This window comes from Propioniciclava sinopodophylli (assembly GCF_004324755.1).
GTDB lineage: Bacteria > Actinomycetota > Actinomycetes > Propionibacteriales > Propionibacteriaceae > Propioniciclava > Propioniciclava sinopodophylli.
The window spans coordinates 1-57,671 of the sequence record NZ_SDMQ01000013.1 but is presented as its reverse complement, the minus strand read 5'-3'; the positions used below and the strand labels follow the sequence as shown (position 1 = coordinate 57,671).

The 57,671-nt window shown below is 72.4% G+C and carries 50 protein-coding genes (1 of these 50 running past the window's edge); 27 read left to right on the top strand and 23 right to left on the bottom strand.

Features of this window, described 5'->3' with window-relative positions; all coding sequences use genetic code 11:
• From ET989_RS12125 to ET989_RS12105, 5 genes are all read left to right on the top strand, one after another.
• A protein-coding gene (locus tag ET989_RS12125) for an ROK family protein (RefSeq protein ID WP_131169344.1) crosses the window boundary here: on the top strand, positions 1-530 show its 3' portion. 427 nt of this gene lie to the left of the window's left edge; only the last 530 of its 957 coding nucleotides appear in the window; its start codon lies off the left edge, out of view; it ends in the stop codon at positions 528-530.
• Between the two features lies 1 nt (position 531).
• On the top strand, positions 532-1,251 hold the full coding sequence (locus ET989_RS12120) for an N-acetylmannosamine-6-phosphate 2-epimerase (protein ID WP_180320784.1): 720 nt from the start codon (positions 532-534) through the stop codon (positions 1,249-1,251).
• Position 1,252: 1 nt separating this feature from the next.
• On the top strand, positions 1,253-2,434 hold the full coding sequence (locus ET989_RS12115; protein WP_131169342.1) for a sialidase family protein: 1,182 nt from the start codon (positions 1,253-1,255) through the stop codon (positions 2,432-2,434).
• A gap of 143 nt (positions 2,435-2,577) precedes the next feature.
• Complete coding sequence (locus ET989_RS12110; RefSeq protein WP_131169340.1) at positions 2,578-2,859, top strand: pyrophosphorylase; 282 nt, start codon at positions 2,578-2,580, stop codon at positions 2,857-2,859.
• A 103-nt stretch (positions 2,860-2,962) separates the two neighbouring features.
• On the top strand, positions 2,963-3,844 hold the full coding sequence (locus ET989_RS12105) for a mechanosensitive ion channel family protein (RefSeq protein WP_131169338.1): 882 nt from the start codon (positions 2,963-2,965) through the stop codon (positions 3,842-3,844).
• A 17-nt stretch (positions 3,845-3,861) separates the two neighbouring features.
• On the opposite strand, the gene ET989_RS12100 is transcribed toward ET989_RS12105, so the two are convergent.
• On the bottom strand, positions 3,862-4,413 hold the full coding sequence (locus tag ET989_RS12100) for an NYN domain-containing protein (protein ID WP_131169336.1): 552 nt from the start codon (positions 4,411-4,413) through the stop codon (positions 3,862-3,864).
• 430 nt (positions 4,414-4,843) lie between these two features.
• On the opposite strand from ET989_RS12100, the gene ET989_RS12095 reads away from it, so the two are divergent.
• From ET989_RS12095 to ET989_RS12080, 4 genes are read left to right on the top strand one after another with little or no spacing between them, the layout of a single operon-like run.
• Positions 4,844-9,922: a DUF6531 domain-containing protein gene (locus tag ET989_RS12095; RefSeq protein WP_131169334.1), complete on the top strand. Its 5,079-nt coding sequence runs from the start codon at positions 4,844-4,846 to the stop codon at positions 9,920-9,922.
• Between the two features lie 26 nt (positions 9,923-9,948).
• Complete coding sequence (locus ET989_RS12090) at positions 9,949-10,233, top strand: hypothetical protein (RefSeq protein WP_131169332.1); 285 nt, start codon at positions 9,949-9,951, stop codon at positions 10,231-10,233.
• A 2-nt stretch (positions 10,234-10,235) separates the two neighbouring features.
• Complete coding sequence (locus ET989_RS12085; protein ID WP_131169330.1) at positions 10,236-10,646, top strand: DUF7919 family protein; 411 nt, start codon at positions 10,236-10,238, stop codon at positions 10,644-10,646.
• A gap of 22 nt (positions 10,647-10,668) precedes the next feature.
• Positions 10,669-12,825, top strand: coding sequence for a S9 family peptidase (locus ET989_RS12080; RefSeq protein ID WP_206662338.1), 2,157 nt, complete (start codon positions 10,669-10,671; stop codon positions 12,823-12,825).
• Here ET989_RS12080 and ET989_RS12075 read toward each other — a convergent pair.
• On the bottom strand, positions 12,803-13,819 hold the full coding sequence (locus ET989_RS12075) for a zinc-dependent alcohol dehydrogenase family protein (RefSeq protein ID WP_131169326.1): 1,017 nt from the start codon (positions 13,817-13,819) through the stop codon (positions 12,803-12,805). The genes ET989_RS12080 and ET989_RS12075 overlap by 23 nt on opposite strands.
• A 22-nt stretch (positions 13,820-13,841) precedes the next feature.
• Between ET989_RS12075 and ET989_RS12070 the strand changes: the two genes are divergently transcribed.
• The 3 genes from ET989_RS12070 to ET989_RS12060 all read left to right on the top strand — a co-directional run bounded on the left by ET989_RS12070 (position 13,842) and on the right by ET989_RS12060 (position 17,842).
• On the top strand, positions 13,842-14,672 hold the full coding sequence (locus ET989_RS12070; protein ID WP_131169324.1) for a uracil-DNA glycosylase: 831 nt from the start codon (positions 13,842-13,844) through the stop codon (positions 14,670-14,672).
• A 104-nt stretch (positions 14,673-14,776) separates the two neighbouring features.
• The gene (locus tag ET989_RS12065) at positions 14,777-17,338 is read left to right on the top strand and encodes a glycogen/starch/alpha-glucan phosphorylase (protein WP_131169321.1); all 2,562 of its coding nucleotides are present in this window, start codon (positions 14,777-14,779) and stop codon (positions 17,336-17,338) included.
• 243 nt (positions 17,339-17,581) lie between these two features.
• Entirely contained in the window at positions 17,582-17,842 is a 261-nt protein-coding gene (locus ET989_RS12060) for an ATP-binding protein (protein WP_131169319.1), read from the top strand.
• Positions 17,843-17,901: 59 nt separating this feature from the next.
• Here the strand turns inward: ET989_RS12060 and ET989_RS12055 are convergent, their stop codons facing one another.
• The 4 genes from ET989_RS12055 to ET989_RS12040 all read right to left on the bottom strand — a co-directional run bounded on the left by ET989_RS12055 (position 17,902) and on the right by ET989_RS12040 (position 21,439).
• Complete coding sequence (locus ET989_RS12055) at positions 17,902-18,306, bottom strand: FtsX-like permease family protein (RefSeq protein WP_165490162.1); 405 nt, start codon at positions 18,304-18,306, stop codon at positions 17,902-17,904.
• 454 nt (positions 18,307-18,760) lie between these two features.
• The gene (locus ET989_RS15010) at positions 18,761-18,907 is read right to left on the bottom strand and encodes a response regulator transcription factor (protein ID WP_165490161.1); all 147 of its coding nucleotides are present in this window, start codon (positions 18,905-18,907) and stop codon (positions 18,761-18,763) included.
• Between the two features lie 10 nt (positions 18,908-18,917).
• On the bottom strand, positions 18,918-19,763 hold the full coding sequence (locus ET989_RS12045; protein ID WP_131169313.1) for an EamA family transporter: 846 nt from the start codon (positions 19,761-19,763) through the stop codon (positions 18,918-18,920).
• Between the two features lie 236 nt (positions 19,764-19,999).
• Positions 20,000-21,439, bottom strand: a complete 1,440-nt coding sequence (locus tag ET989_RS12040; RefSeq protein WP_131169311.1) for a CCA tRNA nucleotidyltransferase — start codon at positions 21,437-21,439, stop codon at positions 20,000-20,002.
• 32 nt (positions 21,440-21,471) lie between these two features.
• Here ET989_RS12040 and ET989_RS12035 point away from each other — a divergent pair, with 32 nt between their 5' ends.
• From ET989_RS12035 to ET989_RS12020, 4 genes are all read left to right on the top strand, one after another.
• Positions 21,472-23,430 (top strand): DUF6049 family protein, encoded by a 1,959-nt coding sequence (locus tag ET989_RS12035; RefSeq protein WP_131169309.1) that lies wholly within the window; start codon positions 21,472-21,474, stop codon positions 23,428-23,430.
• Positions 23,423-27,073: a murein biosynthesis integral membrane protein MurJ gene (gene murJ, locus ET989_RS12030; protein WP_131169307.1), complete on the top strand. Its 3,651-nt coding sequence runs from the start codon at positions 23,423-23,425 to the stop codon at positions 27,071-27,073. The genes ET989_RS12035 and murJ overlap by 8 nt, the downstream gene beginning before the upstream one ends.
• A 140-nt stretch (positions 27,074-27,213) precedes the next feature.
• Positions 27,214-28,185 carry a thioredoxin-disulfide reductase gene (trxB, locus tag ET989_RS12025; RefSeq protein ID WP_131169305.1) on the top strand — a complete coding sequence of 324 codons (972 nt, stop codon included), beginning with the start codon at positions 27,214-27,216 and terminating at the stop codon, positions 28,183-28,185.
• A 102-nt stretch (positions 28,186-28,287) separates the two neighbouring features.
• A complete protein-coding gene (locus ET989_RS12020) occupies positions 28,288-29,067 on the top strand; it encodes a HEAT repeat domain-containing protein (protein ID WP_131169303.1) in 780 nt (259 codons plus the stop codon).
• Positions 29,068-29,189: 122 nt separating this feature from the next.
• Here ET989_RS12020 and ET989_RS12015 read toward each other — a convergent pair whose 3' ends face one another.
• Both ET989_RS12015 and ET989_RS12010 read right to left on the bottom strand, forming a co-directional pair.
• Entirely contained in the window at positions 29,190-30,164 is a 975-nt protein-coding gene (locus ET989_RS12015) for an endonuclease domain-containing protein (protein ID WP_131169301.1), read from the bottom strand.
• Positions 30,165-30,360: 196 nt separating this feature from the next.
• Positions 30,361-31,422, bottom strand: a complete 1,062-nt coding sequence (locus ET989_RS12010; RefSeq protein ID WP_131169299.1) for a HEAT repeat domain-containing protein — start codon at positions 31,420-31,422, stop codon at positions 30,361-30,363.
• Between the two features lie 90 nt (positions 31,423-31,512).
• On the opposite strand from ET989_RS12010, the gene trxA reads away from it, so the two are divergent.
• The gene (trxA, locus tag ET989_RS12005) at positions 31,513-31,830 is read left to right on the top strand and encodes a thioredoxin (protein ID WP_131169297.1); all 318 of its coding nucleotides are present in this window, start codon (positions 31,513-31,515) and stop codon (positions 31,828-31,830) included.
• Between the two features lie 22 nt (positions 31,831-31,852).
• Here trxA and ET989_RS12000 read toward each other — a convergent pair whose 3' ends face one another.
• A complete protein-coding gene (locus tag ET989_RS12000; protein ID WP_131169295.1) occupies positions 31,853-32,296 on the bottom strand; it encodes a hypothetical protein in 444 nt (147 codons plus the stop codon).
• A gap of 194 nt (positions 32,297-32,490) precedes the next feature.
• Between ET989_RS12000 and ET989_RS11995 the strand changes: the two genes are divergently transcribed.
• From ET989_RS11995 to ET989_RS11975, 5 genes are all read left to right on the top strand, one after another.
• Positions 32,491-33,156, top strand: coding sequence for a hypothetical protein (locus ET989_RS11995; protein ID WP_131169293.1), 666 nt, complete (start codon positions 32,491-32,493; stop codon positions 33,154-33,156).
• Positions 33,153-34,115, top strand: coding sequence for a hypothetical protein (locus ET989_RS11990; protein ID WP_131169291.1), 963 nt, complete (start codon positions 33,153-33,155; stop codon positions 34,113-34,115). The genes ET989_RS11995 and ET989_RS11990 overlap by 4 nt, the downstream gene beginning before the upstream one ends.
• A gap of 37 nt (positions 34,116-34,152) precedes the next feature.
• A complete protein-coding gene (locus tag ET989_RS11985) occupies positions 34,153-34,362 on the top strand; it encodes a hypothetical protein (RefSeq protein WP_131169289.1) in 210 nt (69 codons plus the stop codon).
• A 96-nt stretch (positions 34,363-34,458) separates the two neighbouring features.
• Positions 34,459-39,768, top strand: a complete 5,310-nt coding sequence (locus ET989_RS11980; RefSeq protein WP_131169287.1) for a DUF6531 domain-containing protein — start codon at positions 34,459-34,461, stop codon at positions 39,766-39,768.
• 197 nt (positions 39,769-39,965) lie between these two features.
• Complete coding sequence (locus ET989_RS11975; protein WP_131169285.1) at positions 39,966-40,295, top strand: hypothetical protein; 330 nt, start codon at positions 39,966-39,968, stop codon at positions 40,293-40,295.
• Positions 40,296-40,412: 117 nt separating this feature from the next.
• On the opposite strand, the gene ET989_RS11970 is transcribed toward ET989_RS11975, so the two are convergent.
• On the bottom strand, positions 40,413-41,006 hold the full coding sequence (locus ET989_RS11970) for a DUF4291 domain-containing protein (protein ID WP_131169283.1): 594 nt from the start codon (positions 41,004-41,006) through the stop codon (positions 40,413-40,415).
• Positions 41,007-41,016: 10 nt separating this feature from the next.
• Positions 41,017-42,711, bottom strand: a complete 1,695-nt coding sequence (locus tag ET989_RS11965; RefSeq protein ID WP_131169281.1) for a fumarate hydratase — start codon at positions 42,709-42,711, stop codon at positions 41,017-41,019.
• 146 nt (positions 42,712-42,857) lie between these two features.
• Here ET989_RS11965 and ET989_RS11960 point away from each other — a divergent pair, with 146 nt between their 5' ends.
• From ET989_RS11960 to ET989_RS15005, 3 genes are read left to right on the top strand one after another with little or no spacing between them, the layout of a single operon-like run.
• Positions 42,858-43,748 carry a glycerophosphodiester phosphodiesterase family protein gene (locus ET989_RS11960; protein WP_131169279.1) on the top strand — a complete coding sequence of 297 codons (891 nt, stop codon included), beginning with the start codon at positions 42,858-42,860 and terminating at the stop codon, positions 43,746-43,748.
• A gap of 47 nt (positions 43,749-43,795) precedes the next feature.
• On the top strand, positions 43,796-43,930 hold the full coding sequence (locus tag ET989_RS15840; RefSeq protein WP_277751371.1) for a hypothetical protein: 135 nt from the start codon (positions 43,796-43,798) through the stop codon (positions 43,928-43,930).
• A 1-nt stretch (position 43,931) separates the two neighbouring features.
• Positions 43,932-44,099: a hypothetical protein gene (locus ET989_RS15005; RefSeq protein WP_165490160.1), complete on the top strand. Its 168-nt coding sequence runs from the start codon at positions 43,932-43,934 to the stop codon at positions 44,097-44,099.
• Between the two features lie 3 nt (positions 44,100-44,102).
• Here the strand turns inward: ET989_RS15005 and ET989_RS11955 are convergent, their stop codons facing one another.
• The 9 genes from ET989_RS11955 to ET989_RS11915 are packed head-to-tail and all read right to left on the bottom strand — an operon-like array spanning position 44,103 to position 52,595.
• On the bottom strand, positions 44,103-46,946 hold the full coding sequence (locus ET989_RS11955; protein ID WP_131169277.1) for an AfsR/SARP family transcriptional regulator: 2,844 nt from the start codon (positions 46,944-46,946) through the stop codon (positions 44,103-44,105).
• Positions 46,946-47,377, bottom strand: coding sequence for a TadE family protein (locus ET989_RS11950; protein WP_131169275.1), 432 nt, complete (start codon positions 47,375-47,377; stop codon positions 46,946-46,948). The genes ET989_RS11955 and ET989_RS11950 overlap by 1 nt, the downstream gene beginning before the upstream one ends.
• Positions 47,374-47,721, bottom strand: a complete 348-nt coding sequence (locus tag ET989_RS11945) for a TadE/TadG family type IV pilus assembly protein (protein ID WP_131169273.1) — start codon at positions 47,719-47,721, stop codon at positions 47,374-47,376. Before ET989_RS11945 ends, ET989_RS11950 begins: the two co-directional genes overlap by 4 nt.
• A 38-nt stretch (positions 47,722-47,759) precedes the next feature.
• Positions 47,760-47,987 (bottom strand): hypothetical protein, encoded by a 228-nt coding sequence (locus ET989_RS11940; RefSeq protein WP_131169271.1) that lies wholly within the window; start codon positions 47,985-47,987, stop codon positions 47,760-47,762.
• Between the two features lie 31 nt (positions 47,988-48,018).
• Positions 48,019-48,906 carry a hypothetical protein gene (locus tag ET989_RS11935; RefSeq protein WP_131169269.1) on the bottom strand — a complete coding sequence of 296 codons (888 nt, stop codon included), beginning with the start codon at positions 48,904-48,906 and terminating at the stop codon, positions 48,019-48,021.
• Positions 48,903-49,766, bottom strand: coding sequence for a type II secretion system F family protein (locus tag ET989_RS11930; protein ID WP_131169266.1), 864 nt, complete (start codon positions 49,764-49,766; stop codon positions 48,903-48,905). Before ET989_RS11930 ends, ET989_RS11935 begins: the two co-directional genes overlap by 4 nt.
• Positions 49,763-51,193 (bottom strand): TadA family conjugal transfer-associated ATPase, encoded by a 1,431-nt coding sequence (locus tag ET989_RS11925; RefSeq protein ID WP_206662337.1) that lies wholly within the window; start codon positions 51,191-51,193, stop codon positions 49,763-49,765. The genes ET989_RS11930 and ET989_RS11925 overlap by 4 nt, the downstream gene beginning before the upstream one ends.
• Positions 51,190-51,972 carry a CpaE/TadZ family protein gene (locus ET989_RS11920; RefSeq protein WP_131169264.1) on the bottom strand — a complete coding sequence of 261 codons (783 nt, stop codon included), beginning with the start codon at positions 51,970-51,972 and terminating at the stop codon, positions 51,190-51,192. The genes ET989_RS11925 and ET989_RS11920 overlap by 4 nt, the downstream gene beginning before the upstream one ends.
• Positions 51,969-52,595, bottom strand: coding sequence for an SAF domain-containing protein (locus tag ET989_RS11915; protein WP_131169261.1), 627 nt, complete (start codon positions 52,593-52,595; stop codon positions 51,969-51,971). Before ET989_RS11915 ends, ET989_RS11920 begins: the two co-directional genes overlap by 4 nt.
• A gap of 193 nt (positions 52,596-52,788) precedes the next feature.
• Here ET989_RS11915 and ET989_RS15000 point away from each other — a divergent pair, with 193 nt between their 5' ends.
• Complete coding sequence (locus tag ET989_RS15000) at positions 52,789-52,938, top strand: hypothetical protein (RefSeq protein ID WP_165490158.1); 150 nt, start codon at positions 52,789-52,791, stop codon at positions 52,936-52,938.
• Between the two features lie 150 nt (positions 52,939-53,088).
• Positions 53,089-53,742: an NUDIX hydrolase gene (locus ET989_RS11910; protein WP_131169259.1), complete on the top strand. Its 654-nt coding sequence runs from the start codon at positions 53,089-53,091 to the stop codon at positions 53,740-53,742.
• A 106-nt stretch (positions 53,743-53,848) separates the two neighbouring features.
• Here the strand turns inward: ET989_RS11910 and ET989_RS11905 are convergent, their stop codons facing one another.
• Genes ET989_RS11905 through ET989_RS11895 form a run of 3 tightly spaced genes read right to left on the bottom strand, consistent with a single transcriptional unit; the run spans position 53,849 to position 57,618 of the window.
• The gene (locus tag ET989_RS11905; protein WP_241656334.1) at positions 53,849-55,717 is read right to left on the bottom strand and encodes a DEAD/DEAH box helicase; all 1,869 of its coding nucleotides are present in this window, start codon (positions 55,715-55,717) and stop codon (positions 53,849-53,851) included.
• Positions 55,718-55,738: 21 nt separating this feature from the next.
• Positions 55,739-56,770 (bottom strand): lactonase family protein, encoded by a 1,032-nt coding sequence (locus ET989_RS11900; protein WP_131169257.1) that lies wholly within the window; start codon positions 56,768-56,770, stop codon positions 55,739-55,741.
• Positions 56,771-56,805: 35 nt separating this feature from the next.
• The gene (locus tag ET989_RS11895; protein WP_338324539.1) at positions 56,806-57,618 is read right to left on the bottom strand and encodes an HNH endonuclease signature motif containing protein; all 813 of its coding nucleotides are present in this window, start codon (positions 57,616-57,618) and stop codon (positions 56,806-56,808) included.
• Positions 57,619-57,671: the final 53 nt, after the last annotated feature.

Below are 57,671 nucleotides of genomic sequence, written 5' to 3'. Positions count from 1 at the left end.
TCGGCACCGGGATCGGTGCGGCCTTCTGCCGCGATGGGCAGGTGATGCGTGGGACGCATCACATGGCCGGCGAGGTGGGCAGCCTGCGTCTCGACCTGGCGGACGGTCTCGTCGAGGGACCGGGGCCGCACCTGTTCGAGCACGTGGCCGCCGGGCCTGCGATCCTGCGCACCTACCGTGCGCTGGGTGGTGGTGCCCCCGCCGCGCGCGGCCAGGATGTGATGGCGCTGGCCCGCGAGGGCGACGAGCTCGCCGACCGGGTCGTCCGGACGCTCGGACGCCGGGTGGGGCGCGTGCTGTCGTGGCTGGTGCTCGCGCTCGACCCCGAGGTGATCGTGCTGGGCGGCGGCGTGCCGGCGCCGAAGTCCGCGTGGTGGACGGCCATGACCGACGAACTGCGTGACGGCGTCCCGGAGGCCCTGCGCGGCGTGCAGGTCAAGCGGGCCACCCAACGCAACAACGCCGCGCTGCTCGGCGCGGCCAGGGACGCCTTCCGGCTGGCGGGCGTCCACACCGACGACGAGGAGTGACGTGAACGCGCTGCTGGATTCGATGAGGGGCGGCCTGGTCGTCTCCTGCCAGGCCTACCCCGGCGAGCCGATGCTCGACCCGCGCACGATGGCGCAGGTCGCGCAGGCGGCGGTGGCGGGCGGGGCCGTCGGCATCCGTGGCAAGGGGCTGGACGACCTGCGCGCCATGCGTGAGGTCGTGTCGGTGCCGATCATCGGCCTGGTCAAGGTCGGCGACACCGGCGTCTACATCACGCCCACGCTGGCCGACTGCATCGCCGTGGCCGAGACCGGCTGCGAGATCGTGGCGCTCGACGGCACCCGCCGCCCGCGCCCGGACGGCCTCAGCCTGGCCGAGACGGTCGCCGGGCTGCGCGAGCGGTTCCCCGACGTGCTCGTGATGGCCGACTGTGGTTCCGTCGGGGACGCCGAGGCCGCGCTGGCCGCGGGCGTCGACATCCTGGGTACCACGCTGGCGGGGTACACGGGCGAGCGTGAGAAGACCGACGGGCCCGACTGGGAGGTCGTGGACGGCATGGTGGCGCTCGCGGGTTCGGCGGGCGCCCGTGGCCCTGCCGGCTCGGACTGCCCCGTGCCGGTGTTCGTCGAGGGCCGCGTGCACACCACCGCTCAGGCCGCCGAGGCCGTCCGGCGCGGGGCCTGGTCCGTCGTGGTCGGCACCGCCATCACCCACCCGACCTCGATCACGCGCTGGTTCGCCGAGGCCGTCGCGGCGGCCTGACGTGGACGCTGTGGTGCTGGCCCGCTCGGGCGACCCGTTCCCGGGCTCGGCGTTCGCCGCGCCGGTCTACCGGATCCCGGCCCTGGCGGTCACCGGGTCGGGCCGCGTGCTGGCGGCCTACGACGTCCGCCTCGACTGGCGCGACCTGCCCGGCGACTTCGACATCGCGCTGCGGCACTCCGACGACCACGGCCTGACCTGGTCGGACGCCCGCGTGCTGCGCCGCCACGAGCCCGGGCGCGGCTTCGGCGACGCGTCGTTCGTGGTCGACCCCGACTCGGGCCGCGTGTTCTGCTGGTACGTCGGCTCCACCGGACGCTCGTTCTTCTCCGCGGACGCCGGTCCCGACGCCGCCGGACTCGAGCTGTGGCTGTCGGTCTCCGACGACGACGGACTCACCTGGCGACACCGCGACCTCACCGCCCTCAAGCCCGCCGACGTGACCGGCATGTTCGCCTCGTCCGGCAACGGCTCCGTGACCCGGACCCGCCTGCTGCAGCCGTTCGTCCTGCGCACCACCGACGGCCAGCACTACGCGGCGACCGCGTACTCCGATGACGGTGGCGACACCTGGACGCTCGGCGAGCGGGTGGGCCCCGACTGTGACGAAAACAAGGTGCTCGGCCTGCCCGACGGCTCCGTGCTGCTGCATGCCCGCGCGACGCCGCGGCGGCGTGCGGCACGCTCGGTCGATGGGGGCCGGACGTTCTCCGCCCCCGTGTCCGACCCCGCGCTGGTCGATCCCGCGTGCAACGGCGGGCTGGCGCTGCTCGATACTGATCGTGGCCCCGTGGTGGTGGCGTCCACGTGCGACGACCCGGACGTCCGCACCCGGCTGTCCGTGCGCACCTCGGCCGACCTCGGGTACACCTGGTCACCGCCCGTCCTCGTGGACGCGGGAGCCTCCGCCTACTCGGTGGCGGCGCAGCTGGCGGACGGGTCCCTCGGCCTGGCCTGGGAGGCCGGAGACTACGACGAGATCGTCTTCGCCCGCATCGAAGCCGCGGAACTGGGCCTGAACGGCGAGCCCGCCTCACTCGTCGCCCGTGCCGGACGCCCCGGCGCAGCCAAGCCTCCCGAGGTGGCCGACCCCGGCGCGGGCTCATCATTCCCCCACCGCGGGTCTGAAGGGCCCCAATACCCTTGCCACGAGGCTCGTCGGCACGCTCAGGGAACCGGGTAGACGGGTGGGGAGCACTCCCCAAACAGCGTTCTCGGGTGTCGTTTCGTCCTTGGCGCCTGTTAGCGTGGACGGCGTCGACCCACCCCCGACAGCTTCATGGACGTGGGTATCCCGACCGAGGACGAGTCAACGAAGGAGACACCATGAGCGGCACCGTCAAGTCAACCGAGGCAGCCGAGAACGCCATCCGCGCGATCCAGAACATCATCAACGGCGGCCTCACCGAGCAGATCAACCAGCTCGACAACAACGGGCGCATCCTCTCCGACCCGAACAACTGGGACGGCCCCCTGGCCATCACATTCCGCAGCACCACTTGGCCCGAGACCAAGTCGGCCCTCGACAAGGCCAGCCAGGAGCTCACCGAGCTGAGCCAGCAGCTCGAGCAGATCGCCCGCAACATCTTCTCCGCCGGCGGCCGTTGATCGACCCCCTCCACCCCGCGACGGGCGGGCACCCCCACCGGGTGCCCGCCCGTCGGGGTTTCACGGGCGTGGCGCACCCGCGGCGTCCTGCCAGAATGGGCGCATGACCCCGCTCGTCACGTTCACCTGGCCCGAGTCGGCGATCTCGATCGGGGTCGTGCTGCTCGTCGCGATCGTGCTGCGGTTCGTCCTGCGCCGGGCGATCCGGACGGGGGTCGACGCCTCCATCGCCGTGGCGGACCGGCACCGCGCCTCCGAGTCCCGCGCCGACCGGCTGCTGGGCCGCATCACCGGCACCACCGACGAGCGCCACCTCGCCCGCGTGAAGACGATGGGGTCGGTGCTCACCAACGCGGTCGACATCATCGTCGTCCTGCTGGTGCTGCTCACGGTGATGCGCGTCCTCGCGATCCCGCTCGAGCCGGTGCTGGCGGCGTCCGGCATCGGTGGCATCGCGCTCGCCTTCGGCGCGCAGTCCCTCATCAAGGACTACATCTCCGGCATGTTGATGATCTTCGAGGACCAGTTCGGCGTCGGAGACCTCATCGACACCGGCGAGGTCAAGGGCACGGTCGAGGAGGTCGGCCTGCGCGTCACCCGCCTCCGGGACGCCGGGGGCCAGATCTGGTACGTCCGCAACGGCGAGATCCTGCGCATCGGCAACCAGTCGCAGGGCTGGTCGACCGGGACGGTGGACGTGCCGATCGCCTCCACCGAGGACCCGGCGCGCGCAATCCAGGTGCTGCGCTCGATGGTGAAGGACATGTACGCCGACGAGAGGTTCGCCGGCGTCCTGCTCGAGGAGCCCGACGTGGCCGGCGTCAACGAGGTGCGCGCGGGGGCGACCACCATCCGCATCTTCGCCAAGACGGCACCGAACCAGCACTGGGGCGTGCAGCGCGAGCTGCTCGAGCGGGGCGTCCAGGCGCTGCACGCGGCCGGCATCCGCGGCCCCGTGGTCTTCCCGCCGGACGCCGCGCGCTGAGGCCGGCCGCCCCCGGCCTACAGGAACTCGTTCGGGTCGAACTGGTCGATGGGGATGATCCGCAGGCGGGGCAGCCGCTCGTTGAACGCCTCGACGTGGTACTCGAGGTCGAAGAACTCCACGCCGCGCTCGAACAGCTCGCGCAGGCTGCCCGACAGGAACTCCTCGAAGCCGACGATGCCGACCCGGCGCCCGTCCACGAGCGGGGTGAGGGTCTCGACGAAGTCGCGGTCGTGGCTGGCGAGCACGACGTCGGCGTCCCGGTCCTTGAGGGCCTCGAGCGTGCGCGAGATGGCGATGTCGACGACCTTCTCGTCGGGGCCACCCGAGAGCGGGATCGGCCGGTAGCCGATCGCGAGCAGGGCCTGAACGAACCCCATGGGCAGCTCGCCGTGGGCGGCGAGGAAGAACAGGCCCTTGACCGGCTGCTCCCAGGCGCGCTCGAGGTGCTTGAGCAGCCGCTCCCAGCGGGGGCGCTCGGTCGGGTGCGGCCGCCGGCTGAGGATCGACGTCCCGAGGGTGGCGTCGATGTTCTCGCCATCGACCAGGACGTACGTGCTGCGCTCCATGGTGCTCCTCTCACGCGGTGGGCCCAGCCTACGCACGGGGAGTGCTCCCCTGTGGATGGGGGCCGCCATGTCGGCCTCGCCTGTTACGTTGGACGAGCTTCGTCCACCCCCTGGAGGTCCCACCTGTGAGCATCATGCAGGGCATCGAGTCCGACGTCCGGTTCAACCACGTCGCCGCCTCGACGCTGGCCCGCCGCTGCCGCAACGCGGCCAACGCGATCGAGGGCCAGGCCACCTCGCGGTCCGGCTGGGTCGCCCACGCGCTGGCCGACTTCCTGGGCTACTACTCCGAGCTGTTCCGGGGCAACGGCCGGGTGCAGGCCTCAGACGCCCGCCTGCTGGTGGCCCGCCTGCGCGAGGTCGCCGAGGGGGCCGACCAGCTCGCCCGCGAGGCGCGCAGTGAGCAGGACCGGCGGGAGACCGCCCGCGCGTGGAAGCAGCGGCAGGACGAGCGGGGCTTCTGGGATCACGTGTCGGACTGGTTCACCGGCGGGGAGGATCCGCCGGTCGGCCGGCCGCCCAGCCGGTCTCGCTGTCGTTCGCGCAGCCCGAGCAGGGCGTCCGCGATCCCCTGCAGGGCTCGGGCAGCACCGGCACCTCGTCGGCCCGGCCCGACCACCTGCGCACCTTCGCGTCCAACTCCCGGGGCGCCAACGACGACCTCGCCTCCTGGCCGGGCAACCTCCGCAGCGCCTACGACGACTTCACGGCCGGGTGCGGGTTCGGCAGCCTCGAGGCGTCCACGGTCTGGACCGGTTTCGACCGCTACCTGAGCGCCAACAAAGAGGACGTGCGCTGGGCCGACACCGTGGCCGCGGCCTTCGAGGCCGCGGGCAGCGACGGCCTCGTGACGACCTCCAACGCGGCGATCACGGCGTCGCTGGCGGCGGCCGGCGTGAACGCCGAGCGCACGCAGCTCACGATCGACCCGCCCCAGGCCTACGGCGCCCCGCCCACCACGGGGTACGCCAACGACCCGGTGAACACCGCGACGGGCAACTTCCTCGAGCCCGAGTGCGACCTGGGCTTCGCCGGCGGCAACGCCACCCTTCGGTTCGACCGCATGTACAACTCGCTGCACCCCGGCGTGGGCGCGTTCGGCCCGGGCTGGTCCTCGCTCGCCGAGGCGTCCCTGGTGACCGACGCCGAGGGGGCCCGGTGGCGGCACGCCGACGGCCGGGTCGTGCTGTTCCCGCGGGAGGGCGACGGGTGGGCGCGCGCGACGTCCGAGGCGTTCTGGCTGGCGGCGGCCGGGGACGGCCTCGTCGTCACCGACAACGCCGGTGGCCGGTGGGAGTTCGGCGCGACCGGCACCCTGATCGCCGTCGACCGAGGCCCCGGCACGCGCGTCACGCTCACCTGGGACGGCCTGCGCCTGGCCGGGCTGGCCCACGAGCGTGGCCGCTCGATCACCGTCGAGTGGGGCGGCGATCGCATCGTCGCCCTCGTGGCCAGCGACGGGCGCCGGGTCGACTACGGCTACGACGACGCCGGGCGCCTGGTCGCGGTCTCCTCGGGTGGCGCGACCCGCACCTACGACTGGAACGCCGCCGGCCTCATCGAGCGGGTCACCGACGCCGACGGCGTCGCCGAGGCCGTCAACACCTACGACGAGCAGGGTCGCGTGGTCACCCAGGTGTCGCCCCACGGGCGCACCACCCGGTTCTCCTACCTGCCCGGGCGGGTCACGGTGGTGGCCGACCCCGACGGGTCGCGGTCGAACACGTGGCTGCACGACGACAAGGGCCGCCTGGTGGGGGTCATCGACGCCCACGACCAGCGCCAGTCGATGGCCTACGACGGCCACGGCCAGCTCGTCATGGCGACCGGGCGCGACGGCACCGTCACCCTGGCCGAGTTCGACGACCGCGGACGCCGCACCACCCAGGTGCTGCCCTCCGGCGCCCGCGTCGACACCGTCCATGACGAGGCGGACCGCCCGGTGGAGGTGGTCGTCGACAACGACGGCGTCACCGCGACCACCCGCTACGCCTACACCGGGGCGCAGCGCAACCCCGACGTGATGACCGACGCCGAGGGCGGCGTGACGCGATTCACCTGGGACGGGAACCTCCTCACCGGCATCACCGACCCGACCGGCGTGACGGTCACCCACACCTACGACGCGCACGGCGACCTGGTCGCCACCACCGACGCCGACGGCAACACCGCGCGCCTGGAGCGCGACGACGCCGGCCGCGTTACCGCCGCCATCACGCCGGCGGGCCACCGGACCACGTTCGCCTACGACGGTCGCGGGGCGCTGGTGTCGAAGACCACCCCCGACGGGGCGGTCTGGGCCTACGAGCACACGCCGGCCGGCCGGCTGGCCGCCGTCGTCGACCCCTACGGTGCGCGCACCACCATCGAGCGCGACGCGGCTGGCGAGGCGTCCGTCACCACCGACCCGCTGGGCCGCACCGTCACGCGGGCCTTCGACGACCTGGGCAACCTCGCCCGCGTCGAACTCCCCGACGGCACCACGTGGCAGTACGCGCACGACGAGCTGACCCGCCTCACGTCGGTCACCGACCCCGACGGCGGGCAGTGGCGGCAGGAGTACGACGTCAACGGTGCGCCCACGCAGGCCACCGACCCCACGGGCGTCACGGTGCGGGCCACCCCCCTGCCCGAGGGTGGCGTCCGCACCGCCGTCGGTGACGCCACCTCGGTCGTGCGCACCGACACCCTGGGCCGCATCGTGTCGGTGCAGGCCCCCGACGGCAGCAGCACCCTCACCCGCTACGACCGCTGCGGGCGTCCCGTCGAGTACGTGGACGCGCTGGGCCAGGTCACCTCGCTGGAGCGGGACGCCGCGGGTCGCGTCGTCGTCCTGCGGCGCCCCGGGGGTGTCGAGACCAGGTACACCCACGACCGGTGCGGGCGCCTGGCGGCCGTCACGGACGCCACGGGCGCGACCATCACGTTCAGCTACTCCCCCGACGGCCACCTGAGCCGCCAGGTCGACCCCACGGGGGAGGCGACCACGTTCGAGCGGGACGCCCTGGGCCGCGTCGTCCGCCACCGGGTTCCCGGCCTCGGAACCAGCACGTGGGCCTACGACCTGCCCGGTCGGGTCGTCCGTGCCCGCGACTACCTGTGGGGGACGCGGCGCTTCCGCTACGACGCCGCAGGCCAACTCGTGGAAGCGATCAACGCGCTCGGTGGGTCGACGCACTACACCTACGACGCGCTCGGGCGGATGGTCGCGATCACCGACCCGCTCGGGAACACCACCCGGCGGGCCTACAACGCGTTCAACCTGGTGGTCGACGACACCGACCCGCTGGGCCGCAGCACGCGGGCCGGCTACGACGCGGCCGGGCGGCAGGTGTGGCAGGAGCAGCCCACCGGCGAGCGCCTGGAGTGGACCCACGATGCGCGCGGCGAGATCGCCACCGTGGGGGTCGACGGCGTCGTGAAGGCGACCTTCGTCCGGGACGCGGCGCAGCGCAGCGTGCTGGTGACCGACCACACCGCCGACACCCCGGTCGAGCACCGCCTGCGGTGGGACCACCGGGGCCGGCTGATCTTCCGCTCCCGCGGCGCCGCCACCACCGTGTGGTCCTACGACGAGCTGGGGCGGTGCACCACGCTCACCACCCCGAACGGGGCCACCACCCACTACGGCTGGGACGATGCCGGCGCACTGGTCAGCGTCGCCACCGAAGGCCGGGGCGACGTCCGCGTCGAGCGCGACGCGGCGGGCCGGGTCGTCGCCGCGCACGCGGGCGGCACCACCCAGACCTGGACGCACCGGGACGGCTTCGTCGTCGAACACACGACCACCGGTCCCGACGGGACGTCCACCACCCTCATCGAGCGCGACGACGAGGGCCGGGTGACCGCGGTCGTGCGTGACGGCGTCCGGACCACCTACGAGCACGACGACGCCCACCAGTTGGTCGGCATGGCCGACGGCGACCACCGGGCGAGCTGGACCTATGACCTGGCCGGGCGTCTCGTGGCCGAGGAGTTCGACGGGGCCACCACGACGTGGGAGCACGACGCCGCGGGAGAACTGCTCGTCGAGCACGCTCCCCGCGGCACCACGCGGTTCAGCCATGACGCGCAGGGCCGCCGCACGAGCCAGGACGGTCCCGACGGGCGGATCGAGTTCTCCTGGGGAGAACTCGGCTGGCTGACCGCCGTCACCGGGCGCGCCGGCACCACCTCGGTCCACGTGGACGCCCTGGGCGAGCTCGCCCGCGTCAACGATGCCGACGTCTTCTGGAACGCGGCGCTCGGCGCGGGCGTCCCGGCCCAGGTCGATGGCAACCACGTCAGCCGGGCGCCCGGCTTCACCGGCACCGGCGAGGGCTGGCAGCCGACGGGCTGGCGCACCCAGCGCACGGCCACCCCCGACCCGTGGGGCACCGACGCCGCGGGCTCGACCCTCACCGTGGGGGCGTTCGGCGAACTGCACGTCGCGGGGCTGGAGTGGTTGGGCGCGCGGGCCTACGACCCCGCCACGCGCGGCTTCCTGTCGGTCGACCCGCTCGAACCGATCGCGGGGGCGGGCTGGGCCCACAACCCGTACAGCTTTGCGGGCAACGACCCCCTCCACGCGCTCGACCCGACCGGGCTGCGTCCGGTCACCGACGCCGAGCTGCAGGCCTACCGGGACGCCAACCAGGGCGCGCTCGCGGTGGCGGGAGACTGGCTCTCCAACAACTGGGAGTACCTCGCGGGCGGCGCGATGGTCATCGCCGGCGGCGTCCTGATCGCCACCGGCGTGGGCGGCCCGGCGGGCATGGTGCTGGTCGGTGCCGGCGCCGACACGATCATCCAGAAGGCGACGACCGGGTCCGTCAACTGGGGTCAGGTGGCGCTGTCGGGTGCGCTGGGTGGCTTCAGCGGGGCCGGGCTGGCCGCTCGGGCCGGCCTGACGGGCTTCAAGGCGACCGTGTTCGCCGGGGCCGCCTCCGGCGGCATCTCGGGCGGCATCCAAGGTGGCTACAGCTACCTGACGGGGCCGGGTCCCCACAGCGTGACCGGCTTCCTCAGCGCCACCGGCAGCACTGCCCTGGCGGGCACGCTCCTGGGCGGCGGGGGTGCTGCGGTCGGCCACGGGCTGACCGTGGTCGGTGGCAAGGTGGTCGAGAAGCTGCGTCCCACACCCTTGGTGACCAACCCGGGTTCCCTCTCCGACGACATGGCCCAAACCTTCTCGGGGGCACGCTATGAAACGACCGTCCTGACCAACGACACGGTGCTCTATCGCGCCGGCACCGAGCAACGCCCGCTTGGCCAGTTCTTCTCACACGAGCCTCCCGGCGGCGTCCTGCAGACCCAGATCGACAAGGCGATCCCGCCGGTCTGGCCGGACGGAACGCCGGCGCCGATCGACACCGCCTTCGCGATCAAGGAGCCTGCCGGCACCGAGATCCACACCGGTACGGTCGCGAACCAGGGTGGCCTGTGGATGGGCGGCACGGAGCAGGTGGTCGTCGTCAAACCCTGGGAGATCGGCGGGGTCGAGGTGGTCGACAGTTGGCCGCTGAAGTGATGATGGGGTGCGAAGGAGGAGAGGACATGGTCGAGGAACCCCAGGCGATGGCGTCCGTGTTGGCCGAGCTGGAGGCGCTGCTGCGGCCAACGGAACCCCGGTGGGCCCATGCCATGGCTCGCTACCGTGCCCGGCTGGAGGGAGGGGAGCCGGTGTCCGATGTGGCGCGCGATGTGGTGACGCTCTACTCCGCGGGCATGGGTGGTTGGAACGATGTCGTCCTGCAGGACGCGCGAGGAGTCCTCACCGAGCAGCGGGAGTTCCACCGGCTCCGCACGGAGCTCTTCCACATGGCCAGGAACGCGACCTGACGGTGGTGCACCACGAGGACGGTTCGGTCCTGACGCCGGGCCGCTGGCCCTGGCAGCACGACACGCTGGCGTTCGGCTGGCTCGATGCCGGGCACGCCTTCCGTCAGGGAGCGTGCCCGCCCGCGTTGCTGGGCCACCTCGAGGCGGCCGCGCGCCATCCCGTCGACCGGACGCGCGGCTTCCACGTCTGCACCCTGTGCCCGCCGCCCGCCACCCCTGATGAGCGGTGGGGCGTGTTCGGCCCGACCCACCACCAGACCACGGAGGGGGACACGCTCGCGTTGGGGTCGGCGAGCCTCGAGGTGCACGCCGGGCGCCGGCGCTGGGTCGCGCCCAACCTGGTGCTGCACTACATCGCGGCGCACGGGTACCTGCCCCCCGACGAGGTCGTCGGCGCCGTCGCCTCCTCGTGACCGGCGCGGCAGGATGGGGCGCATGAGCCGACGACGCCCCGAGACCCCGTTCCACGACCTGCAGCACTTCATCGCGTACCCGCGCGTGAACGGCTTGGCGCTGAGTCCCGACGGGCGGCGGCTGGCCACGATCGTGGCGACCCTGGACGCGAAGAAGACCCGCTATGCGAACGCCGTCTGGGAGCTCGACCCGGCCGGCGAGGCGCCCGCGCGCCGGATCACCCGCTCGGCGAAGGGCGAGTCGGGTGCGGCCTACGACGCCGCGGGCAACCTGTACTTCATCTCGGCCCGGCCCGACCCGGACGCCGACGGCGACGACCCGGTCGCCGCCCTGTGGATGGTCCCGGCGGCGGGCGGCGAGGCCCGGCTGGTGGTCTCACGCCCGGGCGGCATCTCCTCGGTGCACACCGGCCGCGACGGCGGCGTGTTCGTGGTGGCCCCGTTGATGCCGGCGGCCGAGGCGTCCGACGACCCCGAGAAGGTCGACTCTGACCTGCGCAAGCAACGCAAGGACGCCAAGGTCGCCGCGATCCTGCACACCGACGCCGCCGTGCGCTACTGGGACGCCGACCTGGGCCCCGACGCCCCCCACCTGTTCGCGGTCGAGGACGCCCCCGCCACCGAACCCGAGCCCACGGACGCCGAGAAGGCGGAGAAGGCCGACGCGTCCGACGCCGCGGCCGCACCCGACCCGGACCTGCCGGGCACCGTCGACGCGGCGCCGCGCCAGCGGCTGCGCCTGCTCACCCGGGGGCTGGGCGCCCACCTGAGCACCCACGGCCTGCACGTGGCCCCCGACGGGTCGTTCGTGCTGGCGGGCCGCACGATCCCCGTGGCCCTGGGGGATCGGCTGACGGCGATCGTCAAGGTCGACGTGGCGTCCGGCACGACGACGGACCTGGTCGAGGGCGTCACCGGCACCGACTACGGCCCCGGCCCGGTCAGCCCGGACGGGCGCCGCGCGCTGGTCGTGTTCGGCCGCACCGGCACCGCATCCGTGGCCCCCACCCACGAGTTGGGGGTGCTCGACATCGCCTCAGGCATCGTGACCCCGATCGGCGACGACCTCGACCAGTGGGCCACGCCGTTGACCTGGTTCCCCGACGGGGACGGGGTGTTGCTGCAGGCCGACTCCGACGGCCGCGGGCCGTTGTTCCGGCTGAACGTGGCCGACGACGTGGTCACCCAACTCACCCACGACGACGCCACCTACGCCGCCGCCGCGGTCGCCCCCGACGGCACGGTGTACGGCGTCCGGTCGACGTATGAGTACCCCGGGGAGGTGGTGCGCGTCGACGGCGACACCGTGACCCGGCTGCCGAACCCCGTCGAGCGCCCCGAGCTGCCCGGAACGCTGGTGGAGGTGGAGACCACGGCCGGCGACGGAGTCCGGATCCGGGGCTGGTTGGCGCTGCCCGCGGGGGCCTCGCCCGAGCAGCCCGCGCCGCTGCTGTTGTGGATCCACGGCGGGCCCGTCTCGTCCTGGAACGCCTGGTCCTGGCGCTGGACGCCGTGGGCCATGGTCGCCCAGGGCTACGCCGTCCTGCTGCCCGACCCGGCGCTGAGCACGGGGTACGGACAGGACTTCATCCAGCGCGGCTGGGGCTCCTGGGGCGACGCGCCCTACACCGACCTCATGGCGATCACGGACGCGGTCGAGGCCCGCGACGACATCGACGGCGACAGGACCATCGCGATGGGCGGCAGCTTCGGCGGCTACATGGCCAACTGGATCGCCGGCCACACCGACCGGTTCGCCGCCATCGTCACCCACGCCAGTCTGTGGGCGCTCGACCAGTTCGGCCCCACCACCGACGCCCCCTACTACTGGGCGCGCGAGATGGGCGGGCTGATGGAGGGCCACTCACCGCACGAGAGCGTCGGCGAGATCCGCACCCCGATGCTCGTCATCCACGGCGACAAGGACTATCGCGTCCCGATCGGCGAGGGCCTGCGCCTGTGGTGGGAGCTGCTCAGCAAGTCGGGGCTCCCGGCCGACGAGAAGGGCCAGAGCCCGCACCGGTTCCTGTACTTCCCCGACGAGAACCACTGGATCCTCCAGCCCCAGCACGCGCGGGTCTGGTACGAGGTCGTGCTCGGGTTCATCGGCGAGCACGTCCACGGCCGGACGCCCACGCTGCCGGCCACGCTGGGGCTCAGGGACGCAGCAACGCCTTGATGGCCCGGCGCTCGTCCATGGCACGGTAGCCCTCGGCGGCGTCCTCGAGCCCCAGGGTGAGGTCGAAGACCAGACCGGGGTTGATCCGCCCCGACCACACCCGCTCCATCAGGTCGGGCAGGTAGCTGCGGACGGTCGCCATGCCGCCGTGGACGCCCACGTTGCGGGAGAACATCCGCCCGATCGGCAGCTCGACCCCGTGCGGGACGCCGACGAAGCCGACCATCGCGCCGGGCCGGGCACAGGCGATCGCCTGGTTCATGGCGTCGCCCGTGCCGACGCACTCCAGCACGGCGTCCGCGCCGACGCCGGCGGTGAGCTCCCTGATGCGGGCCACGCCCTCATCCCCTCGCTCCTCGACGATGTCGGTGGCGCCGAATCGGCGGGCCACCTCCTGGCGTGACGCGTGCCGGCTCATCGCGATCACGCGCTCGGCGCCGAGCTGGGAGGCCGCGAGCACGCCGCACAGCCCGACGGCCCCGTCGCCGACGACGACAGCGGTGCCGCCGGGGCGGACGCCCGCCATCACGGCCGCGTGCCAGCCGGTCGCCATGACGTCGCTGAGCGTCAGCAGCGAGGGCACCAAGGCCTCGTCCGGCTGCCCCGGGGTGGCGACCAACGTGCCGTCCGCGAGCGGGACGCGGAGCAGCTCGGCCTGGCAACCGTCGTACCACTGGTGCTGCACGCAGCCGTTGGGGAACCCGGCCCGGCAGTGGGCGCACGCGTTGCACGACGCGTAGAAGCCGCCCACGACGAAGTCGCCGACGCTGATGTCGCGCACGTCCTCCCCGACGGCCTCGACGACTCCGCAGTACTCGTGCCCCATCGGCTGGGGGTCGGTCGGGTCGTTGATGCCGCGGTAGCCCCACAGGTCCGAGCCGCACACGCAAGTGGCGGTCAGCCGGACAATTGCGTCCGTCGGCTTCTGGATGGTCGGGTCCGGACGGTCTTCTACCCGGACGTCGCCGGGCCCGTACATGATCACTCCGCGCATGCACCGAGCCTAAGGTGTCGCCATGGCGTCCGACCCCCTGCCGCACCCGATCACCGGGCAGCCGTTCGCGTCCCCCGTGCCCCCGGGCACGGGCTGGCCCGGCGACCCCGCCACGGCGTCCACCCCGGTCGCCACCACGCCGGACGCCGTCGCCCGGCTCGCCGCCACCGCGTCCCGCGCCGAACTGGACGCCGCCGTCACGGTCTGCCGCGCCTGCCCCCGCCTGGTGGCCTGGCGCGAGGACGTCGCCGCTACGAAGCGGTCCTCGTTCGCCGGCGAGCCGTACTGGGGGCGTCCGGTGGCCAGCTTCGGCGACCCGGACGCCGCCGCCCTCGTGGTCGGGCTCGCCCCCGCCGCGCACGGCGCCAACCGCACCGGCCGCATGTTCACCGGCGACCGGTCGGGCGACTGGCTGTACGCCGCCCTGTTCCGCGCGGGGTTCGCCAACCAGCCCCGTGCGACCCACGCCGGCGACGGCCTCGAGCTGACGGGGCTGCGGATCGTCGCGCCCGTGCACTGCGCCCCGCCCGCCAACAAGCCGACGACCGAGGAGAAGGCGACCTGCGCCCCCTGGCTCGACCGCGACCTGGGACTGGCGGAGCCGCACGTGACCGCGATCATGGCGCTGGGGTCGATCGCGTGGGACTCCACCCTGGCCGCCGCCCGCCGGCTCGGCTGGGCGGTGCCGCGCCCCAAGCCGAGGTTCGGCCACGGCGCCGAGGCCACCCTGACAAGGCCGGACGGGGCTCCCGTCCGGCTGGTCGGCTGCTACCACGTGAGCCAGCAGAACACCTTCACCGGCCGCCTCACCGAGCCCATGCTGGACGCCGCCATCGGCCGCCTGAAGGCCTGAGGTCGGACGCGGCCGTGCGGTACCTCACCGCCCCCACGGCAGGACCACGCGTCCGCGTGGTGGCCAAATCGCTGCGCACCGCGCGCGCCGATACGCTGGGGCCCATGCCTGAGCTTGACCAGAAGAACGGCCAGCCGCTGAACGCGGACGAGTCACCCAACGCAGACCGCCGCGCCCTCGGCCCCACCCAGCCCCCGACGCACCCGCTGGCGACCGCGCCCGTGGGTGCCCCGCCGTTCTCCGTCGACGGCTTCGTCAAGGAGTTCATCCACGAGCTCAACACCAACCAGGGCGTCGCCCTGTCTCGCTCCAGCGTGAACGACCAGTACCTCGCGCTGGCCAGCACGGTGAAGAACTACCTGATGGCCCGCTGGCTGGAGACCGGCCGCAAGACCCGCGACGCCAAGGTCAAGGCCGTCGGCTACCTGTCGGCCGAATACCTGCTCGGCCGCCAACTCGGCAACGCCCTGCTCGCCACCGACCTCAACGACATCGCCAAGAAGGGCCTCGAACTCTGCGGCCTCGACCTGGTCACCCTGCGCAACCAGGAGGTCGAGCCCGGCCTCGGCAACGGTGGCCTCGGTCGCCTCGCCGCCTGCTTCATCGACTCGCTGGCCACCATGGACGTGCCCTGCATCGGCTACGGCATCCGCTACGAGTACGGCATCTTCCGCCAGACGTTCGTCGACGGGCGCCAGGTCGAGCAGCCTGACACGTGGCTGGCCCTGGGCTCGCCGTGGGAGTTCCCGCACCCCGAGGCGTCCGTGCAGGTGAACTTCGGCGGCCGCACCGAGACCTACACCGACGCCGACGGCACCGAGCGCACCCGCTGGGTCCCGGAGTGGAACGTGCTGGGCGTCCCCTACAACTACATGGTCCCGGGCTACCTCAACGGCCGCGTGAACACGCTGCGCCTGTGGAGCGCCCAGGCGACCAAGGCCTTCGACCTGGCGATCTTCAACGCCGGCGACTACGCCCAGGCCGTCCGGGCGCAGACCTTCGCCGAGAACATCAGCAAGGTGCTCTACCCGGAGGACTCCACGCCGCAGGGCAAGGAGCTGCGGCTGCAGCAGCAGTACTTCTTCGTGGCCTGCTCGCTGCGCGACTTCATCGAGAACGAGTTGGAGGACGACTTCGACCTCCACGACCTCGACCAGCGGATCATCTTCCAGCTGAACGACACCCACCCGGTCATCGCCGTGCCCGAGCTCATGCGCATCCTGATGGACGAGAAGGGCTTCTCCTGGGACGAGGCGTGGGAGGTCACGAGCAAGTGCTTCGCCTACACCTGCCACACGCTGCTGCCCGAGGCGCTCGAGGTCTGGTCGACCGACCTGCTCGGCCGCCTGCTGCCGCGCCACCTGGAGATCATCTACGCGATCAACGAGCAGTTCCTGGCCGAGGTCCGCGAGGCGTACCCCGGTGACGAGCTCCGCGCCCGCCGCATGTCGATCATCGCCGAGTTCCCCGAGCGCGGCGTCCGCATGGCGTACCTGTCGACGTACGCCGCCACCAAGGTGAACGGCGTGGCCGCGCTGCACAGCCAGCTGCTGCGCGACAAGGTCCTGCCCGACTTCTCCGAGCTGTGGCCCGACAAGTTCACCAACGTCACCAACGGCGTCACGCCGCGCCGCTTCGTGAAGATGGCCAACCCCAAGCTCTCGGAGCTCATCAACGACACCATCGGCGCCGGCTGGGTCACCGACCTGGAGCGCCTCAAGGAGCTCGAGCCCTTCGCCGAGGACCCCGAGTTCCGCGAGCGCTTCGCCGAGGCCAAGGCCTGGAACAAGCGCCGCCTGACCCAGGTGCTGCGCAACCGCGACGGCATCGACCTGCCCGATGGCCACCTGCTGGACGTCATGGTCAAGCGCCTTCACGAGTACAAGCGCCAGAGCCTCAAGCTGCTGCACATCGTGTCCCTGTACGAGCAGGTCCTCTCCGGCAAGCTAACGGTCGACCAGGTCACCCCGCGCACCGTGGTGTTCGGCGCCAAGGCGGCTCCCGGCTACAAGATGGCCAAGGACACCATCCACCTGATCAACAAGGTGGCCGAGGTCGTCAACGCCGACCCCAAGCTGGAGGGACGCCTCAAGGTCGCCTTCCCGGCCAACTACAACGTGACCCTGGCGGAGAAGCTGATCCCGGCCGCCGACCTGTCGGAGCAGATCTCGCTCGCCGGCATGGAGGCCTCGGGCACCGGCAACATGAAGTGCGCCCTCAACGGCGCGCTCACCATCGGCACCGATGACGGCGCGAACGTCGAGATCCGCGAGCTGGTCGGCGACAAGCACTTCTTCCTGTTCGGCATGTCCGAGCCGGAGGTCGCCGACCTGGGCGCCAAGGGCTACAGCCCGGGCGCCTACTACGAGGGCAACGCGCAGCTGAAGGCGGCCATCGACCTGATCCTGTCCGGCCATTTCTCCGGCGGCGACCAGCACCTGTTCGACTCGGTGGTCTACAACCTGCTGCACAGCGACCGGTTCATGGCGCTGGCCGACTTCCAGTCCTACGTCGACGCCCAGGCGCGCGTGGAGGAGAGGTACGCCGATCGCGACGCCTGGACGCGTTCGGCGATCCTGAACGTTGCCCGCACGGGCTTCTTCAGCTCCGACCGCTCGATGCGCGACTACATCCAGCGCATCTGGCACACCCAGCCGATGCTCTGACGCCGAGGGCTCGGATTCAACTCGCCCAGGGCTCCGCTTGGACCTGATCCGAGCGGAGCCCTCGGCGGCTGACCACGGCGAACGTGCGCGCGAGACGCGTGGGCACGCCGGGGATGTGGTGCTGGCGCGCGCGGCGGTCCAAAACGAGGAGGCGCAGCCATCCAATCTGGGCCGGACGCGGCACCCGCAGCGCCAGGAACGAGACCGTGCGCACGGCGCTGGCCGCCACGATCCGGACGCGAGGTGGCCAACAACATCCTCAAGCACGCGCCGCCCGGCTCGGAGTGCTCGCTGACCCTGCACGAGGAGGACGCCGTGCTGCACGGCGTCTTCGTCAACCGGACCCCCGACAAGCGCGCGGGACGCGTGGGGTTGGGGCTGGTCGGCATCGAGGAGCGGCTCCGCCTGCTCAACGGCACCGCCGAGGTGTCGGCGGCGGACGGCCTCTGGCGCACCCACGTGACGCTGCCCACCGGCCAGCGCCACCTGGTACCGCGGCTTTGAACCCTTGAGCCCTGATCCCTGATCCACCTGGATCAGGGCTGATGGGTCCTGCTGTGCGGCTACTCGGCGGCCAGGCGTGCCACGACGCGGGGTTCGGGCAGCCGGAGGGCCGACAGGGTCGGCAGGAACGTGGCCGCGACCATGATCAGACCCGTGACCCCGACGCCGAGCAGCCAGGCCGAGGCGGGCACGTCGATGCCCGGCACGAGCCCGGCCGCACGAAAGGACACGACCAGGAAACCCAGCATGACGCCCAGTGCCGCGGCCGCCGGGATGGCGGCCGTGACCGTCAGGATGGTCGCCTCCAGCACCGGCAGGAGGCGCCGCTGGTTGGGTGTCGCGCCGGTGATGCCGACGAGGGCCAGCTCGGCGTCCCGCTGCTTGCTCATCATGAACAGGTTGCCGACACCGCCGGCGAGCACGATGGCGAGGGCGGGACCGAGCAGGGACAGGAAGGCGCCCATCCCCGCCTTGTCGAGCTGGACCGTCTCCGCGAACCCGCTCGCCAGTGGAGTAGAGGGTGGGCCCGAGTGAGAGCAGGCCGAGCATCAAGCCGATGGTGAAGATGATCGGCACCACGGACCGGGTGAACCGCGCCCCGCGCACGTAGATGTTCTTGCGGGCCAGCTGCCAGACCGGGTCCCGGGACGGGATGAGGGCCGTCCAGCCGCGCGCCAGCGGGCTGATCAGTGCCGGGGCCGCCAGGGCCACCGCGATGATGAACACCACCAGCGCACCCAGCGACATCTGCCAGCGTGGAGACGAGTTCGCGGCGGACGCCCGAAGACAGCGGCATCTCCCCCACCCGGGCGGCGTGCAGTGCCGCGATGAGTTCCTCGCCCCGCGTGTCCTTCACCAGGTAGCCGGAAGCCCCGGCCCGCAGCGCAGCGACCACGTACTCACGCGTGCCGAAGGTCGTCATCGCGACGACGCAGGCGCGCGGGTTGCGCGCGCCTCGCCGACGACCTCGACCCCGGCCCGGCTGGCGAAGAACCTGACGAGGGCCTCGCGGACGGCGGCGTCGTCGTCCACCACGAGGAGGCGCAGGTCGGGGGCGTTGACCATGCCCGCGAGCCTACTGCTCAGGGGGCACGGCCGGGGCGTCCACCGCGGGCCGGCGCGACCGCACCACGCCGATGGAGGCGACCACCACGCACGCCAGGGCGACGACCTCGGCGGGGCGCAGCGTCTCGCCGAGCAGGAGCAGCGCGAAGAGGGCGGCCGCGGCCGGCTCCAACGACATGAGGATGCCGAAGATGCGCGGCTCGATGCGGCGCAGGGCGACCATCTCCAGTCCGTAGGGGATCGCCGAGGACAGCAGCCCGATCAGCAGGCCGATGCCCCACACCGCGGGCACGGCGACCGGGAAGAGATCCAGGGCCCACACGACCGGGGTCAACCCGACCAGGCCGACCCAGAACGCCACCGCGACACCGGAGACGCCGGGCCAGCGGCGTCCGGCCGGGCCGGCGAGCAAGATGTAGCCGGCCCACAAGGCGCCGGCCACGAGCGCCCAGAACACACCCAGCGGGTCCAACTGCCCGGGCGAGAAACCCAACAACGCCACGCCGATCGCAGCCAGCCCGACCCAGAGCAGGTCGCGCGCGCGGCGCGACAGGGCGACCGACACCCCCAGGGGCCCGAGGAACTCCAGCGTGACGGCCATACCGATGGGGATGCGCTCGATGGCCAGGTAGAAGGTCACGTTCATGCCCGCCAGGCACACCCCGTAGGCCACCACCCAGAACCAGTCGGACGCCGACCTCCCCCGCAGGCGGGGCCGCGTCAGCACCCCGAGAACGACGGCGGCACCGAGCAGGCGCAGCCAGGCGACGGTGAGCGGTCCGGCGGCGGAGTAGAGGTCCTTGGCCAGCGACGAGCCGAGCTGCACCGAGGCGATCGCCACGACAACGAGCAGCACCGGCGCGCTCGTCAGCCTGGCCGCTCCCGCCCTCAGGTGATCCCGCACGGAACCATCTTGCCGGGCGGGTCTGAGCCGCAGTCGACGGAGTCTCGGCGTGGACGTAGCGCCATCTGGACCACATGACCATCCAGCCCCCAGAACCTGCAGTGCTCTGACAAGGGGTGATCCCACGGGGCCTCTTGGTGCGGCTCACGTCATGTGGTCCCCGTGGCGCTACCTCGGGCGGCACCTCGTCAGGAACGGGCCTTCCACCACTCCAGCAGCGCCTCGCGGGCAGCATCGTCGCCCAGCGGCCCTTCGTCGAGGCGCTTCTCGAGCAGGAACCGGTACGCCTGGCCGACGACCGGTCCGGGCGCGATGCCGAGGATCTCCATGATCCGGGTGCCGTCGAGGTCGGGACGCATTGCGTCGAGCTCCTCCTGCTCGGCCAAGGCGTCGATGCGCCACTCGAGTTGTTCGTAGGCGGTGCGCAGGCGGTTGGCCTTGCGGGCGTTGCGGGTCGTGCAGTCGGCGCGGGTGAGGATGTGGAGCCGCTCCAGCTGGTCGCCGGCGTCCCGGACGTAGCGGCGGACGGCCGAGTCGGTCCAGTCGGCGTCCGCGTAGCCGTGGAAGCGCAAGTGCAGCTCGACGAGCTTGGCGACCGCCTTGACCTCGTCGGAGGAGAACCGCAGCTCGGTGAGCCGCTTCTTCGTCATCTTGGCGCCCACCACGTCGTGGTGGTGGAAGGAGACCTTGCCGCCGCCCTCGAACTTCTTGGTGCGCGGCTTGCCGACGTCGTGGAACACCGCGGCCAGCCGGCCGACCAGGTCGGGGGCATGCCCGCGCTCGCGCTCCAGGTCGATCGACTGCTCCAGCACCGTGAGGGTGTGCTGGTAGATGTCCTTGTGGCGGCCGTGCTCGTCGACCTCCCGCACCAGCGCCGCCACCTCGGGCAGGACGCGGTCGGCCAGGCCCGTCCGCACGAGCAGGTCGAGGCCGGCGCGCGGCGCGTCCGACAGCAGCAGCCGGGAGAGCTCGTCGCGCACGCGCTCGGCGGAGATGATGTCGATGCGCTCGGCCATGTCGGTCATCGCGTCCACCACCTCGGGGGCGGGCCCGAAGCCGAGTTGGGAGGCGAAGCGGGCGGCGCGCATCATCCGCAGCGGGTCGTCGCTGAAGGAGACCTCGGGCGTCGACGGGGTGCGCAGGACGCCGGCCGCGAGGTCGGCCAGGCCGCCGTGCGGGTCGGCGAACGCACCGGAGACCACCGACAGCGCCATCGCGTTGACCGTGAAGTCGCGGCGGACGAGGTCGCCCACGAGCGAGTCGCCGAACGACACCGTCGGCTTGCGGGAGGCCGGGTCGTAGGAGTCGGCGCGGTACGTGGTGACCTCGACGGTCTCCTCGTCCGACCCCGCGCGGACGGAGGCGCCGATGGTGCCGAACTCGCGGCCCATGTCCCAGGTGGTGCGGGTCAGGCCGCGCAGGATGGCCTCGATGGCGTCCGGCCGGGCGTCGGTGGTGAAGTCCAGGTCGTTCACCCCGCGGCCCATGAGCGCGTCGCGCACGGGTCCGCCGACGAGGTGCAGGTCGTGCCCGGCCGCCGCGAAGGCGTCCGCAACCCGGCGGATCACGGGGGTGGCCAGCACGGCCGCCTCGAGGGCACGGCGCTGGTCGACGGAGAGGCTCGGCACGATCGGCCAGTCTACCGGCCTACCATGGGCGGGTGACCACGCCCCAGCCCGGACGCCGACGCGCCCGGCTGGCCTCCCTCGTCCTGGCGGCCGCGCTCGGCTTCACTCTGGCGTCCGCACCGCCGTCGGACGCCACCAGCCCGTCCCCCGCGCCAGCCACCGCCCAGCCCGCGAGCCCGGCGTCCGTCACGCTCACCAGCGCCGACGTGACCACAACCACCCTCACGCTCGCGGGCACGGTCACCAACGCCTCCACCGAGCCGCTCACCGACGTGTCGGTGGCCCTGTGGCGCTCCGACGCCCTGCTCCGCTCACCCGAGGCGGTCTCGGCCGCGCTGGAGGCCGAGTCGACCCCGGCAGGCACCGCCCGGGTGGCCTCCCCGACCAACCAGTTCGTGCTGGTGGGCCCTGACGACGCGCTCGCGCCGGGGGCGTCCCGGCCGTTCTCGGTGTCGGGGACGCTGGCCGAGCTGGGCCTCACCCAGACCGACGCCACGTGGTGGGTCGGCGCCGACGCGACCGGACGCCACGGCGACGGCCGCCGCACGGCGCTGGGCCAGGCCCGCACCCTGGCGACCCTGCCCGAGGGCACCGTGCCGGTGGCCCGCATCATCGAGTTCTCCGCCCCGCCGCGCCAGCTGAAGCAGAACCTCTTCACCGACGAGGGTCTGCTCGCCGACATCACCGACGGGCGCCTCGCCGAGCTCATGTCCGTGGCCGAGGGCGGCGACAGCTGGGTCGTCGACCCGTCCCTGCTGCTGGAGCTGCAGGACATGGCCGACGGCTACCGCGTCCGGGGTACGTCCGGCAGCACCGCCGGCACCGGCGCGGAGCAGGCCTCCGCGTGGCTGGCCCGCCTCGACGCCCTGACGGCCAACGGCTCCAGGACGCTCTTCGGGTCGCCGGATCTGGACACCGTGTCCGACCTCGGCGACGAGTCGCTGCTGGCCGCGATCCGCAGCGCCTCGGAGGACGACGCCGCCGACGGCCTCGACCCCGTGACCGTGGTGACCCGCCCCGACTCGGCGGCGCTCGCGCTGGCCGGCAGTCTGGGGCGTCCCGTGGTGGCCGTCGACGTGCCCGCGCCGCACGTCCGCATCGAGGTCGACGGAACGCGGGCCATCGTCGCGCACAGCAGCGCCCTGCCGGCCGCGACCTCTCCCCTGCTCCCCGACACCGCCCTCAACCGCCGCGCCGCCCGGTTCGCAACGGCGCGCGCGGCGGGCGGCGAGGTCAGATGGGTGCGGACGCCCGACGACATCGCGGAGGCGTCCGCCCTGCCGCACGGCTTCCGGGCGGCCGGCCTCCCGGAGGTGGGCGCCGCCGAGCCCCAGCCGTGGCAGCTGCCGCCGCTGTCGGTCCGGACGCCCGCGCTCGACGCGGCGCACCTGGCCACCGTGCACGCCCTGCGCGACCGGATGGAGCTGTACGGCCAGGCCGCCCCGGACGCCGGCGTCGGCACTCTGGTGGACGCCCAGGTCGCGCGCGCGGCGTCCGCGTGGTGGGTCGGCCGGACCGACTCGCTCGACGCGTGGCTCGGCGCCCTCTCCGAGCGCCTCGACACCCCCGGCCGGGCCATCGTCAGCCTGGACGCCACGCAGCGGTTCACGATGACCGGCGCCACGTCCGAGTTCCCGGTGACGGTGACCAACCACCTCATCGACCCCGTGACGATCCGGCTGGAGGTTGTCTCGGACAACCCGCAGCGCATCCGGCTGGTGGCGCCCGACCCCGTGACCATCGCACCCGGGGCGTCCAGCACTGTGCTGCTGGAGGCGGAATCCGCCGGAGGCGGCGTGGTCCGGGCGAGCGTCCACGCCCAGACGGTGGGCGGCCATAGGCTGACCCCTGACCGGGAGATCGTCGTGGAGACGACGAACTTCGGCACCATCGGGTGGGTGATCGTCATCGTCTCGGGAGTGGTGCTCGTCGCGACGACGGCGCACCGCGTCCGGCAGGTGCGGAACAGGCGGAAGGGTGAGGATGGCTGACGGCAGTGCTCCGGAGGCGCAAGTGTCGAGCCGACGGCTGCTGAACGCCACGGCCGTCATGGCCTCGGGGACGGCGATCAGCCGCGTGCTGGGCTTCGTCAAGGCGATGCTGCTCGTGTTCGTCTTCGGCGCCACGACGCAGGCAGACACCTACCAGGTCGCCACACAGGTGCCGAACTCGCTCTACATGCTGCTGGCCGGCGGCGCGCTCAACACGGTGCTGGTGCCGCAGATCGTCCGGCACACCCGCAGCGACGCCGACGGCGGCGAGGCGTTCATCAACCGCATCATGACGGCCTTCATCGCGGTGCTCCTGGGCGCCACGATCCTGTTCACGGTGTTCACCCCCGCGGTGCTGTCACTGTGGACGTCGGGCACCTGGCGCGACCCCGCGCAGTCCGGCCTCTGGCAGCAGCTGGTGTTCCTCGGCATGCTCACGATGCCGCAGCTCTTCTTCTACGGCGCGTTCTTCCTCATCGGGCAGGTGCTCAACGCGCGCGACAAGTTCGGGCCGATGATGTGGGCCCCGATCCTCAACAACGTGGTCGGCATCGCCGTGCTCGGCCTGTACGTGGCGCTGTGGGGCACCACCGCCGGCGGGGCGACGTTCACCGACGCGCAGGTGCTCACCCTCGGCCTCGGCTCGACGCTCGGCATCATCGTGCAGACGCTGGCGCTGGTGCCGGCGATGCGCGCCATCGGCTTCCGCTACCGCCCCCGCTGGGACCTCAAGGGCCAGGGCCTGGGCGCCACGTTCCACCTCGCCAAGTGGATGCTCGGCTACGTGCTGCTCACCAACCTCGTGCAGATCGTGGTGAGCCGGCTCGTCTCGGACGCCACCCTCGCCTCGCCGAATGCCGAGGGTGCCGGCATGGCGGTGTACAACACCGCCTACCTCGTGTGGCTGCTCCCCCACTCGCTGCTGACGGTCTCGCTGGCGACCGCGATGCTGCCGTCGGCGTCCCGGCTCGCCGCCTCGCACGACATGGAGGGCGTCGCCGCCGAGACCACGCGGACGCTCCGGCTCGCGCTGACCCTCCTGGTGCCGACCGCCTTCGGGTTCCTGGCGCTGGGCCTGCCGTTCTTCAAGGTCGCCTTCGGCCACGGCACGAACACCCAGACCTGGCCCTTCTTCGGCTGGGCGCTGATGGGCTTCGCGCTGGGCCTGATCCCGTTCACGATCCAGTACGTCTACCTGCGCGGCTTCTACGCCCTCGAGGACACCCGCACCCCCTTCTTCCTACAGCTGGCGATCTCGGTGGTCAATATCGTGCTGGGCCTGGCGTTGGTCTGGGCGTTCACGAACCCGGGCACACTCGCCGCCCGGCTGGCCATCGCCTACTCGGTCGCCTACCTGGTCGGCGCGGTCATCACCCACCGGGCGCTGAAGAAGCACCTACCGGCCTTGTCCGGTTCCGAGCTGGTGCGTCACCTGACCCAGCTGGTCGTCGCCATCACCCCCGGCGCCGTGGTGGCCGCGATCGTGGCGTGGTTCACCCACGGCTCCTCGGCGCTGGTGTCCGCGGTGGCGCTGGTCGGCGCCGGGGCGGTCGCCCTGCTGAGCTTCTTCTTCATCGCCAAGCGGCTCGGGGTGCGCGAGACCACCGAGCTGGCGTCGGTGCTGCGCCGACGTTCGGCCGCGGCGTCCGACGACCCGTCGCCGGTGCAGGCCACGGACGCCGTCGAGGCCACCGCCGAGCGCACCGAGGCTGCCCTGCTGGAGTACCCCGAACCCGGGACGCCGGCGTCCGGCACCGCGCCCTACGCGGGGCCGCGCAACCAGGCGGGCGACATCCTCGACCAGCGCTACCGCCTCGACCAGGCGTTGAACCGGCGCGGGTCGACGGTGACGTGGCGCGGCTGGGACCTGAACCTCTCCCGCCCCGTCCTGCTGCACGTGATGGACACCGACGAGCCGCGCGTGTTGGAGATCCTCGACCAGGCGCGCCAGGCCGCCCAGGCCGTCGACTCGCGCTACCTGCGGGTCTGGGACGCCACCCTCGACGAGACCGGCGAGCACGGCTCCTTCATCGTGTGCGAGTACGCGCCCGGGCAGTCGCTTGAGCTCGCGCTGGCCCAGGGCCCGCTGTCGGACGTGGAGGCTGCCTGGATCGTCCGCGAGGTCGCGGCCGGCCTCGTGTCCATGCACGCCCAGGGCCTGCACCACCGCCAGCTCAACCCCGACACCGTCGTGATCACGGCGTCCGGCAACGTGAAGATCGTGGGCTTCCTCGTGGAGCACGCCCTCCACCCCGCCCCCGGCGGCGACGACCCCGAGCGCGTCGACGTGCAGGCGCTCGGCGCGCTGCTGTACGCGGGCCTGACCGCCCACTGGCCGGGCGGCGCGCGCTACGGGCTGCGCTCCGCACCGACGGACGCCAAGGGTCGCCTGCTGGTGCCCCGCCAGGTCAACCGCAAGGTCTCGATGGAGTTCTCCGACATCGTCGACCGCATCCTCTCCCCGGTGCCACGCGGGCGGGCGACCCGTCTGGAGACGGCGTCCGACATCGCCGTCGCCCTGTCGGCCGTCCTGGGCGGGGTGGACGCCGCGAACTCGCTGGAGAAGCGCCTGAAGTACCCGATCGAGCACGTGCGCATCACCGCGCCGCGCCCGCCGCGCTCCGACCTGCTCGCCTCGCCGCTGGCCGCCGGGGCGATGGGCCCGGTGCTCAACGAGCCCGCGCCGCCGGCGCCGATGCCGGAAGACTCGGCGCAGGTGGCCGGGGCGTCCGCCGCGGCCTCGTGGCAGCCTGAGCCGGACGCCACCGCCACGCACGACCCGTTCGCCGAACCGTCCGAACCTGTCGAGGAGGACGTGCTCGGGCAGGAGGAGGCCACCGGCCCGCTCCGCGGCCGCACGGGTGACCGACCGGCCTCCCCGTGGGGCGCCGAGTCGCCGCTGGACGAGCCCCTCGATGAGCACGAGGAGATCTCCACCCAGGCGTTCTGGCTCGACGACGTCGACGACGTGGAGGACGGCCCGTCCCACCCGTTCACCCCTATCCCGCCGCCGCGCTCGGCGGTGACGGTGTCGGAGCAGGCGCCCTCCCAGGACCCGCCGCGCCGCTGGCAGGCACTGCTGTTCGCCCTGTTCGCGCTGGTGCTGTTGGCGAGCCTCGTCGTGGTGTTCGTGAACGAGTTCAACAGGTCGCGGGCGGTCCCGCCGGCGCCGGCCGCGCCGTACGCCCTGGTGGCGGCGCGCGACTTCGACCCGGAGGCCGACGGTGGCGACGCGCGCGAGAACCCCGAGCAGGCCCGCTTCGTGATGGACGGCGACCCCACCACCGCGTGGACCACCGAGCGCTACGGCCGCTCCGCCAACTTCAACGGCCGCAAGCCCGGTGCCGGCGTCATCGTCGACCTCGGCGAGGTGCGCACGGTCTCGTGGGTCACCGTCGACGTGGGAGCCGGGGCGACCTCGGCCGACATCCGCGTGCCGACCGACCCGGACGCCACCGAGCCGCCCCTGCGCAACCGCGACGAGTGGCGCCGGCTGGACGGGTTCACGGCGTCCACGGGTGCGGTGCAGGTCAAGCTGGAGGCCCCCATCGAGACCCGCTGGGTGCTGGTGTACCTGACCTCCATGCCGCGCGACGGCGCCAACTACGTGGGGGCGATCCACGAGATCCGCGTCAGCCCCTGAGGTGCGGGTCGCCGAGGTCCCTGAGGGGCGAACGCCAGCGAGCCTCGAAGGGCCGGAATACCGACGCCCGCCGGACGGTTGAATGTGGCGTCCCACCGATCACTAGGCTGGTCGGTGACCACGAGCGAAGAGGAACTGTCATGAGCGACGTCCGAGAGATCATCATCATCGGATCCGGCCCCGCCGGCTACACCGCGGCCGTGTACGCCGCCCGCGCCTCTCTGGCGCCGCTGGTATTCACCGGGGCCGTCGACGCCGGTGGCGCGCTGATGAACACCACCGAGGTGGAGAACTTCCCGGGCTTCCCCGAGGGCATCATGGGCCCCGACCTGATGATGAACATGAAGGCCCAGGCCGAGCGTTTCGGCGCCGAGTTGGTCGAGGACGACGTCACCGAGGTCGAGCTGACCGGCCCCATCAAGGTCGTCAAGGACGCCGCGGGCAACGAGTACCGGGCCAAGGCCGTCATCCTCGCGATGGGATCGGGCTACCGCCGCCTCGGCGTCCCGGGTGAGGACAAGCTGTCGGGCAAGGGCGTCTCGTGGTGCGCGACCTGCGACGGCTTCTTCTTCCGCAACAAGCCCATCGCGGTGATCGGCGGAGGCGACTCCGCGGTCGAGGAGGCGACGTTCCTGTCGCGCTTCGGTACCTCGGTGACGATGGTGCACCGCCGCGACCAGCTGCGCGCGTCCAAGATCATGGCCGCCCGCGCCGAGGCCGACCCGAAGGTCGACTTCGCGTGGAACTCCGTCGTCGAGTCGATCAACGGCGACACCAGCGTCGAGTCGATCACCCTGCGCGACACCACCACGGGTGAGACCCGCGACCTCGAGGTTCAGGGCGTGTTCGTCGCCATCGGCCACGACCCCCGCTCCGAACTCGTGAAGGGCCAGGTCGATCTGGACGCCGAGGGCTACGTCCTGGTGCAGCCCGACAGCACCGCCACCAGCGTGCCCGGCGTCTTCGCGGCCGGCGACCTCGTCGACCACACCTACCGCCAGGCGATCACCGCCGCGGGCACGGGCTGCTCCGCGGCGCTGGACGCCGAACGCTACCTCGCTGCCCTCGGCGACGCGGTGCTCACCGACAAGGCCTTCGCCCGCGCCGAGTGACCGCTGGACCCGATGGCCCGCGCCCGCAAGGACGCGGGCCATCGCACGATTTGAGCTTCACGCGACGTGAGGGTTTACCTTCATGACCAGGAGGTGGACACCATGACCAACCACACCATTGACCAGTTGCTCGCGATTCTCGACGCCCCCACGCAGGAGGGCACGAGCGCGATGCGGACCGAGACCGAGCGCCGCCAGGCCGCGATGAACCTCGGCATGATCAAGGACCCGGCCGTCGTGCCCGGGATCCTGCAGCGCCTCCGCGCCGAGACCCCCGGCTGCGGCGTCCATGAGGACCTGACCTGGGCGACCGTGCAGCACATCGACCAGGCCCTCCCCGAGGTGCTGGCCATGCTCAGCGACCCGAACCCGCACCTGCGGCGCACCGGGGCGCACATCCTGAGCAAGGTCGGTGACCCCGAACACCTCGACCAGCTCACGCCGCTGGTGGCCGACGCCGACTTCGACGTGGCCCTGAAGGCCTACCGCGCCGTGGCCAACTCGGCCGGCGACCAGGCCGACAAGGCGCTCGACGCCCTCACCGGCCGCCTCGGCGACGGCGACGCCCTGCAGCGGGATTCGCTCACCGCGGCGCTCCACCGCTTCGGCGAGCAGGCCGTCCCGGCGCTGGTGAAGGCCCTGGCCGACACCGACGCCGAGGTGCGCGAGCACGCGGCCGACGCGCTGGGCCACTTGGGCGAGGACGCGGCGCCCGCCGCCGACGCTCTGGCCGACCTGGCCGCCGACGAGGTCGCGGCCGTGCGACTCAGCGCCGTCGCGGCCCTGGGCCAGCTCGGCGAGGCGGCCGTCCCGGGCCTGCAGCGCCTCGCGGGCTCCGACGACGCGACCGTCGCGGCGGTGGCGAAGCGCTTCTTGGGCTGACCCCGACCCCGTAGCGCCACCTGGACCACATCCGGTCCGGGTGGTGCTGCGGCGTTTCGCATCACCCCTGGTCACAGCGATATGCCCCCGAGATTGTCCGGTGGGCTGTGGTCCAGATGGCGCTACCTCCGGCTCAGCCGTGCCCACACCACCGACTGGACCTGGTCCCGGACCACCTCGGGTCGAGTCATGAGGTCCCGGAACGACACCCTCAGTACCGCCCAGTCCTGTGCGACCAAGGCGTTGTAGCGCCGGATGTCCCGGGCGAAGGCCTGTTCGCCGCCATGGAACAGGTAGCTGTCCGCCTCCACCGCGATCCTCAGTTCGCCGTCCCCGAGGTCGACCCGCGCGGGCCCCATCGACGTGGGAACGCTGAGCTGCGGGGTGAAGGACGCTCCCTCCACCCCCACCAGCAGCGCCCGCAGGGCCGATTCGAAGGGGTTCGCCGCGAGCCCCGATGCTGCGGCGACGACACACAAGACTGCTGCCCGCGAGGCATGGCGGCGGGCTGCGGCCTCCTCCAGTTCGCCGTGGCTGACGGCCCCGGCCCTCAGCGCCGAGTCCGCGATGGCGAGCGCCTCGCGGAAGGGGAGGGTGGCGGCGCAATCCAGCACGGTGCGGACGGGGCTGGTCACCCGGGCAGCGAGCTCCTCCGCGGTCAGTCGCCGCCGGACCAGGGTCGTGGGCCCCAGCACGGCCGGAAGGTTGCGCGCCTTGCGCCCGTGGGGGGTGGCCAACTCCGTGCTGGCCGGGTCCGCCAGGACCGCCCACCCGCGGTGCAGCGCAGCACAACGGCCCGCCAGCGCAGCGCGCCGGGACGCAGCGACCGCGGAGCGCGCCACGAGGAGTTCCGGCCACTGCGCCGACCACTCCTCGGGCAGGAGGTGCCAAGCCGGGGACCGAGGTGGCTCCCGCAAACGGGACCCCAGCCCGGCACTGACGACCCACCCGCCCCCGATGGACACGAGGTGCCCTGCGGCCAGGCAGGCACGCACGGCGGAGCGGCTCGACGCCGCGGCCAGGACGGCCACCTCCGCCGCGCCGCCTGAGCGCATCAGCGCATCGAGGCAGGCGGCGTCGCGGGAGGGTCGTGGCACTGGTCCACCCTGACCCGGGCAGCGGTGCCCAACAGGGTTGTCCACAGCATTGGTGTTGTCCGGATGTTGTCCGAAGCTCGGGCGGGTAGCCATCTCGACCACGAACCACCCCGACCACGGGAGAGCGACCCGCCATCATCCCTTGTCAGAGCGGGAGAGCCCCGAAGCCAAGACCCACCCTGTGGTCCAGGTGGCACTACGTCGCGGCCAACCGCCGCGCGAGGGCACCGGTGCGGCCGGGGGTGCCCGTCACCCCTCCGATGGCACGTGCCGCCGCGTCGCCGCCGATGGCGCCGAGCGACATCAGGGCCGTGATGCGGACATCCTCTTCCGTGTCGGCCAGCAATCCCGCCAGGCCGGGCACCGCACGAGGGTCGCCCAGGGCGCCCAGAGCCTCCGCGGCGTCTGCGCGCACCGCGGCCGACCGGGCACCCAGGCCGCCCAGCAACGGCTCGACCGCCAACGCCCCCAGCCCCCCGAGGGCGGTCACGATGGTCGCTCGCAGCACGGATCCTCCTACCCCGAGAGACCCCACGAGAGCGGCGATGGCGTCGGGGCCGCCGATCTGGCCCAGCGAGAAGGCCGCCTTGGCCGCAACCTCGGGCTCGTCGGCCAACAGCCCCACCAGGCCGGGCACCGCACGGGGGTCGGCCATCTTCCCGGCCACGTGCGCCATCTGGTGACGCACCTCCGGATCGGGGTCGGCCAGGCCCACCACCACGGCGTCCAGCGCCGGGGCGCCGTGCTGCACGATCGCCCACGTCAGCACCTCGCGGACGCCGGGCGCCGGCTCGTAACGCAGCGTCTCCAGCAGCTCGTCCAGCGGCGCAGACGTGGGTGAGTCAAGCGCCGCGCGGAAGCGCACCCAGGCATCGGGGTGCCGGAGGCGCTCGGTGAGGGCGATGGTGTCGAGAACCTCCTCCCAGCTGCCGGAGGCCGCCTGCAGCCGACGGAGTCGGTCGAGCAGGTCCTGCTCGGCGGCGATGCGCCCCTCGACCAATGCCGCGTGCCGGGCGAGCGCCTCGCCGGCGTCGAAGCCGGGGTCGTCGAGGGCGCGGGCGATCTCCTCCAGGCCCATCCCCAGCGACTTGAGGTGCTGGATGGACAGCAGGCGCTCGAGGTCTTCGGGGGCGTACAGGCGGTAGTCACCCCCCGAGCGGCCCGAGGGCACCAGCAGGCCGAGGTCGTCGTAATGCCGCAGGGTGCGGTGGGTGAGCCCCGTCCGCCGGGCCACCTCGCCGATCTTCAACCACTCCACCCCGGCAGGCTACTGGCGGAATGAAATGTCCGCGGTCGGGGTTAGCATGGAGCCCGTTGCCCAGCCCGACCCGTTTCCGAGGAGTTCCCCATGGTCGCCGCCGTCACCGATGCCACGTTCGCCGATGAGGTCCTGAAGTCCACCAAGCCGGTGCTGGTCGACTACTGGGCCGACTGGTGCACCCCGTGCAAGCAGATCGCCCCGATCATCGAGGAGCTGGATCGCGAGTACGGCGACAAGATCACGTTCGTGAAGCTCGACACAAACGACAACCCGAACACCCCGATGTCGTACGGCATCATGAGCATCCCCACGCTCCAACTGTTCGTGAACGGCGAGATCGTCCAGTCGCTCACGGGCGCGAAGGGCAAGGGCGCCATCCTCAAGGCGCTCGACGAGTACCTCTGACCCACGCCCGGGCGGGCGCCTCTCAGGCGGTGACCGCCTCGACGACCTTGCCCGTCGCCGGGCAGGTCGTGACGCGCCGGGCGAGCACGTCGATGCGCACGCACAGCGCCACGTTGACCACGATTACCACCGCGAGCGTCGCGACCACCGAGGCCAACGAGCCGAGCAGCAGGACGCCGACGCTGGCGCCGATGCTCAGCAACGAGGCCACGGCCAGAGTCACCACCGCGGCGTCCCGACCCCAGGCCACGCCCAGCCGGACGATGTGGACGACGAAGAGCAGCCACGCCAGCACGATCATCACGACGCCGACCCACTGCACGGGGTGCAGGGCGAACAGCCAGCGCGTCGAGGCGAACGCGGGCGCGGCGAAGGACGATCCGGGGATGATGGCGAACAGCCCGACGCCCGCCAGTGTGAAGACGAGCCACCGGGCCATCGCGTCGATTGCGGTGGGGGTGCGCATGCTGGAATTCTAAGAAAATTTCAGACAAAGAACAGGGGGAAGGGCACCCCGGTGGCCAAATCCCCCTCGCCAAAGACCATTTTCGGCGATATTTCAGACTTAAGTACCACTCAGGAAACGTGCCCCAGATGCCGCCCTGAGGTCTCCCCTCGGCTAACGAGGCACTCTCCCACCTGACACGGCATGATGCCGGTGTGCTCGAAGCGCTCGTCGCCACCCTGACGCTCGTCGGGGAGGTGCTCACCCGCGACGCGAACGTCGCGCGCAGCCTCGCGTCCGACCCGCCGCTGGTTGGGGCGTTCGCTGTCGCGCTGCTCGCGGGAGTGTCCACGGGCGTCGCGCACACCAGCGTCCTGTTCCTCAACCGAATCGGTCGCGTGCGTGCACTGGTCGCCGGCGCTCTTGGGCTGGTCTGGCTCACCACCTTGCGCGTCGTGGAGGCCGTCGTCACTTGGGGCGTCGCTACGCTCGTGACACTCCGGGACGTTCCCGTGGAGACCGTCGTCACGGTCTTCCTGCTGGCGCTCGCACCGCAGGTCTTCGCCGCCCTGACGTTCCTCCCCCACGTCGGCCTGCTGCTGGGCCGGGTCCTGGAGGCGTGGGGCTTCCTCATCCTCTTCCTGCTCCTCGCCGCCGCCTACGGGCTGCCCGCCTGGCAGGCGCTGTTGGTCGCGGCGTCCGGCTGGGTGGTCGCGCAGCTCCTGTCCCGCCTGCTGTCCGCGCCGTTGGGCTGGTTGGGGTCTCGGGTGTGGACGATGGCGTCCGGACAGCCGGTGCTGGTGACGAGCCGCGACATCCTCGCCGGGACGCCGTTCATCCCGATCAGCGCTCCGACCGCACCGCACGAGGTCGAGCGATGACCTGGACCATCTGGCTGCTCGGCGGCGCCCTCGCGCTGCTGGTCGCCTTCGCCCTGCTCGCCCCGCTGGAGTCGCTGCGCTGGTGGGCCACCCGTGGCGCGATCGAGACCCGGCGCACGTTCGCCCGCGTCTGCGCACCAGCACCCCCCGCGTCCAGCCCCCTGCCCGACCGCTTCGTGGTCTACCTGTCGGGGGTCGGCGTCGTCTCCGGCGACGGGTTGAGCCTGCGCGAGCGCGCCGTTCTGGACGCCGTGGCCACGGCCCTGCCGTCGGTCCGGGTGGTGGCCGACGTGTTCCCGTACTCGGCGGAGAACCGCAGCCTCGCGCAACGCGCCACCCGCTGGCTGTGGACCCGCCTCGACCGCCTCCGCCGCGTCCGCCGGGAGAGCCTGGTGCCGAAGCTGATCAACGTCCGCAACATCCTCCAGGTGCTGGTCTCGGCCGACCCGCGCTACGGCCCGACGTTCAACGCGGGGCTAGGGCAGCAGGTCGTCCGCTCTCTCGAGCGCCACGGCTGGACGCCCGGGTGCGGCGTCCCGGTGACACTCATCGGATTCAGCGGCGGCGCGCAGATGGCGCTGGGGGCGTCCACCCTGCTGGCGCTGATGGGCATGCGGGTGTCGGTGGTCTCGGTCGGGGGCGTGTTCGGCGACGACCCCGGGCTGGAGCACATCGAGCACCTCTGGGACATCCGCGGCTCCCGCGACCTGTCGCGCAAGCTCGGCCCGCTCGCCTTCCCGGGGCGCTGGCCGTTCGCGCGCGGCTCCGCGTGGCACCACGCTCTCGCCGACGGCCGGGTCACCGTGCTCGACGGCGGCCCTGTCCACCACGACGGTCGTGGCGCCTACTTCGAAGGCAGGCGACCCGGCCCGGACGGCGTCATCCCGGCTCAGCGGACGATCCGGCTGCTGACCGACATCCTCGGCGACGGTGGTGCCGACCATCACACCCAGCCTTGATTCCGGCGTCCGGCCTTGTCAGGCTGGCCCCCTGAGCATGGACGCGAACGCGGTGGACGCCGCGACGATGGTCCCAGACAACGCGGGGAAGCCGATCGACACGGCCGCGCACACCGACGACATGCCCGCCGAGGAGACCATCGGCGAGCGCCTTGCCCAGGAGCAGACCGACCCCGCCGCGGAGGAGGGCCCACCTCGACGAGTGACCCGCGCGGGCGCCGCCGGATCGGGGAGTGCTCCCCTGTGAACGAGCTGTCCCGCACCCCATCGGCCGCGTTAGCCTGAGGAAGCCCCACTACGGCGTCCCCGCCGCCACCCCCCGGACGGGCCAGGAGGTTTCCCCATGGCCGACCCGATGCACGGCATCGCCGAGGATGTCCGTTTCGACCACGCCGCCGCCAGCACGCTGGCCACGCGGTGCCGGACGGCCGCCAGCGCGATCGACAGCCAGGCCGTCGACCGCGCCGCCTGGGTGCAGCACGGCATGGAGGACTTCGTCGGCTACTACTCCCAGCTCTTCCGGCAGAACGGCACCGTGCAGGCCTCGGACGCCCGCCTGCTGGCCTCGCGCCTCCGCGAGGTGGCCACGGGCGTGGAGCAGCTGGCCCGGGAGGCCACCAGCGAGCAGCAGCGCCGCCAGACGGCGCGCGAGTGGAAGCAGCAGCAGGACAACCGCAACCTCCTGGAGCAGGGCTGGGATTGGCTGACCGGCAGCGAGGACCCACCCGTCGGGCCGCCCGCCGAGCCGATCAGCCTCACCTACGCCCAGGCCCACACCGGCACCCGCGAGCCGCTGAAAGGTTCCGGGGGTTCGGGCACGTCGTCAGCGCGGCCGGCGAACCTGCGCTCGTTCGCAACCAATTCCTCCGGCGCCAACGAGGCACTGGCCTCCTACCCCGGCCAACTCCGGGACGCCTACAGCACGTTCAGCTCCGGCTGCGGCTGGGGCACCCTCAACGCTGACGGTGTCTGGGCGGGCTTCGACACCTACCTGACCGCCAACGGCAACGACGTGACATGGGCCAACACGGTCGCGGGTGCGTTCGAGGCTGCCGGCGGCGACGGGGTGGTCACGGCGTCCAACGCGGCGATCACGCAGTCGCTGGCAGCGGCCGGCGTCAATGCCGAGCGACAGGACCTGCAGATCGACCCGCCGCAGGCCCTCGGCGCCCCGCCCACCACCGGCTACGCCAATGACCCGGTCAACACGGCGACCGGAAACTTCCTGGAGCCCGAGCTCGACCTCGGCTTCACCGGCGGCCCGGGGACCCTCGCGCTGACCCGCGTGTACAACTCGCTCAACCCGGACGCCGGGGCGTTCGGCCCGGGCTGGTCGAGCTGGACCGAGGCCAGGCTGCGCTTGACCGACGACGGCGCCCGCTGGGTGCACCAGGACGGGCGGGAGGTCCTCTTCCCGCGCCGCGGCGATGGCTGGGACCGCGCGACCACCGAGGCCTACTGGCTGGAGATGACCCCGGGCGGCTTCACGATCACCGACAACACCGGCGGCGACTGGGCCTTCGGCAGCAGCGGGAGGCTCGCGTCGTTCGGCCGCGGGCCCGGCACGCGCGTCACCCTGCGCCATGACGGCGACCGCTTGGTCGCGATGGCGCACGAGCGCGGGCGGTCGATCGAACTGGAGTGGTCCGGCGACCGCGTGGTCGCGGCCACGGCATCCGACGGTCGGCGCCTCGAGTACGGCTACGACGGTGCCGGACACCTCGTCACGGCGTCCGGTCCGCAGGGCGTCCGCTCCTACCGGTGGGACGCCGCCGGGCTGATCGACCGCGTGACCGACGCCGACGGCGTCCACGAGGCGACGAACACCTACGACGACCTCGGCCGGGTGGTCAGCCAGGTCTCGCAGCACGGGCGCGTCACCCGGTTCTCGTATCTGCCCGGGCGCGTCACGCTGGTCGACGACCCGGACGGCACGCGCTCCAACACGTGGATCCACGACCGGCAGGGCCGACTCGTGGGCGTCATCGACGCCGACGACCGCCGCCAGTCGATGGCGTACGACCGCCATGGCAACACCGTCATGGTCACCGAACGCGACGGCCGGGTCACCATAGCCGAGTTCGACGAGCGCGGACGCCGCACCGCCCAGGTGCTGCCCACCGGCGCGCGCATCGACACCCGTTTCGACGAGGCCGACCGCGTGGTCGAGGTCGCGCTCGAGGGCGGCGGCGGGGTCGCGACGACCCGGTACGCCTACGAGGGTGACTCCCGCAACCCCAGCTCGATGACCGACGCCGAGAGCGGCGTGACCCGCTTCGAGTGGGACGCGAACCTGCTGCTCGCCGTCACCGACCCCACCGGCGCGAGGGTCTCGTACGCCTACGACGCGTTCGGCGACTTGGTCGCCACCACGGCCGCCGACGGCCGCACCGCCCTGCTGGAGCGGGACGCCGCGGGTCGCGTCACCGCAGCCGTCACCCCGTCGGGGCACCGCACCACCTACACCTGGGACGCCCGGGGTGTCCTCGCCGGCCGCACCGACCCCGACGGCGGCCAGTGGAGGTCCGAGCACACCGACGGCGGGCGCCTCACCGCGACGATCGACCCGTACGGCGCGCGCACCGAGGTGACCCACGACGAGGCCGGCGAGGCGGCGTCCACCACGGACGCGCTGGGCCGCACGATCCACCGCGCGTTCGACGAGCTCGGCAACCTTGCGCAGGTCACCCTGCCCGACGGCAGCCGCTGGGAGTACGCGCACGACAACCTGTCGCGCCTGGTCGCGGCCACCGACCCCGACGGGCACACGTGGCGCCGAGAGTACGACGTCAACGGCCACCTGTCGTCCGTCATCGACCCGACGGGCCGGACGCGCACCGCGACCGACGTCCGCTCCGGGGTCGTCACCGACACGCTCGGCCGCATCGTCTCCACCGTCGCGCCGGACGGCACCAGCCGCCTGACCCGCTACGACCTGTGCGGGCGTCCGGTCGAATTCGTGGACGCCGCGGGCAACGTCACCGCCCTTCAGCGGGACGCCGCGGGCCGCGTGACCGCGCTGCGCCGTCCGGGCGCCTTCGACACCCACTACAGCTACGACGTGTGCGGGAGGCTGGCGTCCGTCACCGACCCGCTGGGTGCGACCACGACGTTCACCTACTCCCCCGACGGGCACCTCGCCACGCAGACCGACCCGACGGGGGCGGTGACGACGCTGGTGCACGACGGCTCCGGACGCCTCGTCGAGCGCACCGCTCCCGGCGTGGGCCGGACCACGTGGGCCTACGACCTGGCCGGACGCCTCGTCCGCACCCGAGACCCCCAGTGGGGCACCCGCTCGTTCACGTGGGATGCCGCCGGGCAGCTCGTCGCCGCCACCAACCCACTGGGCGGCGTGACCCGCTACACCTACGACGACCTCGGCCGGATGGTGACGATCACCGATCCGCTGGGCGGCGTCACCCACCGGGGCTACAACGGTCGCAACAAGGTCGTTCGCAGCGTCGATCCGCTGGGCCGCGTCACCGAGGGCGGCTACGACGGTGCCGGACGACCCACGTGGCAGCTCGAGCCCTCCGGCGACCGCCTCGAGTGGGGCTACGACGCCGACGGCGTGCTGGCCAGCCAGGGCGTCGACGGCCGCGTGCTGGCCTCCTTCGTGCATGACCGGGCCACCCGCACGCTCACCGTCTCCGACCGCACCGACCCTGACCGCCCCGTGCGGCACACGGTCGTCCGCGACGCCGCCGGGCGAATCATCGAGCGCACGCGCGACGGCCGCAGCACGCGCTGGTCCTACGACGCGGGCGGGCGCTGCACCGAGATCACCACCCCGAACGGCAGCCGGACGCGCTACGCCTACGACCTCCTCGGGCGGGTCGCGCAGGTGTCGGCGGACGGCGTCGGCACCGTGTCCCTGGCCCGGGACGAGGCGGGCCGCGTCATCGGCGCCACCACCGGCAAGGAGACCCAGACCTGGACGTGGGCGGACGGGCGCGTGGTCGCGCACACCCTCACCGCGGACGGCGTCACGAGCCACACCCGGATCGACCGCGACGCCGACGGGCGCGTGGCCGCGATCACCCGCGACGGCGCCTCCACCGTCTACGCCTACGACGCGGCCGGCCAGCTCGTCGCGGCCACCGGCCCGGACGGCGCCCACACCTGGACGTGGGACGACGCCGGACGCCTCGTCGCCGAGTCCGACGGCGGCGCCACGACGACGTACTCCTACGACGCCGCCGGACAGCTGCTCGCACGGCGCGACGAGGCCGGCGAGACCCGCTACACCTACGACGCGAACGGGCGCCGCAGCTCCGCCGGAGGCCCCGCGGGCCGGATGGAGTTCAACTGGGGACCGTTCGGCTGGCTGGAGCAGGTGGCGTCCGGCGCCCGGGTCACCCGCATGCACGTGGACGCCCTCGGCGAGCTCGCGCGCGTCAACGACGCCGAGCTCTTCTGGGACACTGGGATCGCACAAGGGCGTCCGCTCGAGGTCGACGGCGACGCCGTCCTCTCGGTGGTCGGCTTCACCGGGACGCCGTCCGGTTGGGACGCCGACGGATGGCGCACCGCGCGCCCGACGGGCACGGACCCGTGGGCCGCGGCCCTGGGCTCGCTGGGTGCTGCGGCGTCCGGTGTCAGCGTCGGTCCGGGCGGACAGGTCGGCGTAGCCGGCCTGGCCATGCTCGGGGCGCGGGTTTACGATCCGATGACCCGCGGCTTCCTGTCCCCCGACCCGCTGCCGCCGGTGACCGGTGTCGCGTGGGGCGGCAACCCCTACAGCTACGCGGGCAACGACCCGCTGCACGCCCTCGACCCCAGCGGCCTCCGCCCGGTGACGGACGCCGAGCTGCAGGCCTACCGGGACTCCAACAACGGCGCGCTGGCAGCCGCCGGCGACTGGATCGCCTCGAACTGGGAGTACGTCGCAGGCGCCGCGATGGTGATTGCGGGCGGCGTCATGATGGCGACCGGCGTCGGCGGCCCCGCCGGCCTGGCGCTGATCTCGATGGGCGCGGACACCATCATCCAGAAGGCGACCACCGGATCGGTCGACTGGGGCCAGGTCGCCATCGGCGGCGCGTTCTCGGTCATCCCCGGCGGAGGAGCCGTCAAGACCGCCCTGCTCACCGGGGGCGAGGGCATCGTGTCGGGTGGCTACTCGTACATGACCTCCCCCGGGCCGCACTCGGTGACCGGATTCATCCGCGCGACCACCACGGACGCCGCCGTCAACATGGTCACCGGGGGTGCCGCTCCGCCAAGTGTCCAGCACCTGCCGGTCACCCGGTTGGACGACATGACGCCGACGCCCACCGGTGTGACAACGGTCTATCGTGTCGAGAGCCCCGCGAACGCCCGCATCACCATCGACGACGTCGGGAACGTCAATGTCCAAGGTGACAACGTGCTGTTCCTCAACTTCGGGGATGGCCCTCGGGCTGAAACGTTCCTCCAGCAGAGGCTGGACCAAGGATTCGACGGTACCCAGGTCAAGGCTTTCGACGTCCCGGACTCCTACGCGGACTCCATCCGCAGTAGGGCCGTACCGGAGACGAACGCGAAGGGTAACCCGGTGTTCCAGGTCGATACCACCAAGACCGACAGTTCCTACGGTCTCAGGGCGAGTGAGTTCCCAGCCCTCGAGGGAGCGGCGATTCCTGGTAGTGGACGGGTGATCTCTCCGTGACAATGGATCGCATGCATGACGAGAGGGCCCGCCTCCATCACGGACCGACACCGGACCAACGACCCGATGGCCTGGGCCTCATCAGGCTGACGCTCCAGGCCCACGACCCTGAGGGAGTGTTGGAGCGTGCGCGAGACGTTCTGGACTCGGTGATCACCCTCGACCGGGCCACGTTCGACGAAGATGCCCCCGGTAGCGTGCCCCACTGGTTTGTGGAGGCATGCACCCCCGAGCCGACGCCGGAGGAACAACAGGCGTGGCTGGCTTGGTGGCGCACCTTGGACCACCCGGCCAAGGCCGCCGCCGAGCGGGAGCGCGGCTGGACCCTGCAGAACTGGCTCTCGTGGATGGAGCCCGGGGAGCGCACGTGGTGGTGGTGGGACGGTCAAGTCACCGGTCCCTCGACGGCTGCGGTGTCAGTCGTGGTGGAAGGGTGGCCCACGGCGCTCGGCGCGCTGCACTGGCTACTCACGGCGTCGGGTGCCCGCGAGATCACCGAGGATGACAGCCCACCCGTCAGGTTCTGACGATGGCACCGCAAGCCGGCGTACCCATGGCTTGTCATTGGCCAGCCGGCGACCGATCCTGACTTCCAGACGATACTGCGTCCCTTGGACGGCCCACCTTCTCCCGGCAGTTCGCGATCAGACGCCCGTAGCGGCCATGCCCAGGCGCGTAGCGACATCTGGTGCCACGGGGTAGGGACGCTCCTCGGGCACCCCCGCGAGGTCACCTTGGTGCACCCGGCGGGCGAGGTCGGTCACGTCGTCGATGCCGACGATCCAGTCATCGACGTACTCCCCCACCACGGCCGGTCCGAGGCCGACCTGGATCGCACGCCACGGCAGCGGCTGCAGGTAGGCGTCCCGCTCGGGGTCCCACTGCACGCGCACCGGGCTGGCCTGTTTGGCGCGCAACCAGGCCTCGTGGGTGCCGTGAACGTCGGCCTCGTAGTGACTCAGGGACGCCGACGCCAAGGCCCGGTCGAAGCCCGCGCGGGTGATCCTCACCGCGAGGATGCGTTCCTGCCCCGGCTTGGTGCCCCAGCCGGCGCGGTACATCATCCACAGGAAGGAGGGCTTGATCCACGTCATCCGTTCGCGCTTGAACGGTGCGACGAACGTCCCGGCCGCAACGGCGGCGTCCGCAAGGGCCGGCGCGTAGGCCTGGTAGACCGTGACGGCAGCGTCGTCGTGGTGCGCTCGTACCTCGCGGTAGGGGCGCACCCCCGACGTCACGGCGTCCAGATCAGGCCTTCTTCTGCACCTGCAGCAGGACGGGCTTGGTGACCTCGGCGAAGAAGTCGTTGCCCTTGTCGTCCACGACGATGAAGGCCGGGAAGTCCTCGACCTCGATCTTCCAGACGGCCTCCATGCCGAGCTCGGGGTACTCCAGCACCTCGACGGACTTGATGCAGTCCTGCGCCAGGCGGGCGGCCGGGCCACCGATGGAGCCGAGGTAGAAGCCGCCGTGCGCGGCACAGGCGTCCGTCACAGCCTTGGAACGGTTGCCCTTGGCCAGCATGACCTTCGAGCCACCCGCGGCCTGGAACTGCTCCACGTAGGAGTCCATCCGCCCCGCGGTGGTGGGCCCGAACGAGCCGGACGCCATGCCCGCGGGGGTCTTGGCAGGACCGGCGTAGTAGACCGGGTGGTCCTTGAGGTACTGCGGCATCGCCTCGCCGGCGTCCAGGCGCTCCTTGATCTTGGCGTGCGCGATGTCGCGGGCCACGACCACGGTGCCGGTCAGTTGCACGCGGGTCTTCACCGGGTGCTTGCTGAGCTCGGCGAGGATCTCCTCCATCGGCTTGCCGAGGTCGATTTTCACCGCGGCGCCCTTGCCGGTGCCGGTGATGCCGTGGGAGTCGGCGTCCAGCTCCTCGTCGACGACGTCGGGCATGTACTTGGCCGGCTCGGTCTCGAGCTGCTCGATGAACGCGCCCTCGGGCGTGATCTTGGCCAGGCACTGGCGGTCGGCCGAGCAGGACACCGCGATCGCGATCGGCAGCGACGCACCGTGGCGGGGCAGGCGGATGACGCGGACGTCGTGGCAGAAGTACTTGCCGCCGAACTGGGCGCCGATGCCGAAGTCCTGCGTCAGCTTGAGCACCTTCTGCTCGAACTCGACGTCGCGGAAGCCGTGCGCCGAGATCGACCCGGAGGTCGGCAGGGTGTCGAGGTACTTCGCCGAGGCGTACTTGGCGGTCTTGAGCGCGAACTCGGCCGACGTGCCGCCGACGACGATCGCGAGGTGGTACGGCGGGCAGGCCGCGGTGCCGAGCGCGCGGAGCTTCTCGTCGAGGAAGCGCATCATCGCGTCCTCGTTGAGGACGGCCTTGGTTTCCTGGAACAGGTAGCTCTTGTTGGCCGAGCCACCGCCCTTGGCCATGAACAGGAACTTGTAGGTGTTCTCGTGGCCGGGCGCGGTGTCGGCGTACAGCTCGATCTGCGCGGGCAGGTTGGAACCGGTGTTCTTCTCCTCCCACATGGTGATCGGAGCGTTCTGCGAGTACCGCAGGTTGAGCTTGGTGTAGGCGTCGTAGATGCCCTTGGACAGCGGCTTCTCGTCGGTGCCCTCGGTGAGCACCTGCTGGCCCCGCTTGCCCATGACGATCGCGGTGCCCGTGTCCTGGCACATCGGCAGGACGCCGCCCGCGGCGATGTTGGCGTTCTTCAGCAGGTCGAGCGCCACGAACTTGTCGTTGTCGGACGCCTCGGGGTCGTCCATGATCCTGCGCAGCTGGGACAGGTGGGCCGGGCGGAGGTAGTGGGCGATGTCGTGCATGGCGACCTCGGCCAGCTTCTCGAAAACCTCGGGCGCGATCTTCAGGAACGTGCGGCCGTCGGGTCCCTCCACGGTCTCGATGCCTTCGGAGGTCACCAGACGGTACGGCGTCTCGTCGGCACCGATGGGAAGCATGTCTTCGTAGAGGAACTCGGCCATATCCACTCCTTCGTCGCAGGCAGGGCCATTGTCCCACAGGCGTCCCCTCGTCAGCGTGCTGGATTGCCCCGGTGAAAGGCGACGGTCCGGTGCGGCCGTCGTGGGCTCCGGGTAGAGTGGGAGATGGTCCGGCATTGCATCGACGAATGCCGCTGACGACGGGAAACACCTTGTACGGAGCCTCGATCCACGCCGACACGAACGCCCTGCTGAACGAGTTGACGGAAGCCCACCGGCCCTTGGTGGTGTCGCACGGCGGCGTGCGCGTGGGCACGATCCCCACCAACACGTGCCTCGCGGTGCGGGCCGCGCTCCTCTCGGGCGCCGACGTGGTGAAGATCGATGTTTCCTCCAGCGTCGACAACATCTTCTACGCGTTCCACGACGGCTTCGAGAACGAGTTCCTGGGCGTCGACCGCAACATCCAGACCTTGACGGCCGCCGAGATCGGCGACCTCACCTACCACTGGCAGAGCCGCCCGGGGCACCGCCGCGGGGTGGAGCGCCTGACCACGCTGCTGGCCGAGTTCAAGGGGCGCCCCTTCGTGTTCGCCCTCGACCGGTCGTGGTGGCGGTGGCCGACCCTGCTGCGCGTGCTGGACGGGCTGGGCATGGCCGGCCAGCTGCTGCTGAAGGTGCCCGCGTGGGAGTACGCGGCGATCGACCGCCTGCGCCAGCACCGCACGAAGTATCCCGTGCTCGCCATCTGCGCCACCCTCGACGAAGTGCGGGGGCTGCCCATCCACGACCCCGAGGTGAACGTGGTCGGCGTCGAGCTCATCGCCCACGACGAGGACTACCCCTGGTTCGACCACGAGGTCATGGACCAACTCCGCCGCGACCACCTCCTCACCTGGGTGAACTCCGAGACCCTGACCACGGGCATCCCGCTGTTCGCCGGCTACGACGACGAGAAGGCCGTCGCCGAGAGCCCCTCGGCCGCTTGGTCGCGCATCATGGACCTCGGCGTGGACGCCGTCCAGACCGAACTGCCCTGGCTGCTGTACCACCTGCGGTCGCGCCGCATCCACGACTGACGGACGCCGCGGGCCGCCCCCGATGGCCCCGTCAGTACGCTGGTGACGTGGATGAGCAGCAGCCCGAGCCCCGCCGAGACTGGTTCAAGGTCGTGGCGATCATCGCGCTCTCCCTCGGCGTGCTGGCGATGGTGGGCGGCACCGTGCTGATGGCCGCCGCGTTCCTGTTCGTGGGCGCCTGACGTGCTGCCCCCCGAACTGGAGCCCCGCTCCGGGGACGAGTTCGATCCCGAGTCGACGCCGTCCCACAGCCCAGCCATGCGCGCGCTGGCCGTCATCGTGGTGCTGGCGCTGATCTTCACCACCGTCGGTGCGGTGCTCTTCAGCGTGTTCCGTCCGCTGCCGATGTGACCCCTACTGGGCCCTCGCGCGGAGGCGTCCCTCGACGACCTCCTGGCAGAGCTCGACGGTCTCCGGCAGGAGGTCCAGCCCCAGGACGCGGGCCGTCCTCGTCACGCGCGTGACCAGCCGCTGCACCTCATCGGTGCGCCCGGCAGCGTGTTCGACCCGGATGCGCTCCCCGAGCAGCAGCTCGTCGTCCGGCGCGGCCACCAAGGCCCGGTTGGCGGCCCAACGGGCCGTCTCCAGGTCGCCCCGCTGGCGTGCCGCGCGGGCGGCCACGACGCCGACGTCGCGGATGAGAGCCGCGGCGTCCGACCGGAACTCCTCCGCCCAGCCCCATTGGCCGGGGGCGGCGTCCGCCAACGGTGCGCCGCGCACCAACTCGAGCGCGGCGACGAGCCTGTCGAGCGGGGCCTTGTTCACGCCCCCGGTGACCAGCAGGGTCAGCTCCTCCCAGTCCGAGGACACGGACTCGTCGAGCCAGATCAGGCCCGAGTAGGCGTCCGGCAGGTACAGCGCGCCGTCGGGGCGGGCACCCAGCCAGGTGCGCAGGCGGCTCATGTTGGATCGGCGCGTCCCGTCGGCCACCAGCAGGGCGGCGAGCATCTGCGCGGGCGTCGACCCGGGGTGCAGGTGCAGCCAAGCGCAGTACTCGATGCACTGGCGGACGGCCCGTGAGGGCTGCTCGCCCGCGCACCCCACGAGCTCGACCGGGCCGAGCAGGTTCAGGCGCGGCCCGTCGGCCCGCTCGGGCAGCGGCAACGGCGCGGGGCGCAGCGCGATGATGTTCACGTCTTCCTCCCGGGGAGCCTCCCACCACGGCGCAGGGCCGGTGGCGGTGTCGTTGGCGAGTTGGTAGAGGTCGGCGAGGGCCTCCCGCGCCTGGGCGGGGACCGTCTGCGGCACGACCTCGGCCTGCCCCGCGGACAGGCGGCGTGCGCCGTCCGGCATCCGGGTCAGCGCCCAGTCGACCGACGCCCCCACCTCGGGCCGGACCGGCGCGATCACCGCGACGCCGCACGGGTGCTGGGCGATGGCGGCCTCCAGCCGCGCCAGCTGGTCCGGGGTCGGCGGCACCTCGAAGAGGATGACCTGGGCCGACCAGGCCTCCGCGAGATCGGGGTCGAGGCGCCCGGAGTCCCAGCCGCGCCCCTCGATGAAGGGCGCGCGGTGGCGGACGAGCCGTTCGACCGTCGCGACGCCGTCCTCCGCCTCGGTGTCGTGCACGATGCGGCCCTCGCCGGCGGCGTCCGCGAACCGGGCGTCAGGGGTGATGACGAGCAGGTCGAGCTCCTCGGCCCACGGGGCGCAGGCGAGCTCGACGAGCATCGCGGAGAGGATCTCGCCGGCCCCCGCCTCCTCGTCGTCCCGCACGCCGAGCACGCCTGAGGCCATCACGTCGACCATCACGAGGTGCCCGGGCTCGGACTCCCCCAGCGTGACCAGCGCCGGGTAGGCGACCGCGTGCGCGACGTCGGGGAGCTCGCCGAGGGCCGCCCACGTGATCGCGAGCGAGGCACCCACCCGCGTGAACGCGTCGGGCGCCGCCGCGGGGCCCTCGCTGAAGGTGAACACCACGTCGTCGGGACCCACGCGCACGTGCTCCAGCCGGGCGGCGGGCGTCCGTTCACGCCACCAGTGCTGGGCGAGGTGGCGCATCGCCCGGCCGAGCAGGGCCATCCGGTCCGTGCCGTCGGCGGCCTCGTCCACCTGCGCGAGGGCCACCTCGTACCGGGCCAGTTCGCCGGTCGGCTGGACGTAGCGCCGGCCGAGCGGGCGCTGGTGCTCCTGGATGCGGCGGCGCAGCCCGACCCCGCCGATGACGGCGGCTGCCGAGAGGGCGGTCATGCCGCCGAGGAGGCCGACTGCAGGGGCTGTCTCGGTGACCGGGGCGAGGAGCTCGCTGGTGGGGGCGTCCGCGGGCGCCGTGACGGGCGCGGCCGACTCGCTGTCCGCCGGCAACTCCACCGTCTCTGCCGGCCCCCCTGCGGGGTCGGACGCCGCGGGCTCGGCCTGCTCGTCGCCACCGACGGGGGCGCCGGGCGCGTTCGCCGGCAGGACGGTCATGGGCACCTTGAGCACCCACCCGGGCTGGATCAGGTCGGGATCGGTGACCCGCTGGGTGTTGAGCGCGTGCACCTGGGGCCAGCGGTCGGCGTCCCCCAGGTGCTGGGCGGCGATGGCGCTGAGGGTGTCGCCCGGCTGCACCGTCACGAGCGTCACCGGGTCGGGCACCGACAGCACCGTCCCGGGCGTGAGCCGCTCCATCGGGTCGGCCTGGAGCGCGGGGTTCGCGGCCACGATGCGCCGCCACTGCCCGCCCTCGCCGTAGTACTTCTCCGCGAGGCTCCACAGGTCCTCACCGGGTGCCACCGTGTGCTGGGGACCGGCCGATACCTCGGCGACGGGCGGCGCCGCGGGGGCCGCGGGGGCCGCGGCGGTCGCGACGGTCGCGGGGGTCGCGTGAGCCGGCGCCGAGGCGGCGGCCACCTCTCCCACCACGAGGGCCGCGGCCGGGTCGTCCGCCACGCGCGGGGTCGCGTGCGCGACGCCGGCGCCGGACGCCAGGACCACCGCCACCAAAGCGGACGCCAGCGCTCGTGGCACCGAGAGACCCGGCAAGGCCACCCGCACCCGGCGTCCGCGCAGGGCCCCCACCAGTTCGATGGCGAGCGCGACCATCCAGGCCGCCCACGCCAACCAGCCGACGAGGGTCAGCACCGCGAGCAGGACACGCACGTCCGTCGCGCTCCACAGGTGGATCGCGCCAAGGTCGGTGAACCCCCACGCGAGCAGGGCCAAGGGCGGCGCTACGACGAGCAGCAGCAGGGCGATCAGGGCAAGGATGCGGCGCATCAGCTTCTCCCTCGGTAGCGGTCAAGGGTCGAGGACGCCTGCGCCTCGACGAGGACGGTGCCCGGCACGCCGGGCAGCAGCAGGTCGGCGAGCGGCACGGCGCAGCGAACGGTCACCTCCACCGCCCCCGGCTGGCCGACGGGCAGCGCGAAGGCACGGGTGTCCACCGCGAGCTGCCAGCTGCCGCGGCACTGGGTGGCCGAGCCCGCGGCGTCCGATGCGACGACGGCGCGGGCGCGGGTGGCGGCGCTGCCGGCGTCCCGCGCCAGGGTGGCGGTGCGGGCGGCCGAGTCGGCCCACTGTTGGACGGCGATGCGCGCCAGGGCGAGCCGGCCTGCTCCGACGACCACGGCGAGAATCAGCACGAGCGCGGGGACGAGGATCGCCATCTCGATCGACGCCGACATGCCGTGCTGGTCGCGGGCCCTCATGGCCGGGTCACCTGCTCGCGGGGCCGGGTGGCCTGTTCGCTGACCCGGGTCTGCCCGAGGTCGAGGAACGTGGGCATCCGGCCGCGGACGGTCGCCCGCGCGAGGTTCGCGTCGACGGCGAGGTGGACCTCCAGGTCGGCCAGGCCGCCCCCGCCGGCGATCTCGAGGCCAAGGGCGCGGGCGTCCGCCTCGGTGGCGCCCAGCAGGGCGGCCTCCTCGGCGGCGGCGATGGCGGCGTGGGAGGCGACGGTGCGGCCGTACATCCACAGGCCGGCCTGGATCGAGCCCAGGACGGCGAGCAGGAGGACGGGCACCAGCAGTGCCCATTGGACCGAGCCCGACATCCCGCGCGCGTCACGCGCCGGAGTGGCGTCGGCCCGGGTCACGGCCCGCCGACCGACATTCCGGCCTCGGCGAGGCGGCCGCGGACGTACAGCAGCACGGCGCCCGCGATCACGGTGCCGACGGCGACCGCACCGGCGACGAGGAGGGCCTGCTCGGTCGACTGGGACAGGCCGCGCTCGTCGCGGGCGTGCAGCAGGGTGGCGACGCGGTCGCGCCAGGTGAGCGTCGCGCCGACGGCGCGGTGCACGAGGGTCTGGGTGGACATCGGGTTCTCCTTCAGGGTGGGTGGGGGTGGTTCAGCCGCCGGTCACGAGCGTGAGCAACGGAGGAATGAGGAAGAACAGCCCGAAGACGACGGTCGGGATCACCATCCACGTCGTCATGCGCTCGGACATCTCGTTGGCGGTCATCTTCATGGCGCTCAGGTGGCCGTCGCGCAGCTCGCGGACGCGGGCCCGAAGGGCGGTCGAGAGGGAGGCGCCCGACTCGTCGAGCTTCATCACGTCGGCCAGGTCGCGCAGGGCCGGCAGGTCGAGGTCGCGGCCGAGTTCCTTGATGTCGCCGTACGGCGCGCGCTGCTGCAGGCGCGCCCGGTCCAGTGCGCCGCGGATGGCCGCGAACACCGGGACGTCCGACAGCGAGGCCGCCGAGTGCAGCGCCTGAGTGCCCGACTGGTTGGCGAGCCGTTCGAGGGTGACCAGGTCGAAGAAGGTGAGGAGGGCCTCCGTGGCGTCCTCGGTGGCCTCAGGGCTGGCCCCGCGGAGCAGGAAGTCCGGCACGAAGAAGCCCGCGGCGGCGAGCACCGGCCCGGCCATCAGCGGCAGCGGGGAGACCTCGTCGAACACCACCCACGCGAGCACCGCGAACAGGAAGGGGGCCACCAGCCCGGCGAGCGCGGCGACCAGCTTGTGGGTGTAGTGGGTGGCCAGCGTTCGGCCGCGCAGGCGGAGGTTCCGCTGCAGCTCCCCCTGCGCCACGACGTACCGGCTGCGCACCCACCAGGCGCCGAGGCGGTCCAGGCCCGCGGCCTCCGACTCGGGCGCGGCGGTCGGGGCGGGCACGTCGTCGGCGAGGACGCCGAGGGCGTCCGCCAGCCGTGCGTGGCGCGGACGGAACCCGGCCACGACCAGGCACACCCCGAGGGCCACGAGGGCGCCGGGCGCGACGAGCAGCCAGGCCGTCATGTCGTGCTCCTCAGGATGCGCTCGCGCGGGCGCGGCAGCGTCATGCGACGCAACATCACGAGCGCCCCGACGTAGGCGACGATCAGCCCGGCCAGGATGGCCTGGCCGATGGGCGTCCCGTAAGGGGCGAAGAAGTCGCGGGCGAACAGCATGGCGGCGCCGAGCAGGACGAGTGTGATGATCGTCACCTGCTTGACGACGACGCGCGGCTTCGACCGCTCCGCCTCCACCTCGCGCAGCACCTTGAGCCGCTCCTGGATGGAGTCGGCCAGCGCGACGAGCGTGGCGGCGGCCCCGCTGCCACCCCGTCCGGCCGCGAGCACGAGGCTGGCGAGCACGGCGTCCGCGTCGGGGGAGGCCAACTCGTCGGCCATCGCGAGCAACGCCTGCGGTGCGGGCCAGCGGTCGTCGAGGCGGCGGATGAGCAGCACGAGATCGTCGGCCAGCAGCGGCGGCGGCGTCCGGGCCGAGAGGCGGAGCGCATCGGTGATCGACTTGCCGGTGGCCATGGTGGCAGTCATGCCGCGCACCCAGCGGTCGAGCGCCTGCAGCAGCTCGATCTGCGTCTGCTTCGGGGCGCTGAGCAGGTGCGGGACGCCGTACACCGCGACCGGGACGACCACCAGCATTATGGGCCACCGGGTCCACAAGGTGACGACGATGCCGGCCAGGACGCCGGCCACCAAGGTGAGCCGGGCGCGTCCGGTCGCGCCGCGGACGTTGTCCACAGCTTTCGTCCACAGGGGTGTGGACGCGCGCGGCGTCGGGTCGGACACGAGCACCCCGGCGGCCACCGCCACCAGGATCGCCACACCGGCGACCAGCAGCATGCCGGCCAGCACCGCCATCATCAGGGTCATCGGTCGGCCCGCCAACTGGGCAGGAAGGGCGCGAGCTCGTCCATCATGCGCGGCTCGGGGTGGAAGCGCTCCGACTCCGCCTCGTTGCCGGCCTGGTAGACGAGGTGGGTGACGGGCCGGTTGCCCTCCAGCGCGCCGGTCAGGGCGATCACCTGCGACACGCGCCGCGTGCGGACGCCGCCGCGCCACGTCTCGTCGATGAGGTGGACGTGCACGATCAACCCGATGTGCAACGCGATCTGGCGGAACGCCTCGTCGACCGACAGCACCCCACCCTGGGCCACACGCGCGGCGAGGCGGTCCATGGTGGAGGTCGCCGAGTGGGAGTGGGTCGTCGAGAGGGTTCCCGCGCCGGCTTGCATCGCCTCGAACATCGCCCCGGCCTCGACGCCGCGCACCTCACCCACGACGAGGCGGGCCAGGTTCTGCCGCAACGCCTCGGGGATCAGCTGCGCGACGGAGAACTCGCCGACGTGGCGCCCGTCCGCGACCTCGCCCAGGCCGACCCGCGCCTGCAGCGCGAGCATGTTGCGGCGTCCGGGCTGCAGGTGGGTGAGCAGCTCGTAGTCGGTCTCAAGCGTGCCGAAGCGCTCGTTGTGCGGGATGGACGCGATGAGCGCCCGCAGCAAGGTCGTCTTGCCCGCGCCCTGATCCCCCGCGATCACGATCGACGTGCGGTTCAGCACGGCGGCGTGAAGGAGGCGCCCCACGTCGTCGGGCACCATGCCGAGGTCGACCAGCTCGGGCAGGTCGATGCTGGTCAGGATGTGCTGGCGGATGACGATGCTCGGCCGGAACGAGAGCCCGAACCCGATGGCGTGCAGGCGATGCCGGTCGCCGAGGGCGAGCGTCATCGTGGGGTGCGCGTCGTCGAACGGACGCGGTGGGCTGACGGACTCGCCGAGGAACCGGATGGCCTCGATGAGCTCCTCGTCGCTGTCGGCCACCGGCGGCAGTTCCTCGCGGTGGCCGTCGCCGTACTGGACCACCACCGAGTCGTGGCCGTGGATCTCGATGTTCTCCACGTCGGGCAGCTCGAACAGGGGCTGCAGGCGTCCATACCCGAAGATCGCGTCCTCGAGCGCGACGGCGTAGGTCTGCTCGCGCTCGACGGTCCACAGCTCGCCGAGGTGGGTCTGGTCCTCGGCGTGGCTGCGCACGACGCGGGCGATGATCGAACGCGCCAGCAGGCGGCGGTCGGCGTCCGGCATCGGGGTGCCCGTGCGCTCGACGTACGCCTCGGTCTCGCGGGTCACTTTGTCCGAGGCCCGGCGCCGCAGCACCACGATCAGGCCCCAGTCGACGGCCCCGTCGCTCGCGACCGGACCGGCCGCGCGGCGTATCTCCTGCGCGCCCACGGCGAAGGCGTCCGGCGCCGGCGCCAGCAGCGGGATGTCGGCGAGACGCCGCATGGTCGAGCTGCTCATGGGGCCTCCACCAGAGATCCGGCGTGCATGGTCTCGCGCAGCGACTCGGCGGCGCGGGTGAGTGAGCGACCCAACGCCGTGCGGGACCAGCGGCGTCCGACCGGGGCACCGTCGGCGAGCTCCTGGGCGGCCGACGGGTCCCACGCGACCTCGGCCAGGACCGGCACGCCGAACTGCTCCGCGACCTCGCGGACGCCGTAGGGCCGGCCCGGCCCCACCACGATCAGGCCGACGCGGCCGGGCGCACCCGACTCGACGAGCGGGGCGAGGTGCAGCCGCACGGCGGCGAGGGAGACCAGCGACGTCCGGCAGACCAGGGCGATGGCGTCCGCCCCGGCAACCAAGTTCGCGGGGAGGCCGCGGTGGCCGGTGCGCCCGGCGTCCACCACCAAGTCAAACGCGGCGTCGCGGCCGGCCTCGACGATGCCGGGCCACACGCCGTCGAAGAGGTCGACCGAGCCGAGGTGGGTGAAGCCGGGCACGAAGCGCCGGTCGCCGGGCGGAGCCTCGTCGGGCTTGCGCGGGAGGTCGGGCAGCGGACGCCACTCGGCCGCCAGCGCCGCTCCCAACGGGCGCCGCTCCCGGTGCGCCTGCAGCAGGCCCTGGAGGCCGGCGCCGTGGGTCGACTGGCCGCTCAAGTAGCCGGCCAGGATCGCTTGGGAGGCCGAGCGGTCGGCGTCCACGAGGACGGCATCGCCCGGCCACATCAGGGTGAGCCCGAGCGCGGTGGTCGTCACGCCCGGCGCACCGGACGCGCTGGCCAGGACGAGCATGCTCATCGGCCGTTCCCCGTCTGGACGAGCGCCACCCGGTCGGCCGCGGCCAGGCGGGCCACGAGTTCGGCCGAGCCGGCAGGCACGCTGAGCGCCAGCAGCGTCGACCCGTCGGTCTGCACGGCGGGCTCCCCCACCAAGGACGCCGGGATGCTGCCGGGCAGCTCCGCCTCCGCCTCGCCCTGGGCCGGCAGCGCGACGACCAGCACCTGCGTGCCGGGGCGCAGGTCGGTGGTCGGGAACCGCCCCACCGACAGGCGCAGGCCCACGCGCGCGCTCCCCACCGGCACGCCGCTCTCGCCCCACGACCCCTCCACGAGCAGGCTGCCGCCCGGGACGTCCGTCACCGCCGCCCGTCCGATCACCTCGGCCGCCCGCTCGTCACCCACCGTCCGAACGTCGACGCCGGTGCCGACCGACACGACCGACAGGTCGGCCCCCTGGATCACTTCGCCGCGGTGGATGGTCCGGTTCACCCGCAGCACGGGGTCGGACGCCGTCAGCGACAGGTACACGAAGGCGGACGCCAGCCCGCCGAGGCACACGGCGAGGATGCCGGCGAGCAGCCACAGGGGGCTGCGACGCAGGCGGATGCGCGGACGCGTCGCGTCCGGAACGGGGGTTTCCATGGGGGTGGGTCCTTGTTCCTGGGGGGTACGTCACCCAGAGATTAGGCACGATGGACGCCCGGGTGCGAGCAATCCCAGCATCTGGCTGTGGACAACGCCCGAAAATGGCACGGCAAATCGCCCCGCGGCAGGCCCCCGCCGCAGGGCACCGGTTGGAAACCCATCCCAATCGCCGATCGGCAACAGCCTGTTCATGGCCGCCCGCGTCGCGAACGTCAGGATCGAGGCGCTCATCGGCAAGCTGTGGCCCACCTTCTGGGCGCTGTGCATCGGCCTGCTGGTGGTCACCTTCATCCCGGCCATCTCCACCTGGTTGCCCACCACGCTGGGCCTGATGAAGTAGCCGGGGTCCGGTACTGCGACGGCGGGGAGGCTTCGGCCTCCCCGCCGTTCTCGTGGCGCGGCCTTCGGTCGGGATCTGGTGCAGCGCACCAAAACCCGCGGTACTGTGGCAGGTACTTTCTGACACTGCCGTCTGACAAGGAAACCAGCGATGGACCGCCAGCCAACCTCCAACGTCTCCGTCGACGCGATCGCCCTGCGCTACAACAACGAGACCCGCCACGTCGAGGTGGGCGTCTCCAAGCGCATCATCGAGCCGTACATCGACCAGCTCGCACTGCCCGGCGTGACGCTGTGGGAGGGTGAACGCCTCGCGGACGCCGCCGAGCGCGCCGTCCGCACCAAGCTGGACCTCGGCGTCCGGGCGTTGGGGCAGCTCACGGTGTTCGACGAACCGCACCGTGACCCGCGCGGTCAGACGCTATCGGTGGTCATGTGGGCGGTCGCGGACGACCCGGACGAGGCGCCCGACTACGTGCAGTGGCACCCGGTCGACGACGTGCCGCCGCTGGCCTTCGACCACAACCAGATGATCGAGTTCTGCCGCCCCCTGCTGGTGGACCGCCTGTGGCGCGACCTCACTTTCACCCGCGCGCTCACGGGGCCGACCTTCCCGGTTTCGGCCGCCGTGGCGATCACGCGGTCACTCACCGGCACCGCGCCCGACCGCGGCAACCTCAACCGGCGCCTGGCGTCCGTGCGCGGGCTGGGCATCAGCCACCAGCGCATCGTGATGGGACGCGGGCGTCCGGGCACGCTGTGGGAGTGGCAGTCCACGCACATGGAGCCCGAGTCGGGCGAGTAGGCCAAGCCCAAAGGCTGGGTGTCTGCCACCACGATGGCGGCCAGCATGGCGACGAACCGGCCCGGCTGGTGCCGGACCTCGGCCCACGCGTGCGCCAGCTCCCTCGTCAGCCCTTGTGGCGGGGCTTCTTGAACTTCTTCTCGGCCTTGAAGGCGTCCTTGTAGTCGTCGCGACCTCCACGGTCGCTGCGGCGGGTGGGACGCTCACGCTGGAAGCGGGGGCCCTCGTCGGGGCGCAGCTCGATGAGCTTGCCCGAGACCCGCGTGCGGCTCAGCTTGTCCAGGACGTCGCGGGGCAGGTCGGCGGGCAGCTCGATGATCGAGTGGTCAGGGCGGATGTTGATGCGGCCCATCTGGTCGCTCGACAGGCCGCCTTCGTTGGCCAGGGCGCCCACGATCTGGCGCGGGGTGATGCGCTGGCGGCGCCCGACGGCGACACGCCACGGCACGAGGTCGCCCGTGGGGCGCGGACGCCGTTCGGCTGCGAACCCGTCGCGGGGGCCTTCGTCGTCGCGGCGGCGGGCGGGACGCTCCTCACGGAACTTCTCCCCGCGCGACTCCTTCTCGGGCTCGAGCAGCATCGGCTCGTCGCCCTGGAGGACGGCGGCCAGCGCGGCCGCGACGTCCACCTCGGGGACGTCGTACTCGTTGACGTAGTGGGCCACGACGTCACGGAAGAAGTCGATCTTGTCCGGCTCGGCGAGGGCGGCGGTGATGCCGTCGTCGAAGCGGGTGAGGCGCGTCGCGTTGATGTCGTCAGCGGTCGGGAGCGGCATGTGCGTCAGCTCCTGGCCGGTGGCCCGCTCGATCGAGCGCAGCAGGTGCCGCTCGCGCGGGGTGACGAACGAGATCGCGTCGCCGGAACGCCCGGCGCGGCCCGTCCGGCCGATGCGGTGCACGTAGCTCTCGGTGTCGGTCGGGATGTCGTAGTTCACGACATGGCTGATCCGCTCGACGTCGAGGCCGCGCGCGGCGACGTCGGTGGCGACGAGCACGTCGAGCTTGGCGGCCTTGAGCTGGTTGATGGTGCGCTCGCGGGCGGCCTGCGGAAGGTCGCCGTTGATGGCGGCGGCGCTGAACCCGCGGGCGCGCAGCTTCTCGGCGACCGTCTCGGTCTCGTTCTTGGTGCGGACGAACACGATCATGCCGTCGAAGTTCTCGACCTCGAGGACGCGGGTGAGGGCGTCCAGCTTCTGCTGGTAGGAGGCGATCATGTAGCGGTGCTTCACATTGGCCGCGGTCGACGTGCGGCCCTTGACCTGCACCTCGACGGGGTCGTTGAGGTAGGTCTGCGCGAGCTTGCGGATGGTGCGCGGCATGGTCGCGGAGAAGAGGGCGACCTGCTTGTCGGAGGGGGTGTCGGCGAGGATCTTCTCGACGTCCTCGGCGAAGCCCATGTTGAGCATCTCGTCGGCCTCGTCGAGCACGAGGTAGCGGAGCTCGGAGAGGTCGAGGGTGCCGCGGTCGAGGTGGTCCATGATGCGACCGGGGGTGCCGACGACCACGTCGACGCCGCGCGCGAGCGCGCTCAGCTGGACGCCGTAGCCCTGGCCGCCGTACACCGGCAGCAGGCGGACGCGCAGGTGCGTGGCGTACTTCTCGAACGCCTCGGCGACCTGGAGGGCCAGCTCGCGGGTGGGGGCGAGCACGAGCGCCTGGACGTGCTTGGCGCGCGGCTCGAGGCGCTCCAGGATCGGCAGCGCGAAGGCGGCCGTCTTGCCGGTGCCGGTCTGGGCCAGGCCCACGACGTCGCGGCCGGCCAGCAGCGCGGGGATCGTCTCGGCCTGGATGGGACTGGGACGCTCGTAGCCCAGCTCCCGGAGGGCCTTGAGGATGCGGTCGTCCAACCCGAGGTCGGCGAACGTGGGACCCTCGGGGGCCTCCTGCTCGCCGGCGGCGGCCACCTCGTCAACCGTCTGGTCGACCACCTCGTCGGCGTCGTTCAGGTCGAGCTGGCCCAGTTCGTCTTCATTCACTCCACCAAGGTAGTGCCCCGGTCAGGCGAAACGCACCCAGTTGGCACCGGCCCCGGTCTCGTGACGGTCACGTTTGACCAGTTCGCCTTCGTCGGACAGCTCGTACAGGGCGACCGAGCCGGAGCCCTCCCCCGCCACGACCACGTGCCGCGAGTCGGGCGCGACAGCGAACCCCCGCGGCTGCGCCTCGGTGGGGACAAGGCCCACCACGCCGCCGAGCAGGCCGTCTGCGTCGAGGCTCACGACGGCGACGGTGCTGGCGGTGCGTTCGGTCGCGAGGAGGTACGAGCCGAAGCGGGCCACGTGGACGTCCGCGCCCCAGATGAGGTGCTCGGCCATGGGGTCGGCGCCGAAGCGGCTGTGGGTGAGGCCGGCCTCGGGGTCGACGATCGAGACCGACTCCGCGCGGGTGAGCTGACCGGTCGCCGGGTCGCGCTCAAGTCGGATGGCCTCGCCGCTGAACTCGGTCACCAGGTAGGCGGCGTGCTCGTCGGCTGCCAGCACCAGGTGCCGCGGACCGGACCCCTCGGGTGCCGCCACGGTCGGCGGATCGAGCGGGGTGAGGACGCCGTCCTCTCCGATCGCGGTCTGGGAGATGAGGTCGTCGCCGAGGGAGACGAAGTAGGCGTACCGGCTGGCCGAGTCGGTGACGACGCAGTGCAGGTTGGCGTGCTCGACGCGGGAGGTCTCCTCGCCCACCAGGCCGCCATCGGCCACCGGCCAGGCGACGCCCCAGCCGCCGTGGTAGGACGCCCCGAGCAACAGGTCACCGTCGCGGGTGAGTGTCAGGTAGGCCAACGGGTCGGCGACGGCGCGGCGTGCGACCTCGGTGAGGACGCCTGAGCTGCGGTCGAGCCGCAGGGTGACGATCGCCGGTTCGGGCTGCTTGGTGGCGCAGTACACGAGCGAGTGGGCGGCATCCACGGCGAACGTGCCGGTGCCCGCTCCGATGGTGCTGGTGGACAGCGGCTCGAGCGATCCCTCGCCCAACTTGAGGACGGACACCGTGCCCGCCTTGGCGTTGCCGACAAGGACCAACGTCGTCTCAGTCATGCCGCCATCGTAGGAGGCGGCCCCCACGCGGGACTTCATTCGATCAGGACTTCCTGCCCCTGCCGGTGGTGGTGCTGGACTCCACCGGGGTGGTCCGGCGGATCCTCCCATAGGGGCGCCCGGGCGAGTTCGGCCTGGCGTTGGTTCGAGCGCAGGGGTGCCTGGGCCCGCGGTTGGCCCACGCGGGTCGGTGGGGTGAAGACCGGGTGTCCGTCATCGGCGATGTGGACGGTCCATCTCGTGGGTGGGGAGCTGTGGTCGAAGAACCGGTGGGGTTCGATGGTGCCGTGGTGGTGGGGGCACAGGAGCACCATGTTGCCCAAGGCGGTGTCGCCGCCCAGCCACCAGGGGATGATGTGGTGTGCTTCACACCCCGAGGCTGGGACCCGACAGCCCGGGAACGCGCACCGCTTGTCGCGCTGTTCGAGGGCTTTGCGGATGCTGGGGGTGACCAGGCGTTGGTCGCGGCCCACGTCGAGGGGCTGGCTGGCCGAGCCGAGCACGATCGGCACGATGGTGGCGTCGCACGCCAACCGGCGCAGTTCACCGGCGGTGACCTGCTCACCGCTGGCCAGCACCCCGGCCTGCTCGACCCGGTTCAGGACGTCGTCGAAGGACAGGGTGACCACCACGGTCGGCCTCACAGGCGGGCCGGTCCGAGTGGGCGCGCTCGTCGAAGCCGGGCCAGCAGGTTTCGACCCCTCGACGGGATCAGGGGCTTGCCCTTCGGCACCGAACCGTGCGGGCTCGGGAGCGCGACCAGCAACGAGGGCTATGAGGCCGTCGGCGGTGCGCTGCTCGAAGCTACGCAACCCGGCTTCGTCGTGACGATCCGCGGCCTGCTCCACCGCACGCCGGTTGCTGACCGCGTGCGACTCGACCAGACGCTTGAACGCCTCCC

Bases quoted from the DNA above. Each gene is read 5' to 3' on its own strand.
- ET989_RS12055 (WP_165490162.1), bottom strand. From the start codon at position 18,306: ATGGGCGCCTTCCTGTCCCTGCTCGGTCCCGCCCTCGCCATCGTGCTC.
- murJ (WP_131169307.1), top strand. From the start codon at position 23,423: ATGGCTGACGGCAGTGCTCCGGAGGCGCAAGTGTCGAGCCGACGGCTG.
- ET989_RS12105 (WP_131169338.1), top strand. From the start codon at position 2,963: ATGACCCCGCTCGTCACGTTCACCTGGCCCGAGTCGGCGATCTCGATC.
- ET989_RS12000 (WP_131169295.1), bottom strand. From the start codon at position 32,296: ATGCGCACCCCCACCGCAATCGACGCGATGGCCCGGTGGCTCGTCTTC.
- ET989_RS11945 (WP_131169273.1), bottom strand. From the start codon at position 47,721: ATGTCGGGCTCGGTCCAATGGGCACTGCTGGTGCCCGTCCTCCTGCTC.
- ET989_RS12080 (WP_206662338.1), top strand. From the start codon at position 10,669: ATGAGCCGACGACGCCCCGAGACCCCGTTCCACGACCTGCAGCACTTC.
- ET989_RS11910 (WP_131169259.1), top strand. From the start codon at position 53,089: ATGGACCGCCAGCCAACCTCCAACGTCTCCGTCGACGCGATCGCCCTG.
- ET989_RS12100 (WP_131169336.1), bottom strand. From the start codon at position 4,413: ATGGAGCGCAGCACGTACGTCCTGGTCGATGGCGAGAACATCGACGCC.
- ET989_RS12020 (WP_131169303.1), top strand. From the start codon at position 28,288: ATGACCAACCACACCATTGACCAGTTGCTCGCGATTCTCGACGCCCCC.
- ET989_RS12075 (WP_131169326.1), bottom strand. From the start codon at position 13,819: ATGCGCGGAGTGATCATGTACGGGCCCGGCGACGTCCGGGTAGAAGAC.
- ET989_RS11930 (WP_131169266.1), bottom strand. From the start codon at position 49,766: ATGACCCTGATGATGGCGGTGCTGGCCGGCATGCTGCTGGTCGCCGGT.
- ET989_RS12065 (WP_131169321.1), top strand. From the start codon at position 14,777: ATGCCTGAGCTTGACCAGAAGAACGGCCAGCCGCTGAACGCGGACGAG.
- ET989_RS11980 (WP_131169287.1), top strand. From the start codon at position 34,459: ATGGCCGACCCGATGCACGGCATCGCCGAGGATGTCCGTTTCGACCAC.
- ET989_RS11925 (WP_206662337.1), bottom strand. From the start codon at position 51,193: ATGAGCAGCTCGACCATGCGGCGTCTCGCCGACATCCCGCTGCTGGCG.
- ET989_RS12070 (WP_131169324.1), top strand. From the start codon at position 13,842: ATGGCGTCCGACCCCCTGCCGCACCCGATCACCGGGCAGCCGTTCGCG.
- ET989_RS11955 (WP_131169277.1), bottom strand. From the start codon at position 46,946: ATGCGCCGCATCCTTGCCCTGATCGCCCTGCTGCTGCTCGTCGTAGCG.
- ET989_RS11990 (WP_131169291.1), top strand. From the start codon at position 33,153: ATGACCTGGACCATCTGGCTGCTCGGCGGCGCCCTCGCGCTGCTGGTC.
- ET989_RS11915 (WP_131169261.1), bottom strand. From the start codon at position 52,595: ATGGAAACCCCCGTTCCGGACGCGACGCGTCCGCGCATCCGCCTGCGT.
- ET989_RS11935 (WP_131169269.1), bottom strand. From the start codon at position 48,906: ATGACGGCCTGGCTGCTCGTCGCGCCCGGCGCCCTCGTGGCCCTCGGG.
- ET989_RS11940 (WP_131169271.1), bottom strand. From the start codon at position 47,987: ATGTCCACCCAGACCCTCGTGCACCGCGCCGTCGGCGCGACGCTCACC.
- ET989_RS11920 (WP_131169264.1), bottom strand. From the start codon at position 51,972: ATGAGCATGCTCGTCCTGGCCAGCGCGTCCGGTGCGCCGGGCGTGACG.
- ET989_RS15010 (WP_165490161.1), bottom strand. From the start codon at position 18,907: ATGGTCAACGCCCCCGACCTGCGCCTCCTCGTGGTGGACGACGACGCC.
- ET989_RS11960 (WP_131169279.1), top strand. From the start codon at position 42,858: ATGCCGCTGACGACGGGAAACACCTTGTACGGAGCCTCGATCCACGCC.
- ET989_RS11900 (WP_131169257.1), bottom strand. From the start codon at position 56,770: ATGACTGAGACGACGTTGGTCCTTGTCGGCAACGCCAAGGCGGGCACG.
- ET989_RS15000 (WP_165490158.1), top strand. From the start codon at position 52,789: ATGGCCGCCCGCGTCGCGAACGTCAGGATCGAGGCGCTCATCGGCAAG.
- ET989_RS11985 (WP_131169289.1), top strand. From the start codon at position 34,153: ATGGACGCGAACGCGGTGGACGCCGCGACGATGGTCCCAGACAACGCG.
- ET989_RS11950 (WP_131169275.1), bottom strand. From the start codon at position 47,377: ATGAGGGCCCGCGACCAGCACGGCATGTCGGCGTCGATCGAGATGGCG.
- ET989_RS11965 (WP_131169281.1), bottom strand. From the start codon at position 42,711: ATGGCCGAGTTCCTCTACGAAGACATGCTTCCCATCGGTGCCGACGAG.
- ET989_RS12090 (WP_131169332.1), top strand. From the start codon at position 9,949: ATGGTCGAGGAACCCCAGGCGATGGCGTCCGTGTTGGCCGAGCTGGAG.
- trxA (WP_131169297.1), top strand. From the start codon at position 31,513: ATGGTCGCCGCCGTCACCGATGCCACGTTCGCCGATGAGGTCCTGAAG.
- ET989_RS12110 (WP_131169340.1), top strand. From the start codon at position 2,578: ATGAGCGGCACCGTCAAGTCAACCGAGGCAGCCGAGAACGCCATCCGC.
- trxB (WP_131169305.1), top strand. From the start codon at position 27,214: ATGAGCGACGTCCGAGAGATCATCATCATCGGATCCGGCCCCGCCGGC.